Annotated in this window: 56 protein-coding genes; 36 read left to right on the top strand and 20 right to left on the bottom strand. The window is 69.9% G+C overall.

What is annotated here, in order from left to right:
- Positions 1-336 precede the first annotated feature (336 nt).
- From E3T54_RS08335 to E3T54_RS08300, 8 genes are all read left to right on the top strand, one after another.
- Positions 337-1,362, top strand: coding sequence for a TerC family protein (locus E3T54_RS08335; protein ID WP_134475308.1), 1,026 nt, complete (start codon positions 337-339; stop codon positions 1,360-1,362).
- Between the two features lie 135 nt (positions 1,363-1,497).
- Entirely contained in the window at positions 1,498-2,292 is a 795-nt protein-coding gene (locus E3T54_RS08330) for a PP2C family serine/threonine-protein phosphatase (RefSeq protein WP_134475307.1), read from the top strand.
- 147 nt (positions 2,293-2,439) lie between these two features.
- Complete coding sequence (gene leuC, locus E3T54_RS08325; RefSeq protein WP_134475306.1) at positions 2,440-3,945, top strand: 3-isopropylmalate dehydratase large subunit; 1,506 nt, start codon at positions 2,440-2,442, stop codon at positions 3,943-3,945.
- Between the two features lie 2 nt (positions 3,946-3,947).
- Complete coding sequence (gene leuD, locus E3T54_RS08320; protein ID WP_134475305.1) at positions 3,948-4,574, top strand: 3-isopropylmalate dehydratase small subunit; 627 nt, start codon at positions 3,948-3,950, stop codon at positions 4,572-4,574.
- 3 nt (positions 4,575-4,577) lie between these two features.
- Positions 4,578-5,945 carry a UDP-N-acetylglucosamine 1-carboxyvinyltransferase gene (gene murA / locus E3T54_RS08315; RefSeq protein ID WP_134475304.1) on the top strand — a complete coding sequence of 456 codons (1,368 nt, stop codon included), beginning with the start codon at positions 4,578-4,580 and terminating at the stop codon, positions 5,943-5,945.
- 67 nt (positions 5,946-6,012) lie between these two features.
- Positions 6,013-6,777, top strand: coding sequence for a 1-acyl-sn-glycerol-3-phosphate acyltransferase (locus tag E3T54_RS08310; protein ID WP_134475327.1), 765 nt, complete (start codon positions 6,013-6,015; stop codon positions 6,775-6,777).
- Positions 6,767-7,894, top strand: coding sequence for an NAD(P)H-dependent glycerol-3-phosphate dehydrogenase (locus E3T54_RS08305; protein WP_134475303.1), 1,128 nt, complete (start codon positions 6,767-6,769; stop codon positions 7,892-7,894). The genes E3T54_RS08310 and E3T54_RS08305 overlap by 11 nt, the downstream gene beginning before the upstream one ends.
- Positions 7,797-8,885: a D-alanine--D-alanine ligase family protein gene (locus E3T54_RS08300; RefSeq protein ID WP_134475302.1), complete on the top strand. Its 1,089-nt coding sequence runs from the start codon at positions 7,797-7,799 to the stop codon at positions 8,883-8,885. Before E3T54_RS08305 ends, E3T54_RS08300 begins: the two co-directional genes overlap by 98 nt.
- An 85-nt stretch (positions 8,886-8,970) precedes the next feature.
- Here the strand turns inward: E3T54_RS08300 and E3T54_RS08295 are convergent, their stop codons facing one another.
- On the bottom strand, positions 8,971-9,465 hold the full coding sequence (locus E3T54_RS08295) for a DUF3515 family protein (RefSeq protein WP_134475301.1): 495 nt from the start codon (positions 9,463-9,465) through the stop codon (positions 8,971-8,973).
- Between the two features lie 23 nt (positions 9,466-9,488).
- Here E3T54_RS08295 and thiL point away from each other — a divergent pair, with 23 nt between their 5' ends.
- Positions 9,489-10,532: a thiamine-phosphate kinase gene (thiL, locus tag E3T54_RS08290; protein ID WP_134475300.1), complete on the top strand. Its 1,044-nt coding sequence runs from the start codon at positions 9,489-9,491 to the stop codon at positions 10,530-10,532.
- 99 nt (positions 10,533-10,631) lie between these two features.
- On the opposite strand, the gene rsmD is transcribed toward thiL, so the two are convergent.
- Entirely contained in the window at positions 10,632-11,204 is a 573-nt protein-coding gene (rsmD, locus tag E3T54_RS08285; RefSeq protein WP_092323647.1) for a 16S rRNA (guanine(966)-N(2))-methyltransferase RsmD, read from the bottom strand.
- Positions 11,205-11,267: 63 nt separating this feature from the next.
- Here rsmD and E3T54_RS08280 point away from each other — a divergent pair, with 63 nt between their 5' ends.
- The 10 genes from E3T54_RS08280 (at position 11,268) to mutM (ending at position 22,239) form a co-directional block, all read left to right on the top strand.
- Positions 11,268-12,017 carry a tetratricopeptide repeat protein gene (locus E3T54_RS08280; RefSeq protein WP_134475299.1) on the top strand — a complete coding sequence of 250 codons (750 nt, stop codon included), beginning with the start codon at positions 11,268-11,270 and terminating at the stop codon, positions 12,015-12,017.
- Between the two features lie 25 nt (positions 12,018-12,042).
- Positions 12,043-14,274 carry an ATP-dependent DNA helicase RecG gene (locus tag E3T54_RS08275; protein WP_134475298.1) on the top strand — a complete coding sequence of 744 codons (2,232 nt, stop codon included), beginning with the start codon at positions 12,043-12,045 and terminating at the stop codon, positions 14,272-14,274.
- Between the two features lie 65 nt (positions 14,275-14,339).
- The gene (gene coaD / locus E3T54_RS08270; protein ID WP_134475297.1) at positions 14,340-14,828 is read left to right on the top strand and encodes a pantetheine-phosphate adenylyltransferase; all 489 of its coding nucleotides are present in this window, start codon (positions 14,340-14,342) and stop codon (positions 14,826-14,828) included.
- Positions 14,825-15,865, top strand: coding sequence for a MoxR family ATPase (locus E3T54_RS08265; protein WP_134475296.1), 1,041 nt, complete (start codon positions 14,825-14,827; stop codon positions 15,863-15,865). Before coaD ends, E3T54_RS08265 begins: the two co-directional genes overlap by 4 nt.
- A gap of 5 nt (positions 15,866-15,870) precedes the next feature.
- Positions 15,871-17,244: a DUF58 domain-containing protein gene (locus E3T54_RS08260; RefSeq protein ID WP_134475295.1), complete on the top strand. Its 1,374-nt coding sequence runs from the start codon at positions 15,871-15,873 to the stop codon at positions 17,242-17,244.
- Entirely contained in the window at positions 17,231-19,705 is a 2,475-nt protein-coding gene (locus E3T54_RS08255) for a DUF3488 and transglutaminase-like domain-containing protein (RefSeq protein WP_166804865.1), read from the top strand. Before E3T54_RS08260 ends, E3T54_RS08255 begins: the two co-directional genes overlap by 14 nt.
- 11 nt (positions 19,706-19,716) lie before the next feature.
- Positions 19,717-20,289, top strand: coding sequence for a DUF177 domain-containing protein (locus E3T54_RS08250; RefSeq protein WP_092323638.1), 573 nt, complete (start codon positions 19,717-19,719; stop codon positions 20,287-20,289).
- A gap of 2 nt (positions 20,290-20,291) precedes the next feature.
- Complete coding sequence (gene rpmF / locus E3T54_RS08245) at positions 20,292-20,495, top strand: 50S ribosomal protein L32 (RefSeq protein WP_092323636.1); 204 nt, start codon at positions 20,292-20,294, stop codon at positions 20,493-20,495.
- A 4-nt stretch (positions 20,496-20,499) separates the two neighbouring features.
- Positions 20,500-21,207: a ribonuclease III gene (gene rnc, locus E3T54_RS08240; RefSeq protein WP_370255206.1), complete on the top strand. Its 708-nt coding sequence runs from the start codon at positions 20,500-20,502 to the stop codon at positions 21,205-21,207.
- Between the two features lie 21 nt (positions 21,208-21,228).
- Positions 21,229-22,239 (top strand): bifunctional DNA-formamidopyrimidine glycosylase/DNA-(apurinic or apyrimidinic site) lyase, encoded by a 1,011-nt coding sequence (gene mutM, locus E3T54_RS08235; protein WP_134475293.1) that lies wholly within the window; start codon positions 21,229-21,231, stop codon positions 22,237-22,239.
- Between the two features lie 88 nt (positions 22,240-22,327).
- Here mutM and E3T54_RS08230 read toward each other — a convergent pair whose 3' ends face one another.
- Positions 22,328-23,401 carry a GNAT family N-acetyltransferase gene (locus E3T54_RS08230; protein WP_134475292.1) on the bottom strand — a complete coding sequence of 358 codons (1,074 nt, stop codon included), beginning with the start codon at positions 23,399-23,401 and terminating at the stop codon, positions 22,328-22,330.
- Between the two features lie 144 nt (positions 23,402-23,545).
- Between E3T54_RS08230 and smc the strand changes: the two genes are divergently transcribed.
- Both smc and E3T54_RS08220 read left to right on the top strand, forming a co-directional pair.
- Positions 23,546-27,127: a chromosome segregation protein SMC gene (gene smc / locus E3T54_RS08225; protein ID WP_134475291.1), complete on the top strand. Its 3,582-nt coding sequence runs from the start codon at positions 23,546-23,548 to the stop codon at positions 27,125-27,127.
- Entirely contained in the window at positions 27,124-27,639 is a 516-nt protein-coding gene (locus E3T54_RS08220; RefSeq protein WP_134475290.1) for a DinB family protein, read from the top strand. Before smc ends, E3T54_RS08220 begins: the two co-directional genes overlap by 4 nt.
- Before the next feature lie 80 nt (positions 27,640-27,719).
- On the opposite strand, the gene E3T54_RS08215 is transcribed toward E3T54_RS08220, so the two are convergent.
- The 14 genes from E3T54_RS08215 to E3T54_RS08150 all read right to left on the bottom strand — a co-directional run bounded on the left by E3T54_RS08215 (position 27,720) and on the right by E3T54_RS08150 (position 42,120).
- Positions 27,720-27,947 carry a hypothetical protein gene (locus E3T54_RS08215; RefSeq protein WP_134475289.1) on the bottom strand — a complete coding sequence of 76 codons (228 nt, stop codon included), beginning with the start codon at positions 27,945-27,947 and terminating at the stop codon, positions 27,720-27,722.
- Between the two features lie 228 nt (positions 27,948-28,175).
- Positions 28,176-29,180 (bottom strand): NAD(P)/FAD-dependent oxidoreductase, encoded by a 1,005-nt coding sequence (locus E3T54_RS08210; protein ID WP_134475288.1) that lies wholly within the window; start codon positions 29,178-29,180, stop codon positions 28,176-28,178.
- Complete coding sequence (gene fdxA / locus E3T54_RS08205; protein WP_134475287.1) at positions 29,177-29,503, bottom strand: ferredoxin; 327 nt, start codon at positions 29,501-29,503, stop codon at positions 29,177-29,179. The genes E3T54_RS08210 and fdxA overlap by 4 nt, the downstream gene beginning before the upstream one ends.
- Positions 29,500-30,951 (bottom strand): FAD-dependent oxidoreductase, encoded by a 1,452-nt coding sequence (locus tag E3T54_RS08200; RefSeq protein ID WP_134475286.1) that lies wholly within the window; start codon positions 30,949-30,951, stop codon positions 29,500-29,502. Before E3T54_RS08200 ends, fdxA begins: the two co-directional genes overlap by 4 nt.
- Positions 30,948-32,255 carry a uroporphyrinogen-III C-methyltransferase gene (gene cobA / locus E3T54_RS08195; RefSeq protein ID WP_134475285.1) on the bottom strand — a complete coding sequence of 436 codons (1,308 nt, stop codon included), beginning with the start codon at positions 32,253-32,255 and terminating at the stop codon, positions 30,948-30,950. The genes E3T54_RS08200 and cobA overlap by 4 nt, the downstream gene beginning before the upstream one ends.
- Entirely contained in the window at positions 32,252-33,175 is a 924-nt protein-coding gene (locus tag E3T54_RS08190; RefSeq protein WP_134475284.1) for an ABC transporter permease, read from the bottom strand. Before E3T54_RS08190 ends, cobA begins: the two co-directional genes overlap by 4 nt.
- A complete protein-coding gene (locus tag E3T54_RS08185; RefSeq protein WP_134475283.1) occupies positions 33,165-33,923 on the bottom strand; it encodes an ABC transporter ATP-binding protein in 759 nt (252 codons plus the stop codon). The genes E3T54_RS08190 and E3T54_RS08185 overlap by 11 nt, the downstream gene beginning before the upstream one ends.
- Before the next feature lie 3 nt (positions 33,924-33,926).
- The gene (locus E3T54_RS08180) at positions 33,927-35,003 is read right to left on the bottom strand and encodes an ABC transporter substrate-binding protein (protein ID WP_134475282.1); all 1,077 of its coding nucleotides are present in this window, start codon (positions 35,001-35,003) and stop codon (positions 33,927-33,929) included.
- The gene (locus E3T54_RS08175; RefSeq protein ID WP_134475281.1) at positions 35,000-36,364 is read right to left on the bottom strand and encodes a sulfate adenylyltransferase subunit 1; all 1,365 of its coding nucleotides are present in this window, start codon (positions 36,362-36,364) and stop codon (positions 35,000-35,002) included. The genes E3T54_RS08180 and E3T54_RS08175 overlap by 4 nt, the downstream gene beginning before the upstream one ends.
- Positions 36,364-37,323, bottom strand: coding sequence for a sulfate adenylyltransferase subunit CysD (cysD, locus tag E3T54_RS08170; protein WP_134475280.1), 960 nt, complete (start codon positions 37,321-37,323; stop codon positions 36,364-36,366). Before cysD ends, E3T54_RS08175 begins: the two co-directional genes overlap by 1 nt.
- Entirely contained in the window at positions 37,320-38,066 is a 747-nt protein-coding gene (locus E3T54_RS08165) for a phosphoadenylyl-sulfate reductase (RefSeq protein WP_241977128.1), read from the bottom strand. The genes cysD and E3T54_RS08165 overlap by 4 nt, the downstream gene beginning before the upstream one ends.
- Positions 38,063-39,781, bottom strand: coding sequence for a nitrite/sulfite reductase (locus E3T54_RS08160; RefSeq protein ID WP_134475278.1), 1,719 nt, complete (start codon positions 39,779-39,781; stop codon positions 38,063-38,065). The genes E3T54_RS08165 and E3T54_RS08160 overlap by 4 nt, the downstream gene beginning before the upstream one ends.
- A 164-nt stretch (positions 39,782-39,945) precedes the next feature.
- Positions 39,946-40,665: a sirohydrochlorin chelatase gene (locus E3T54_RS08155; protein ID WP_134475277.1), complete on the bottom strand. Its 720-nt coding sequence runs from the start codon at positions 40,663-40,665 to the stop codon at positions 39,946-39,948.
- A gap of 60 nt (positions 40,666-40,725) precedes the next feature.
- Positions 40,726-42,120, bottom strand: coding sequence for an FAD-binding oxidoreductase (locus tag E3T54_RS08150; RefSeq protein ID WP_134475276.1), 1,395 nt, complete (start codon positions 42,118-42,120; stop codon positions 40,726-40,728).
- 129 nt (positions 42,121-42,249) lie between these two features.
- Here E3T54_RS08150 and ftsY point away from each other — a divergent pair, with 129 nt between their 5' ends.
- The 5 genes from ftsY to E3T54_RS08125 all read left to right on the top strand — a co-directional run bounded on the left by ftsY (position 42,250) and on the right by E3T54_RS08125 (position 46,700).
- The gene (gene ftsY / locus E3T54_RS08145) at positions 42,250-43,125 is read left to right on the top strand and encodes a signal recognition particle-docking protein FtsY (protein WP_134475275.1); all 876 of its coding nucleotides are present in this window, start codon (positions 42,250-42,252) and stop codon (positions 43,123-43,125) included.
- A gap of 9 nt (positions 43,126-43,134) precedes the next feature.
- Positions 43,135-43,638, top strand: a complete 504-nt coding sequence (locus E3T54_RS08140; RefSeq protein ID WP_134475274.1) for a DUF2004 domain-containing protein — start codon at positions 43,135-43,137, stop codon at positions 43,636-43,638.
- Positions 43,639-43,735: 97 nt separating this feature from the next.
- The gene (gene ffh / locus E3T54_RS08135) at positions 43,736-45,310 is read left to right on the top strand and encodes a signal recognition particle protein (protein WP_134475273.1); all 1,575 of its coding nucleotides are present in this window, start codon (positions 43,736-43,738) and stop codon (positions 45,308-45,310) included.
- A gap of 33 nt (positions 45,311-45,343) precedes the next feature.
- The gene (locus E3T54_RS08130) at positions 45,344-45,835 is read left to right on the top strand and encodes an META domain-containing protein (protein ID WP_092323605.1); all 492 of its coding nucleotides are present in this window, start codon (positions 45,344-45,346) and stop codon (positions 45,833-45,835) included.
- Positions 45,836-45,908: 73 nt separating this feature from the next.
- On the top strand, positions 45,909-46,700 hold the full coding sequence (locus E3T54_RS08125; protein WP_134475272.1) for an LLM class F420-dependent oxidoreductase: 792 nt from the start codon (positions 45,909-45,911) through the stop codon (positions 46,698-46,700).
- 8 nt (positions 46,701-46,708) lie between these two features.
- On the opposite strand, the gene E3T54_RS08120 is transcribed toward E3T54_RS08125, so the two are convergent.
- Positions 46,709-47,845 carry a glutamate--cysteine ligase gene (locus E3T54_RS08120; protein WP_134475271.1) on the bottom strand — a complete coding sequence of 379 codons (1,137 nt, stop codon included), beginning with the start codon at positions 47,843-47,845 and terminating at the stop codon, positions 46,709-46,711.
- A 233-nt stretch (positions 47,846-48,078) separates the two neighbouring features.
- Between E3T54_RS08120 and rpsP the strand changes: the two genes are divergently transcribed.
- The 3 genes from rpsP to rimM are packed head-to-tail and all read left to right on the top strand — an operon-like array spanning position 48,079 to position 49,374.
- The gene (gene rpsP / locus E3T54_RS08115; RefSeq protein ID WP_092323597.1) at positions 48,079-48,507 is read left to right on the top strand and encodes a 30S ribosomal protein S16; all 429 of its coding nucleotides are present in this window, start codon (positions 48,079-48,081) and stop codon (positions 48,505-48,507) included.
- Positions 48,508-48,509: 2 nt separating this feature from the next.
- Positions 48,510-48,746 (top strand): RNA-binding protein, encoded by a 237-nt coding sequence (locus E3T54_RS08110; protein ID WP_092323596.1) that lies wholly within the window; start codon positions 48,510-48,512, stop codon positions 48,744-48,746.
- 1 nt (position 48,747) lies between these two features.
- Positions 48,748-49,374 (top strand): ribosome maturation factor RimM, encoded by a 627-nt coding sequence (gene rimM, locus E3T54_RS08105; RefSeq protein ID WP_134475270.1) that lies wholly within the window; start codon positions 48,748-48,750, stop codon positions 49,372-49,374.
- 217 nt (positions 49,375-49,591) lie between these two features.
- Here the strand turns inward: rimM and E3T54_RS08100 are convergent, their stop codons facing one another.
- Positions 49,592-49,969, bottom strand: a complete 378-nt coding sequence (locus E3T54_RS08100) for an endonuclease domain-containing protein (protein WP_134475269.1) — start codon at positions 49,967-49,969, stop codon at positions 49,592-49,594.
- 640 nt (positions 49,970-50,609) lie between these two features.
- Here E3T54_RS08100 and trmD point away from each other — a divergent pair.
- The 7 genes from trmD (at position 50,610) to E3T54_RS08065 (ending at position 55,774) form a co-directional block, all read left to right on the top strand.
- A complete protein-coding gene (gene trmD, locus E3T54_RS08095) occupies positions 50,610-51,374 on the top strand; it encodes a tRNA (guanosine(37)-N1)-methyltransferase TrmD (protein ID WP_134475268.1) in 765 nt (254 codons plus the stop codon).
- A 9-nt stretch (positions 51,375-51,383) separates the two neighbouring features.
- Positions 51,384-51,896, top strand: a complete 513-nt coding sequence (locus tag E3T54_RS08090; protein WP_134475267.1) for an MFS transporter — start codon at positions 51,384-51,386, stop codon at positions 51,894-51,896.
- Between the two features lie 190 nt (positions 51,897-52,086).
- Entirely contained in the window at positions 52,087-52,434 is a 348-nt protein-coding gene (gene rplS, locus E3T54_RS08085) for a 50S ribosomal protein L19 (RefSeq protein WP_092323588.1), read from the top strand.
- Positions 52,435-52,533: 99 nt separating this feature from the next.
- A complete protein-coding gene (gene lepB, locus E3T54_RS08080; RefSeq protein WP_134475266.1) occupies positions 52,534-53,283 on the top strand; it encodes a signal peptidase I in 750 nt (249 codons plus the stop codon).
- A 3-nt stretch (positions 53,284-53,286) separates the two neighbouring features.
- Positions 53,287-53,934: a ribonuclease HII gene (locus tag E3T54_RS08075; RefSeq protein ID WP_370255189.1), complete on the top strand. Its 648-nt coding sequence runs from the start codon at positions 53,287-53,289 to the stop codon at positions 53,932-53,934.
- Positions 53,935-53,946: 12 nt separating this feature from the next.
- Positions 53,947-54,270: a DUF2469 family protein gene (locus E3T54_RS08070; RefSeq protein ID WP_066596196.1), complete on the top strand. Its 324-nt coding sequence runs from the start codon at positions 53,947-53,949 to the stop codon at positions 54,268-54,270.
- 31 nt (positions 54,271-54,301) lie between these two features.
- The gene (locus E3T54_RS08065; RefSeq protein ID WP_134475265.1) at positions 54,302-55,774 is read left to right on the top strand and encodes a glyceraldehyde-3-phosphate dehydrogenase; all 1,473 of its coding nucleotides are present in this window, start codon (positions 54,302-54,304) and stop codon (positions 55,772-55,774) included.
- 13 nt (positions 55,775-55,787) lie between these two features.
- Here the strand turns inward: E3T54_RS08065 and E3T54_RS08060 are convergent, their stop codons facing one another.
- Positions 55,788-56,228 carry a nitroreductase family deazaflavin-dependent oxidoreductase gene (locus E3T54_RS08060; protein WP_134475264.1) on the bottom strand — a complete coding sequence of 147 codons (441 nt, stop codon included), beginning with the start codon at positions 56,226-56,228 and terminating at the stop codon, positions 55,788-55,790.
- Between the last annotated feature and the right edge of the window lie 148 nt (positions 56,229-56,376).

The raw sequence follows: 56,376 nt of genomic DNA, 5'->3' as shown, positions 1-56,376 counted from the left end.
TCAATCACGACAGCGTGAGCGCTTGTGACGCTCCACTGAGTGTAAACGGCGTGCATCACGGCTCGGGTGAAGGCCGCGGGTGTGGAGGCCGCGGGTGTGGAGGCTGCGAGCGCGCAGCAGGCAAGCCGTGCCGCCGGGCATCCGGTAGACTCCTCGGAGTGAAGGGGAGTATCCCTCTGGACTCGATTCGGGTTCTATGCCGTGATCGTCAATACGGGCCGCAACGCCGGGGCCCCGGGCACGGTGGCATCTTTTTTTCCAGGTGCGGGAGAGACTTTCGGGTTCCGTGCTGTCATCAGCACCCCGTGCAGCATCCCACCGCAATGAAAGGCCCTCGTGGATCTCGCCCTCCCCATCTGGTTCGAAATCGGCTCCCTCGTCATCTTGACGCTCATCCTGGTCGCCGACCTGCTCATCGTCTTCAAACGCCCGCACGTCCCGTCGATCCGCGAGGCGAGCCTCTGGGTGGCGTTCTACGTGGGCCTCGCGCTGGTCTTCGCCCTGCTCATGTTCGTGCTGGGCGACGCGGAGCACGCCGGCCAGTTCCTCGCCGGCTGGCTCACCGAGTACAGCCTGAGCATCGACAACCTGTTCGTCTTCGTCATCATCATGGCGAGGTTCTCCGTGCCCCGGAAATACCAGCAGGAGGTGCTGATGGTGGGCATCATCATCGCCCTGGTCCTGCGCGGAATCTTCATCCTGCTGGGCGCCCAGTTGATCGAGAACTTCAGCTGGATCTTCTACATCTTCGGCGCCTTCCTGCTCTACACCGCGGTGCGCCAGGCCTTCCAGAAGGAAGAGGACCTGGAAGAGTCCGAGAGCGGCATCATCCTCTTCCTCCGCAAGCACATCCGGATCTCCTCCGAGTTCGACGGCGCGAAGATCCGCACAAAGATCGACGGCAAGAAGATCTTCACGCCGATGATCATCGTGTTCCTCGCCATCGGCACGACCGACCTCATCTTCGCGCTCGACTCCATCCCGGCGATCTTCGGCATCACCACCAGCCCCTTCATCGTGTTCACGGCCAACATCTTCGCGCTGATGGGCCTGCGGCAGCTGTACTTCCTGCTCGGCGGCCTGCTCGAACGCCTCGAGTACCTCAAGTACGGCATCGCGTTCATCCTGTTCTTCATCGGCGTCAAGCTCGTGCTGCACGCGCTGCACACCAACGAGGTGCCGTTCATCAACGGCGGCGAGGGCTTTGCCTGGGCCCCGGAGATCGACACCTGGACCTCGCTCGGCGTCATCCTCGGGTCGATGGCGGTGGCGACCATCGCCAGCGTGATCAAGGCGCGCTCCGACGCCCGGAAGCGCGGCCACACCCTGGCCGAAGAGATGCCCCACTACGCGGACGAGTGATGCCGCCCGCGGGACGGGCTCGCAACTCTTGATACGGTGGGACATTCACGCCCCCGTCAGGGGCCGCGGGACCTGACCGGAGGACCCGTGACGAGCGCTGGGGTAGACGTGGTTGTGAATGGCGAGAGCGTACTCATGCTTCGCACCGGGGTTGTCCGGTTGGCGTTCAGCGCCCGGTCGGACGTCGGCTCGGTGCGCGCGGTCAACGAGGACAGTGTCATGGCACAGTGCCCGGTCTTCCTCGTCGCCGACGGGATGGGCGGCCACGCCCGCGGCGACCTCGCCAGCCAGACGGTCATCCGGGTGTTCGACGAACACATCGAAGCGGATGTCCCCTCGACGCCCGAGCGCATCCTCGACGCCATCCACTCGTCCAATGACGCCGTGCGCGACCTCAGCGCCGTCGACGATATCGGCGCGGCCGTCTCGGGAACGACCCTGGCCGGGGTGGCGTTCGTCGAAGCGGGGGACAACGAGGGATTTCACTGGATGTTGTTCAACGTCGGCGACTCCCGCATCTACACCTGGGACGGATCCGCGCTCGAGCAGCTGAGCGTCGACCATTCCGCCGTGCAGGAGATGGTCGACGCCGGGCTGATCACCGCCGAGGCCGCCGAGAAGCACCCGGAGCGCAATATGATCACCCGGGCCATCGGCGCCGACGAGTTCGTCGACACCGACGTGTGGCTGCTGTCCGCGACCGGCCGGCAGGCCTTCCTGGTCTGCTCCGACGGGCTCACCAAGGAACTCGACTCCGACGACATCACCCGGGTGCTCGCGGCCCACACCGACGCGGCCGAGGGCGGGGGGAATGTCGCCGACGCCCTCGTCGACGAGGCCATTGCCCGCGGGGGGCGTGACAACATCACCGTCGTGTTCGTCGAGTCGCTGCTCGGGCCGCAGCCCGGCGACGGGACGCATTCCGCCTGAGTGGACGACAGGCCGAGGTGTTAGCCTGAATGGATGCTTACCGGTCTGCTTCTTCTTCCTTGCCGCGACGGGTCCCAGTTCTGAGGCCACGCCCGTCGCGGAGTCCGTTGTCGGCTGTTCCCCATTCCCAGGAAGACGCACACACTCATGAGCAACGCAGCAATCACGGGCGAACGCCCACGCACCCTGGCCGAGAAGGTCTGGGACAAACACCTCGTCGCCAGGGGTGAAGACGGCACGCCCGACCTCATCTACATCGACCTGCACCTCGTGCACGAGGTCACCAGCCCGCAGGCCTTCGACGGACTGCGCGTGGCCGGGCGGCCCCTGCGGCGACCCGACCTCACGATCGCGACGGAAGACCACAACACGCCGACGCTGCACATCGACCGGCCCATCGCCGACGTCACCAGCCGCACCCAGATCGAAACGCTCCGCCGCAACTGCGCCGAGTTCGGCGTACGGCTGCACTCGCTCGGCGACATCGAGCAGGGCATCGTGCACGTCGTGGGCCCGCAGCTGGGGCTGACCCAGCCGGGCATCACCGTCGTCTGCGGCGACTCCCACACCTCCACCCACGGCGCGTTCGGGGCCATGGCGTTCGGCATCGGCACGAGCGAGGTGGAGCACGTCATGGCCACCCAGACGCTTCCGCTGAAGCCGTTCAAGACCATGGCCATCACCGTGGACGGCGCCCTGCGCCCCGGCGTCAGCGCGAAGGACATCATCCTTGCGGTGATCGCGAAGATCGGCACCGGCGGCGGACAGGGCTACGTGCTCGAGTTCCGCGGCAGCGCCATCCGCTCCCTCTCCATGGAGGGCCGGATGACGATCTGCAACATGTCGATCGAGGCCGGCGCCCGCGCGGGCATGATCGCGCCGGATGCGACCACCTACGACTACCTCGAGGGCCGCGCCCACGCGCCCCGGGGCCAGGACTGGGTCGATGCCGTGGCGTACTGGGAAACCCTCGCGACCGACGACGGCGCGGTGTTCGACGCCGAGGTCGTGCTCGACGCCGACGCGCTCGAGCCGTTCGTCACCTGGGGCACCAACCCCGGCCAGGGCGTTTCGCTCAGCGACACCGTGCCCGACCCCTCCGCCATCAGCGACGCCAACGAGCGCGCGGCGGCCGAGCGGGCACTCGAATACATGGATCTCGCCGCGGGCACGCCGATGAAGCAAATCCGGGTCGACACAGTCTTTTTGGGATCCTGCACGAACAGCCGGGTCGAGGATCTGCGTGCCGCCGCCGAGATCATCAAGGGTCACTCTGTCGCCGACGGCGTCCGGATGCTCGTGGTGCCGGGCTCCGCTCGCGTGCGAATCGAGGCCGAGGCCGAGGGCCTCGACAAGATCTTCACCGACTTCGGCGCGGAGTGGCGTTTCGCCGGCTGCTCGATGTGCCTCGGCATGAACCCCGACCAGCTCGCCCCGGGGGAGCGCTGCGCGTCGACCAGCAACCGCAACTTCGAGGGTCGGCAGGGCAAGGGCGGACGCACCCACCTGGTCTCCCCGCTCGTTGCCGCCGCCACCGCCATCCGCGGCACCCTGTCGAGCCCGTGGGACCTGGCCGCTGACCTGGCCGCAGGAGCGGCCTCGAACACGGCCTCGAACACGGCCTCGAACACGGCCTCGAACGGAGAGAAGTAACCATGCAGAAGTTCACCACCGTCACCGGGATCGCCGTTCCCCTGCGCCGCTCCAACGTCGACACCGACCAGATCATCCCTGCCGTCTACCTGAAGCGGGTGACGAAGACCGGGTTCGAGGACGCGCTGTTCGCGGCCTGGCGCCAGGACCCCGACTTCGTGCTCAATAAACCGGCCTACCGCGGAGCCCGCGTGCTCGTCGCCGGGGCCGACTTCGGCACCGGTTCCTCCCGCGAACACGCCGTCTGGGCGCTCCGCGACTACGGTTTCGACGTCGTGCTGAGCCCCCGCTTCGGCGACATCTTCCGCGGCAACTCCGGCAAGCAGGGCCTGCTCGCCGGGGAGATCTCCGAGGTGGACGCCGAGACGCTCTGGGCCGTGCTGGAGTCCGACCCCGGGCTTGAACTGACCGTCGACCTGGTCGACCGCACGGTGCGGGTCGGCGACCTCACAGTCTCGTTCGAGATCGATGATTACACTAGATGGCGGCTGCTCGAAGGCCTTGACGACATCGGATTGACACTGCGCGACGAGGCGCGGATCACGGAATTCGAATCGACGCGGGAGGCCTGGCTTCCCCGCACCCTCCCCGCACTTCCTTCCCCCGAACTCTCCCCGCAAGGCAGGTAATACGTGAGCACACTCATCCAGGACGCGCAGAACCACGGCGCAGCCGTCGGCCTCAAGAGCGACCGCATCACCATCCGTGGCGGCATCCCGCTCGTGGGCCGGATCGAGCTGAAGGGCGCGAAGAACCTGGTCACCAAGGCCATGGTGGCCGCGCTCCTGGGTGAAAGTCCCAGCGTGCTCAAGAACGTGCCGAACATCAGCGATGTGCGCATCGTTCGCGGCCTGCTCGAGGTTCACGGCGTCAAGGTCTCAGAGGGCGAAGAAGAGGGCGAACTGCTCCTCGACCCCGTCGACGTCGAGAGCGCGCACTTCGCCGCCATCGACGCGCATGCCGGGTCGTCGCGCATCCCCATCCTGTTCTGTGGCCCGCTGCTGCACCGCCTCGGCGAAGCATTCATCCCCGACCTCGGCGGCTGCCGGATTGGCGACCGGCCGATCGACTTCCACCTCGACGTGCTGCGCAAGTTCGGCGCCGTCGTCGAGAAGCAGGAGAGCGGCATCCGGATGTCCGCTCCCAACGGCCTCAAGGGCGCCAAGGTCGAGCTGCCCTACCCGAGCGTCGGAGCGACCGAGCAGGTGCTCCTGACCGCCGTGCGCGCGGAGGGCATCACCGAACTCAAGGGTGCGGCCATCGAGCCCGAGATCATGGATCTCATCAACATCCTGCAGAAGATGGGCGCGATCATCACGGTCGACACCGACCGGGTCATCCGGATCGAGGGCGTCAAACGCCTCGAGGGGTTCAACCACCGTGCCCTGTTCGACCGGAACGAGGCGGCCAGCTGGGCCGCCGCGGCCCTCGCCACCGACGGCGACATCTTCGTCGGCGGCGCCCGCCAGCCCGAAATGCTCACCTTCCTCAACGTCTTCCGCAAGGTCGGCGGCGCCTTCGACATCCACGACGACGGCATCCGCTTCTACCACCCGGGCGGCGACCTCAAGCCCGTGGTGATCGAAACGGATGTCCACCCCGGCTTCATGACCGACTGGCAGCAGCCGCTCGTCGTGGCCCTGACCAAGGCCAGGGGAACGTCGATCGTGCACGAGACCGTCTACGAGCAGCGGTTCGGCTTCGTCGACGCGCTGATCGAGATGGGCGCCACGATCCAGATCCACAAGGAGTGCCTGGGCGGGCATCCGTGTCGTTTCGGCCAGCGAAACTTCAACCACTCGGCCGTCATCACCGGTCCGACGAAGCTGCACGGCGCCGACATCGAGGTGCCCGACCTCCGCGGCGGCTTCAGCCACCTGATCGCCGCGCTCAGCGCCGACGGCACCTCCACCGTCAGCAACGTCGGAATCATCAGCCGCGGCTACGAGAACTTCATCACCAAGCTCCAATTGCTCGGAGCGGACTTCGATCTCGAGTGATTCGACGTCGAGCGATTCGCACGTCGACGCCGGGGGAGACAGGGATAATAGGGACGTGCCGCAGCCGATGACGCCTGACCAGAATTCCCGAACCCGTTCGGAGAAGAGTCGACCTTCGTACTTCTGGCTCCTGGCCGCCCTGATCCTGCCGATCATGAACCTGGCGGCCCGCTACCGGATCGTCGACGCACAGAAGTTTCCACGCTCCGGAGCGTTCGTGCTCGCGCCGAACCACTACACCGAGATCGACCCGGTCGTCATGGGCGTCGTGTCCTGGAAGCTGGGCCGGCTGCCCCGATTCCTGGCCAAGGCATCCGTGTTCACGATCCCCGTGGCCGGCTGGATCCTGCGGAAGTCGGGTCAGATCCCGGTCGAGCGCGGTGGGTCGATCAGGGGGAGCGAGCCAGTGAAGGCCGCACAGCGACTGGTCGCCAACGGCCAGATGGTCGTCGTCTACCCGGAGGGATCGCTCACCCGGGACCCCGACCTCTGGCCCATGCGCGGCAAGACCGGGGCCGTGCGCATCGCCCTCGAGCATGACATCCCGATCATTCCGGCCGCCCACTGGGGCGCGCAGGAGATCATGGGGCGCTACTCCAAAAAGATTAGTCTCTTCCCCCGCAAGACGGTGTCCGTCAAGATCGGCGACCCGGTCGACCTCGACCGTTTCCGCGGCCGCCCCCTCGACTCGGCCACGCTGAACGAGGCAACCGCCGTCGTCATGGACGCCATCACCCGTTTGCTCGAAGACCTCCGCGGGGAGAAGGCGCCGAACACGCGCTGGAACCCGTCCGAGCACGACCAGAAAGAGACCGGCCGTTTTGAAGCCTAAGGTTCAGCCAGGCAAACGTGTTGCCGTTCTCGGTGCCGGAAGTTGGGGCACCACGTTCGCGAAGATCCTCGCCGACGGCGGCGCCGACGTCATGTTGTGGGCCCGGCGGCCCGAGCTGGCGCGGGAGATCTCGGAGGGGCGCCGCAACAGCGACTACCTGCCGGGAATCAACCTGCCCGTCGGCCTCCGCGCCACATCAAGGCTCGACCTGGCCCTCCTCGGCGCCGAGCAGGTGTTCGTCTCCGTGCCGAGCCAGTCACTGCGCGAAAACCTGATCCAGGCCCAGCCCTACATCTCCGAAGACGCCATCGTCGTCTCGCTGATGAAGGGCGTCGAACGATCCTCCGGGATGCGGATGAGCACCGTGATCGAGCAGGTCCTCGAGATCGACCCCGCCCGCATCGCCGCGATTTCCGGCCCGAACCTGGCCCTCGAGATCGCCAAGGAGCAGCCGACCGCCGCGGTGGTCTCCTCGGCCAGCCTCGAAACGGCCCAGGCCGTGGCCGTGCTCGCCACCACCCGCTACTTCCGCTCCTACGTGAACACGGATGTCATCGGCACCGAGTTCGGCGGCGTGCTGAAGAACCTGATCGCCCTGGCCATCGGCATCGTCGACGGGGTCGGCTACGGCGAGAACACGAAGGCCGCGATCATCACCCGCGGTCTCGTCGAGATGACCGATTTCTCGGTCGCCTACGGCGCGCATCCGGAAACCCTGGCCGGCCTGGCGGGCCTCGGCGACCTCATCGCCACCTGCCAGTCGCCCCTCTCCCGCAACAACACGGCCGGGCGGCTCCTGGGCCAGGGCTACAGCTACAACGACGTCGTCAAGCAGATGCAGCAGACCACGGAAGGTCTTGCCTCGGTGGGGCCGATCCTCGAACTGGCCAGGGCCAGGGGCGTCGAGATGCCCATCGTGGAGCAGGTGCGCCAGGTGCTGGCCGGTACGCTGAAGCCTCGGGATCTTGCGCCCCACCTGACCACAGACTCAGACGAACCGCAGGGCGAAAGGACGACGGATGACGGACAAGCTCACGGTGGCGCTGCTCTTTGGGGGGCGGTCAAGCGAACATTCGATCAGTTGCGCCACAGCGGGCGGGGTCCTGGCGGCAATTGACCCGGACCGCTACACGGTCATCCCGATCGGGATCACCCCCGACGGTGCCTTCGTGCTCGAAGTCAACGACCCGGACCGGTTCCGCCTGAATGCCGATGCGCTGCCCACGGTCGTCGACAACGGCACCCGGGTGCGCTGGCCGGACAGCACCAAGAGCCGCGAACTGACCGTCACCGACGCGACCGGCACCCGGTCCCTCGGCACGGTCGACCTGGTCTTCCCGATCCTGCACGGCCCGTTCGGCGAGGACGGCACGGTGCAGGGGATGCTCGAACTGGTCGGCCTGCCCTACGTCGGCTCCGGCGTGCTCGCCTCCGCGCTCGGCATGGACAAACACTTCACCAAGACGGTGCTGCAGCATGCGGCGCTCCCCGTCGCCCCGTGGCGCACGATCACGGCGGAGGACTGGGCCGAGGCCCCCGGCATGGCGTACGCCGCCCTCGCCGGGGTCGGCTTCCCCGCCTTCGTCAAGCCGGCCCGGGCCGGCTCCAGCGTCGGCGTGAGCAAGGTCACGACGTCGGAGCAGCTCGCCGACGCGATGGCGGTGGCCCTGGCCGAGGACAGCAAGGTGCTCATCGAGGCCGGTCTGGTGGGCCGCGAACTCGAGATCGCGGTGCTGCAGGGCCGTCCGGGGGAGCCGACTCGGGCATCCGTCGCCGGCGAGGTGATCGTCAGCGGACGCGACTTCTACGACTTCGACGCCAAGTACCGGGGCGCGCCCGGGATCGACCTGGTCTGCCCGGCGGCGCTCACCGAGGACGAGCTGGCCGTCATGCGCGGGCTTGCGATCAGGGCCTTCGACGCCATCGACGGGGCCGGCCTCGCCCGGGTGGACTTCTTCCTCACCGCGGCGGGCTGGGTGATCAACGAGATCAACACGATGCCGGGCTTCACCCCGATCTCGATGTTCCCGAGCTGCTGGCTGGCCAGCGGCTACACCTACCCTCAGCTCATCGACGAGCTCATCGAGGTCGCTCTCTCCCGCCGCTGACCGCCCGCCGCAGCATCCCGCGAAACCGCAATTGTGCGCGTTATTCGTGCCGTTTAACGCGCACAACTGCGGTTTCGCGGGGGTTTCAGGGCGCGGGCGGGAGGGTCACGTCTTCGGCGCCGACGCACGCGCCGGTCGCGGGGATGGTGGACACGGCGCGGGACAGGTCCACCAGGACCGTCGAGCCGCTCACCTTTTCCGAGTCGACGACGAGCTCGGTCGCCGGGTCGCGACCGAAGGTCGTGTAGCGGTAGAGCGGTGCCTCCGAGTCGTCCTCGATCCAGTCGATGCCGTTGATGTTGACGCAGGGCAGGGTCGTCGGGCCGGGCACCTCCACACCGCAGTGCAACAGGATGGCGGCCGGGTCGCCCCACGCCGCGGTGGCCTGCGCGTTCGTCTCGCGATCCGGCTGGTCGGCCACCGTCGACGGCAGGCGCACGATCAGGTCCGCGCAGCTCGGGTTCACGGCATCCGCGGCGGGTTCGAGCGGAACGATCGCGACGCAGCCGGTGAGCGCAACGGTGGCCGCAAGGAGGGCGCCGACGGCCGCGATGCGCAGCGCCGGGAATCTGGAAGTCATCGCATTCAGGCTACCGTTTGAGCATGACGAATGCTGCGGGCTCGAAGGCGACCACGACCGAGACGCTCGCCGGGCTGAGCGAGGGAGAGGTGCTCGCCCGCATCTTCCCCCGGCTGCCGGCCGCCGCCGCCGCCCTGCTCGGCCCGGGCGACGACGCCGCCGTGATCGCAGCCCCCGACGGGCGCTACGTGGTGACGACGGACATGATGATCCACGGGCCCGACTTCCGACTGGCCTGGTCGACGCCGCACGATCTGGGCTGGAAGGCCGCGGCGACGAACCTGTCGGATGTCGCCGCCATGGGCGCCAGGCCCACCGCCCTCGTCGTCGCCATCGCCGCGCCGCCGCACACCCCGATCACGGTGCTCGAGGGCATCGCGGACGGCCTGCGCAACTGCTGCGAGGCGCTGGCGCCCGGCTGCGGCGTGGTCGGCGGCGACCTGTCGGCCTCCGACGTGCTGACGATCGCTGTGACGGCGTTCGGCGACCTGGAGGGTCGCGCGCCCGTGCTCCGGTCCGGCGCGCGCCCCGGCGACGTGGTCGCGCTCGCGGGCGGCCTCGGACAGGCGGGCGCGGGCCTCGAACTGCTCTTCCGGCGTGCCGTCGACGCGCAGGGCAACCCGAACGCGGAGCTCGCCGCCGCACTCCGGGAAACGCACCCCGACGTGCTCGCCGCCCAGTTCACGCCCGTGCCGCCGCTCGAGGCCGGTCCGGCCGCGGCACGCGCCGGGGCGACGGCCATGCTCGACGTGTCCGACGGCCTCGCCCTCGACGGCGGACGCCTGGCCAGAGCCAGCGGCGTGGCCATCGACTTCGATTCCGCGGCCCTGGGCGACCGGATCGAACTCGCCCTGGGCGGCGGCGAAGACCACGGCCTGCTCGCCACCTTCCCGCCGGACGTGACGCTCCCCGAGGGCTTCCGCGCCCTCGGCGTCGTCACCGCCGCGCCCGCCACAGGCGCAGGGGCCGGCGCTGGGAGTGTTGCCGGCGCCATCCTCGTCGACGGTGTTCCGCACACCCAGAACGGCTGGGACCCCTACCGAGGCTGGGACGGCGCCGCCGGCTAGCTCCTTCCCCCGCCCCTTCACCCTCCCGCGAAACCGCAGTTGTGCGCGCTAAACGGCACGCATAACGCGCACAACTGCGCTTTCGCGGGAGGAGGGAGGTCAGGGGGCGACGGGGGAGGCCGTCCAGACGGTGGTGTCGCCGTAGTCCTTGCGGCGCTCGAGCCTCAGGCCGGGGCCCCAGTCGGGTTCGGGCGACCGGGAGCTCCGCTCCACGATGACCAGCGCATCCGGATCGAGCAGCGGGGCCAGAGCGGCGAGGTTGCCGGCGAGCTCGGCGTCCGTGAGGTCGTACGGCGGGTCGAGGAAGACGAGGTCGAAACCGTCGGGGGTACCGGCCAGGAACGACTGAACCGCCTGCCCGACCACGCGAATCCGTGGGGCATCGCGTTTGGGCGCTGCCCGCAGCACCGCCTCGGTGTTCTTCTTGCACAGTTGAGCCGCGCTGAAGCTGTTCTCGACCAGCGTCACGATTCGCCCGCCGCGACTGGCAGCCTCGAGTCCGAGGGCCCCGGATCCGGCGTACAGGTCGAGAACGCGGGCACCGCGCACCGCGTCGCGGGCGTCGAGCGCCGAGAAGATCGCCTCGCGCACCCGGTCGCTGGTGGGCCGGGTGCCGGCCTTCGGCACGGCCAGGGTCAGAGAGCCGGCAAACCCGGCGACAATTCGCGTCATCTCCTCTCGAGCCTATCGTTCGGGGTGCTGGTGAGGGTGTCGAGGTGATGTCAGGATGGGTGGATGACCGTCTCCTCGCCGATCAGCCAGACCCTGCTCGATGCGCTCTGGGACTTCCACGACCCCGCTGCGTCGGCCGAACGCTTCCGCCGCGCCGAAGCGGACGCCGCGCACGACGACGACGCGAGGGCGGAGCTGCAGACCCAGCTCGCGCGCGCCCTGGGGCTGCAGGGGAGCTTCGACGAGGGCCACGCCGTGCTCGACGACATAGACATGCAGTCGCCCTCCGGCCGCGTGCGGGCCCGCGCCGCACTGGAGCGCGGCCGGCTGTACCGCTCGGCCGGGGAGCAGGAGCAGGCCGTGCCGCTGTTCACCCTCGCCGCGCGGGAGGCGGCATCCGCCGGCGCGCAGTTCATCGCCCTCGACGCCCTGCACATGCTTGCCGTGTCCGACTCCGGGCACGAGGAGGAGTGGACGATCGAGGGGCTGCTCGTGCTGGACAAGGCGACGGATGACCGCACCCGCCGCTGGGGCGTCGCCCTGCACAACAACCTCGCCTGGTACCTGCACGACTCCGGCCGGCCGGAGGAGGCCCTCGGGGAGTTCGAACTAGCGCTCACCGTCGCGACCGATGTCGGCACACCGGAGCAGCGTTTCATCGGGCGGTGGGGCGTGGCCCGGTGCCTCCGCACCCTCGGCCGACGCGCCGAGGCGCTCGCCATCCAGCAGGAGCTTGCCGCCGAACGCCCGTACGAGGAGTTCGTCCGGGCCGAACTCGCCCAGCTGGCCGAGGTTGACGATTACGAGAAATGACGGGCCCCCGGCCTACGATCGAAGGATGACCGGGTCGGACGCAGCGGAAGGCATCGGCGGTGCCGCGCGCCGTGCCGATGAGCGCGGTGCCGACGCCGTCACCCTGGACAGCAAACTGCAGAACGTGCTCGGCGGGCGCACCGCCACCGCGCTGGCGAAGGCGTTCGGCGTCGCCACCGTCGGCGACCTGCTCAGCCACTACCCGCGTCGCTACGCCCGGCGCGGAGAGCTCACCGCGCTCAGCCAGCTGCCCGTCGACGAGAACGTCACGATCGTCGCTGAGGTCCTCGAGGTGCGCGAACGCAGCATGAAGGCGCGCCGCGGATCGATCCTCGAGGTCAAGATCTCCGACGGCAAGGGCGTGCTCACCCTCACCTTCTTCAACCAGGCGTGGCGCTCCCGTGAACTCTTCCCCGGCGTGCGCGGCATCTTCGCCGGCAAGGTGTCCGACTACCGGGGCAACCTGCAGCTGGCGCACCCCGACTACCAGCTCTTCGACGCCGAATCGGATGCCGCGCCCCTGGACGCGACCGCCGCGAAGCGCTGGGCGGAAGCGCCGATCCCGATCTACCCCGCCACCGGCACGGTCGCGAGCTGGCAGGTGCAGAAGTCGATCGAGATCCTGCTGGACAGCCTGGGCGCGGTGCCCGACCCGATTCCCGACGACCTGCGCACGGAGCGCGGGCTCCTGGCGCACGGCTCCGCGCTCGAGAAGATCCACCGCCCGGAGTCGGACACGGACTGGGACGCGGCCAGGGACACCCTGCGCTTCACCGAGGCGTTCGTGCTGCAGTGTGCCCTGGTGCAGCAGCACACCGTGCTGCGCGAGCGGCACACTACGCCCCGGGTCCCCGTTCCCGGCGGCTTCCTCGAACGCTTCGACGCAGCGCTGCCGTTCCGGCTCACCGCCGACCAGAACACCGTCGGCGCCGAGATCGCCCGCGACATCGCGCAGGGCTCCCCGATGAACCGGCTCGTGCAGGGCGAGGTCGGCTCCGGCAAGACCGTCGTCGCCCTCCGGGCCATGCTCGCCGTCGCCGACAGCGGCGGCCAGGCCGCGCTCCTCGCCCCGACCGAGGTGCTCGCCGGGCAGCACCTCCGCTCGATCGTGGCCACCCTCGGGCCCGACCTCGCCGCGGAGCTCATGCCCGTGCTGCTGACCGGGCAGCTGCCGGTCGCCGACCGCCGCCGCGCCCTGCTGCGGATGGTCTCCGGCCAGGCCCGGATCGTGATCGGCACGCACGCGCTGCTGGGCGAATCCGTCTCCTTCTTCGACCTCGGCCTCGTCGTCGTCGACGAGCAGCACCGGTTCGGGGTGGACCAGCGCGAGGCGCTGCGCCTCAAGGGCGCCATCCCGCCGCATGTGCTCGTGCTCACCGCCACCCCGATTCCGCGCACGATCGCGATGACCGTCTTCGGCGACCTGGATGTCAGCACGATCGCCATGCTCCCGGCCGGCCGTGCCGGCATCGAGAGCTTTGTCGTGCCGCTGGCCGACAAACCGAACTGGGCGCTGCGGGTGTGGGACCGGCTCGCCGAGGAACTCGCGCTCGGCCGCCAGGCGTTCGTCGTCTGCCCCGCGATCGCGCCGAAGGAGCCCGAGCAGGGCGAGACGATCGGTGCCGCGGCCGCGGATGCCGGCGCGCCGACGTCGGTGGAGGTCCTGCTCGAGGAGCTGAAGCGCAAACCGGCCCTCGCGTCGGCCCGGATTGCCCCGCTGCACGGCCGCATGACGAGCGAACTGAAAGACCAGACCATGCGCGCGTTCGCCGCCGGGGAGATCGACGTGCTCGTCGCGACGACCGTGATCGAGGTCGGCGTCGACGTCGCGAACGCGTCGGCCATGGTGGTGATGGATGCCGACCGGTTCGGCGTCTCGCAACTGCACCAGCTGCGCGGGCGCGTGGGCCGGGGCGAGGTTCCCGGGCTCTGCCTGCTGGTCACGTCGGCGGAGGCCGGGTCGCTGGCGCGCGAGCGCGTCGAGGCCGTCGCGGCCACCCTCGACGGGTTCGAACTGGCCCAGGTCGACCTGGAGCTTCGCCAGGAGGGTGACGTGCTCGGCAGCATCCAGTCCGGCGGTCGGTCCTCGCTGCGTCTGCTGCGCGTCGCCACCGACGGCGACATCATCGCCGAGGCCCGCGCCCGCGCGCAGCGCCTCATCGGCGGCGACCCGGCCCTCCGCAGCGTCCCGGCCCTGCAGGAGGCGGTCCGGCGCAGGCTCGACGACTCCGAGCGGGCCTCTCTGAGCAAGGGCTGAGAGGTCGGCTTTGAGCTTGCCGGTATCGGCTGCGCCGGGCACGCCGTGGCGCTAGGGTGATTTGTATGCGCAGGATCGCCGTCGTCCCTGGATCATTCGACCCCGTCACGCTCGGTCACCTCGACGTGATTGAGCGGGCCGCCGGGCTCTTCGACGAACTCCACGTGCTCGTCGTGCACAACCCGGCCAAATCGGCCCTGCTGCCGATCGCCCAGCGCGTCTCACTGCTCGACCAGTCGATCCGCGACATCGGCCTGCAAGGCAACGTCATCGTGTCGTCCTGGAGCATGGGCCTGCTCGTCGACTACTGCCGCGAGGTCGGGGCCAGTGTGCTGGTCAAGGGCATCCGCTCGCAGGTCGACGTGGCCTACGAAACGCCCATGGCGATCGTCAACCGAAACCTCGCGGCCGTGGAAACCATCTTCATGCTCCCCGACCCCGCCCACGCACACGTCTCGAGCTCGCTGGTCCGCCAGGTGGCCGGGCTCGGCGGGGACATCTCCCCGTACGTCCCGCCGGCTGTGGCGGCCTACCTGCAGAGGTCGATGGTATGAGCCCGTTCCCGACCGGACTGCCGACGGATTCCACCGTCGCGCCGGTCGAGCGTGGGGCAGCGGTGACGTTCGCGGACGTGGCGAACGCGGGCCGCGCGATCATCCGCAACGTCGAAATGGTCATCGACGGCAAACACTCCGCCGTGCAGACGGCGCTCACCGTGCTGCTGGCCGAGGGGCACCTTCTCATCGAAGACGTGCCGGGGGTCGGCAAGACCATGCTCGCCAAGGCGCTGGCCAGGTCGGTCGACTGCACGGTCAGCCGCATCCAGTTCACGCCGGACCTGCTCCCCTCCGATGTGACCGGGGTGTCGGTGTTCAACCAGGCCGAGCGCCGGTTCGAATTCAAGCGGGGCGCCGTTTTCGCGAACATCGTGATCGGGGACGAGATCAACCGGGCCAGCCCGAAGACCCAGTCCGCGCTGCTCGAGTGCATGGAGGAGCGACAGGTCACCGTCGACGGCACCACCTACCCGCTGGCGAGCCCGTTCACCGTCGTGGCCACCCAGAACCCGATCGAGATGGAGGGCACGTACGCCCTGCCGGAGGCGCAGCGCGACCGCTTCATGGCCCGCATCTCCATGGGCTACCCCGACACCGACTCCGAGCTGGCCATGCTCGATTCCCGGGACACCACGAGCCCGCTCTCGCTGATCAGGGCCGTCGTGTCCGGGGCGGAACTCCGGGCCATGATGACGACCGCGCGCAGCGTCTTCGCTTCCGGCGCGGTCAAGGAGTACGCCGTCAACCTCGTGCGCGCCACGCGCGAAGACCGCGACCTCCGGCTCGGTGCCAGCCCCCGGGCGACCCTCCAGCTCATCCGCGCGGCCAAGGCGCAGGCCGCCCTCCACGGGCGGGAGTACGTGCTGCCCGACGACATCGACTCCCTCGCCGTCGCCGTGCTCGGCCACCGACTGGTTCCCACCAGCCGGGCGCTCGGTCACCACCACCAGGACAGCGGCCCCCTCATCGAAGAGGTCGTCGCGCGGATCGTCGCAGCGACCCCGGTGCCGGTGGGTTCGCAGGCCCGACCCTAACCGTCATGTCCCGGCAGCGACGACGTGTCCGTCCGGTCTGGTTCCCGCGTCTCACCCGGCGCGGCGGGATGTTCCTCGCCGTCGGCGGCGCACTCTTCCTCAACGCTCTCGTGATCGACCGGCGCGACCTCCTGTTCGTCGCCTGCCTGCTCCTGGCCGTGCCCGTCGTCGCGCTGGTCTACGTCACCGTCCGGCCGGCCCGGGTGCAGCTCAGCCGCGCCATCCGACCGGTGATCGTGCCGGCCGGAAGCGACGCCGTCGTCGCGCTGCGGGTGCGCAACCTGTCCTCCCGGCCGGTCTCCGGATCCCGCTGGCGCGACACGGCGTCGGCGGGGATCACGGTGCCGGGCAGCGTCATGCTTCCGACGCTCGACCGCTACGAGGGCGGCCCGGACACCGGGGGAGACACCGCGAGGCTCGAATACACCCTCACGCCCCTGCGGCGGGGGGTCTACGACCTCGGACCGCTCATGCTCGGCCGCACCGACCCGTTCGACCTCGCGGTCAGCGAGCGGCCCGTCGGGGAGCCCCACGACCTCGTCGTCACGCCCCGGGTCACCCCGCTGCCCGGCAACGCCCGGTCGATCCGGAGCGGGGACGGTTCGATCCATGAGCTGGTCCGGCACATCAGCCCCAGCTCCGATGAACTCATCGCCCGCGAATACCGGCCGGGAGACCCGATGCGACGCGTGAACTGGCCGGCCACCGCCCGGCACGGCGAGATCATGGTGCGCCAGGAGGAACAGCGCAGCAACCCGGCCGCGCGGATCATCCTCGACACCACACTGAGCGGGCGGCCGGAGTACTCGTCGAGCCAGGCCGCGGCGCGCACGAGCCGCCAGGACCAGGCCTTCGAAATCGCCGTGGAACTCACGGCCTGCGTGGGCGTGCACCTGCTCGACGCGGGCTTTCGGGTCGAGCTGATCGAACTGGGGCCCAGCCAGCTGGCCCCGGCGGCCGCCGCGGGGCGGGGAGGGCTGCACGGAGACACGCCCGGCTTCTTCAGTGCTCCCGGCGGCGACCGCCTGCTGCTCGAAGGCCTGGCGAACATCGCGCCGGTCCAGCGTGCCGCGGAACGCGACGCTGAGGCCCAACGGGCGAGCTCACCGCGCGGCGACGCCTCTCGGGGGTTGGGCGGCCAGCTGCCGACCTTCGCCGTGCTCGTCGACATCGACGCCCAGGATTCCGCCGAGCTCGCCGCGATCCGCGGCCGCTGCGCCCCGGCGGTGGCCTTCGTCCTGGACACCATGAGCCGCGGCGCCCTCGAGCGCCTGCGCGACGCCGGGTGGCACTGCATCGGGCTGCGCAGCCACCGGGACATCCCGGGGGCCTGGGACCAGGCCCAGCAGGAACGGGGTGCCGTCCGTGACCAGGCTTGAGCGCCTCGGCGCTCGGACAAGCGGCGCTGTGACGAACGGCGCTGTGACGAGCGGCGCTGTGACGAGCGGCGCTGCGACAAGCGGCGCTGCGACGAACCGCGGTCGCCCGGGCGCGGGGCGGGGGAGAGGGCGATGGCTGCTCAGCCTGGCCATGCTGCTCCTGCTGCTCGCCGGCAGCGCCGTGCTCGGCCCGCTGCTACGCGGCTCCTCGTGGTGGTGGCCGATGGCGCTCGCGGGCACGATCGTGCTCGTTTCCGCGGCCGTACTCCGGCGCACCCGCGTCGCTTCGGCGCTGGTGCCGGTCGTCGGGCTGGGCGTGCTCCTGGCAACCCTGACGCTCCTGTTCGGCCAGGGAACCGGGCTGCTCTGGCTGATCCCGACGCCGGACACAATCGACCGGTTCGGGCTCCTGGTCGACACCGGCGTCTCGTCCATCGAGCAGCAGAGCATCCCGGCCGAACCGGTCGACGGCATCCTGTTCCTCCTGGCCGCCGGAGCAGGGCTGATCGCCGTCCTGATGGATGCCCTCGCGCTGACGCTGCGGTGGCCGGCGCTTGCGGGCCTGCCCGTGCTGGTCCCGGTCGCGGTGCCCGGACTCCTGCTCGACGAGGGGGCCAACCCCGTGGCACTGATCGCCACGGCGGCCGCCTACCTTCTGGTGCTCCGCATGGACGTGCGCCTGCGTCGGGTCGCCGAGGCGAACAGCCCGCCGTCCGGCCGCGAGGCCGCGCGCGTGTACTCGCCGGTGCGCCGCCGTGCCCCCGGGCCGTCCTGGGCGGCGGCCACGGTGGGCGGTTTGGGCATCGTGAGCGCCCTCCTGCTCAGTTCCGCAACCCCGACCATCTCGGACGGCGACCTGTTCGCGGGGGGCTCCAGCGGACCCCTGTTCGGCGCCGGCGTCAGCCCGATGATCGACCTCGGCCAGGACCTTCGACGCCCGGATGCCGGGCCGGCGCTGCACTACACCACGACGGCAAAAACGCCGCCGTATTTCAAGCTGCTGACGCTCGACCAGTTCGTCGGCACGACCTGGACGTCCCGGTCCGATGCGGCGACGACGAGCAACACGGTCGACCGCATCGAGAGACCGCCGGGCCTGTCGGACGAGGTCAAGACCACGAAGACGACGACGACCGTCGTCATCGACGGGGTGGAGACGGACCTGCTTCCCGCCCCCAACCCGGCGAGCCGCGTCGAGGGGCTCGAGGGCAGATGGTTCTGGAACAACCTCACCCACACCATCAAGAGCACGAACACGACCACGCGTGGGCAGACCTACACCGTCACCGCGCTCGAACTCCAGCCGACCGCGGAGCAGCTGAGGGCTGCTCGCGGACGCTACCCGGTGAGCGTCGCGCCGAATCTCAAGCTGCCGTTCCCGCGCCCCGCCATCATCGCCGCCACCGCGAAGTCCGTGACGGAGGGCGCCGCCTCGGACTATGACGCCGCGGTGGCGCTGCAGGACTATCTGCGCGGCAGCGCCTTCGACTACGACACCGACGCCCCGGTCGAAGACGGCTACGACGGCGGCGGACTGGATGTCATCGGCACCTTCCTCGAGGTCAAGAGCGGCTATTGCGTGCATTTCTCCTCCGCGATGGCCGTCATGGCCCGCTCCCTCGGCATCCCCGCCCGCATCGCGGTCGGCTACCTGCCCGGTTCGCCCTCGTCGAGCGCCGAGGACGACACGAATCGCTACGAGGTCGACTCGCACGACCTGCACGCGTGGCCCGAGCTGTACTTCGTCGGTGTCGGCTGGGTTCCCTTCGAACCGACCCCCGGGCGCGGGACCGTGCCCGACTATGCCCGACCGGCGGATGCGACGACCCCCGAGGACGTGCCGGCCTCTGCCGCGCCGACGACCACTCCCCGTTCCGACGACGGGGGCATCACCGCGGACAGCGGCGCGGTGCCCGCCGCCCAGGCCCGGCAGCAGGAGGCCGCCACGCTACTCCGCAGCGGCCTGTTCCTCGCGCTCGTGCTGGCGCTGCTGCTCACACCGGGCGTGGTGCGCCTGGCCCGGCGCCTGCGCCGCAGGCGGAGGATCCTGTCCGGGAGCGGAGGTCCCGCGGACGCCTGGGCGGAGCTGGCCGATACCGCGGTCGACCACGCCGTGCGGGTTCGCGGCACGGAGACGCCGCGCGAACTGGCCGGCCGCCTCGCGCTGCGTCCCGGCCTCTCCGGGGCCGGCCTCTCGGGGAGAGGCTCGCCCGGGGCCGGTTCGGACGCTGCCGCGGCGCTCGAGCGACTCCTGGTCGCGGCCGAGCGGCAGCGCTTCGCGCGCCCCGGGTCCGAGGAACAGGGCACCGGGCCGGCGGTCTGCCACGACCTCGACCTCGTCATCGGCGCCATCCGGACCGACGCCGATACCGGCACGCGAATCCGTGCCGCCGCGCTCCCCGCCTCGCTCTGGCCGGCTGTCCTCGCCCGGAGGGACGGCGCTGCCTCGCAGGGCGCGTAGAATTTCCCCTCGTGACCAAGTTCAAAAAGACACCGTACAAAGTCGATGTCCGCGACCTCATCAACCGCCCCGGCATCCAGCATGAGCGCCAGCTCGACATCCTGGTGCCCGAAGACCTCGGGGAAGGCCTGGTGGCCGTGAAAGCGGGGTCCACCCTCGAGGCAGACCTGCGGCTGGAGGCGATCCACGAGGGCATCCTGGTGACCGCGGACGTGTCCGGAACCGCCAGCGGAATGTGCGGTCGGTGCCTGATTGACATCGACTTGCCTGTCCAAGTCGAGTTTACGGAGCTTTTCGCGTATTCTTCAGAGGAAGCTTTTGAATTTGAGGTTCAAGACGACCACGTGGATCTTGAACCTCTGATCAGGGATGCAGTGGTTTTGTCACTGCCGTTCCAGCCGGTATGCCGGCCGGATTGTCCAGGTCTCGACCCCGAGACCGGGCTACGGTTGGCCGAAATCCCTGATCAGGAACCGCAAGAGACGCCTGACCCCAGGTGGTCGGCGCTCCTGAAGTTCCAGGCTTCCACAGACATCAGCACGGGTGAAGACACTCATGCTGAAACGGATAGAGAAGAGAAGTAGTCATGGCAGTTCCGAAGCGCAAGCAGTCACGCTCCAACACCCGCTCACGTCGTTCCTGCTGGAAGGCCGAAGCCCCCACCCTGGTGAAGACCATGGAAAACGGCAAGGTCGTTTACAGCCTCCCGCACCGTGCGAAGGTCGTCACCGACTCCGCCGGCACGGCACTGTTCATGGAATACAAGGGCCGCAAGGTCGCCGACGTCTAATTCGATGACCGGGGAACCGATGACCGGTGGTTCGGTCGATCTTTCCGCGTTGCAGGAGACCCTGGGCGTGCAGATCGACCAGGGTTTGCTTGAGCTCGCCCTGACCCACCGGTCATTTGCGTACGAAAACGGCGGAATCCCGACGAACGAGCGACTGGAGTTCCTGGGCGACTCGATCCTCGGACAGTCGGTGACGGTCATGCTGTACCGGGAGTACCCGCTGCTGAGCGAGGGCGAACTCGCCAAGCGGCGGGCCAGCCTGGTCTCCAGTGCTGCCCTCGCGGAGGTCGCACGCGGCATCTCACTCGGCGAGTACATCCGGCTGGGCCGCGGTGAAGTCCTCACCGGTGGCCGCGAGAAGGCGTCCATCCTGGCCGACACGGTCGAGGCGCTCATCGGCGCCGCCTATCTGGACACCGGCACGGATGCGGCGACCGCCCTCGTGATGCGGCTGATCGAGCCGCTCCTGTCCGATCCCGACCGCTTCGGCGGCTCGATGGACCCCAAAACGAGCCTGCAGGAGGTCGCGGCGTGCCGCGGAACCGGCGTGCCCGTGTACACCGTCACCGAAAGCGGACCGGATCACTCGAAGGTGTTCGTCGCCACGGTCGTCATCGGCACCGTCGTCTCGGCGCGGGGCGAAGGCACGAGCAAGAAGCACGCCGAAATGGCTGCCGCGCTCGAGGCCTGGATCGTGCTCTCCGCCGGCTGACCCCGGCCGAGAGAGGCCGACGTGCCGGAGCTGCCCGAGGTTGAAGTCGTTCGCGCCGGCATTGAGCCGGCCGTCACCGGCGCGGTCATTTCCGCCGTGGAGGTCTTCGAGCAACGATCGCTCAGGCGCCACGACCTGTCCGCCGGCCCGTTCACCGACCTCCTCGAGGGTCGGCGCGTGCTGGCCGCCGTGCGCCGCGGCAAGTTCCTCTGGCTGCCGCTGGATTCCGGCCGGGCCCTGGTCATCCACCTCGGCATGAGCGGGCAGGTCTTGCTGCGCGCGCCCGGCAGCGCAGCCCGGATCTCGACGGGCTCGATCACCACGGGCTCGATCACCACAGGCTCGATCTCGACAGGCTCGATCACCACAGGCTCGATCACCGGAGGCCGCCCGGCGGAGGATCGGCTGTTGCGGATCCGGCTGCACCTCGAGCATCCGGTGCACGGTGAGTTGTGGCTCAACTTCGTCGACCAGCGCATCTTCGGCAGCATGGCCGTCGACCGGATGCAGCCGACGAGCGACGGGCTGCCCGCCGGCTTCCCTGGTGCTGCTGCGGCGGGGGAGTGGGAGACGCTCATCCCCTCGCAGGTGGCGCACATCGCCCGTGACCCGATCGACCCTGCCTTCCCGGCGGATGCCTTCTTCCGCGCCCTGGCTCGCAAGAAGACGGGCATCAAGCGGGCCCTCCTCGACCAGACGCTGATCAGCGGAATCGGCAACATCTACGCCGACGAGGCCCTGTTCGACGCCCGCATCCACTTCGACCAGCCGGCCGCGTCGCTCTCCGCGGCAAAGGCGCGCACCCTGCTGGCCTCTGTCCGCGGCATCCTGCACCGGGCCCTGGCCGAGGGCGGAACGAGCTTCGACGCTCAGTATGTGAACGTCAACGGCGAGTCGGGGTACTTCTCGCACAGCCTCACCGCCTACGGGCAGCACGGCAAGCCGTGCCTCCGCTGCGGCACCACCATGGTGCGCGCCCAGTTCATGAACCGGTCGTCGCACTTCTGCCCGCGCTGCCAGCGCCTGCGCTGAGCGCGCCCTCGGGTCTCGGCTCTCGGGTCTCGGTCGCGGTCTCGGTCTCGGACCTCGTTTTCCTTCGGCGGGATGGGCGGCGGCGGGTTTAGCGCCTCCAGGCGCCTTCGTAGCCGATCGGGACGAAGCCGACGGCCTCGTTCACCGAGAGCATGTGCCGGTTCTCCTCGGCGTTGAACGTGATCACCGACGGATGCCCCGGCCGCTCCGCCGCGAGACCCTGCAGGTTCGCGATCTTCAGCAGCATCCCGAGCCGGTGGCCGCGGTGTTCCTTCAGCACCAGGGTGTCCTCCTGGTGCACGGCGCGGGACGTCTCGGCCGGCACGGACAGCTCGGTGAACCCGCCCAGGCGCCCGGTCGGCCGGTGCTCCACCACGGCGGTCAGGGTCGTCCGCGGGCCTGCCGCGAACGCCTCATCCTCCTCGAGGACGCGCTGCACCGTCCAGACATCTTCGGGCTCCTCGAGCCCGGCGCTCGGGGCATCCGTGGTCATCCGGGTGCGGAGGAGCGCCATGTCCGCCAGCCAGCGTTCGGGCGTGCGGTCCGCCCAGCGGTGCACGGCGTAATCGGGGCCGGACGCCGTCGCCGCGCCGTCGAAGTGCCGGGCCAGCTCGCCCTCGTCGACGGGCAGGGGCAGGCGGCTGCCGCGCTCCACCTGCTCGAGCGTGTACCCGCGGGCCAGCAGGAACCGCACCTCCGGGTTGGCCAGGGGCACGGAGCCGAAACCCGTCGGCGACGGCAGCCTCTCGCCCGGCGCCTCCCGCGACGCCGCATAGACGAGTGCCCGCACGCGCCCCTCCTCCGCAGCGATCGACTCCAGGCGGTCGGCCAGCGCGGTCCCGATGCCTCGCCGCCGGAAAGCGGGGAGAACCTCGAGGGCCAGCCACGCGACATCCGCGGATGCCTCAGGCCGCGTCTCGTAGACGCCCCGCGCCACGATTTCCCCGCCGACGCGGGCCACGAGCATCCGCGCCGGGGCGTACTCCTGGTTCAGCCAGTAGGGGAGCAGTTCCTCGGCCGACAGGGCGAGCTCGTCGGTGCCGTAGGCGGCGGCTTCGACCGCGTTCCGCACCGTGGTCGCGGCCCGGAAATCGCCCCAGCCCTCCGCCCCGGGTGCGGCCGGGACGGCGAGTTCGCCGACGGTGAAGTGTTCGATCGTCATGACGGCCGGCTTCCGGTGCGAAGGCCGCACGATCTGCGCAGCCGACCAGCCTGGCGCCTGCCGGGTTCTCCGCACAGAGTCCGGTACCGTAGTCCCAGCATGACCGGGCCGTGACGGCCATCGACACTTCGGAGAGGGCACCCGTTGTACCTGAAGAGCCTCACCCTCAAGGGGTTCAAGTCGTTCGCCCAGCCCACCACCTTCGCCTTCGAGCCGGGCGTCACCTGCGTGGTCGGCCCGAACGGCTCCGGCAAGTCCAACGTCGTCGACGCGCTCGCCTGGGTGATGGGCGAGCAGGGGGCCAAGACCCTCCGCGGCGGAAAGATGGAAGACGTCATCTTCGCCGGCACGTCGACCAAGGGGCCGCTCGGCCGGGCCGAAGTGACGTTGACGATCGACAATGCCGACGGCGCGCTGCCGATCGAGTACTCCGAGGTCACCATCTCGCGCACCTTGTTCCGCAACGGCGGCAGCGACTACGCCATCAACGGGCAGGCCTGCCGGCTCCTCGACGTTCAGGAGCTGCTCAGCGACTCAGGCCTCGGCCGCGAAATGCACGTGATCGTCGGCCAGGGCCAGCTCGACGCGGTGCTGCGCGCCAGCCCGGAGGAGCGCCGCGGCTTCATCGAGGAGGCCGCGGGCATCCTCAAGCACCGGCGGCGCAAAGAGAAGACCCTGCGCAAACTCGAGGCCATGCAGAACAACCTGACCCGGCTGAGCGACCTCGCCGGGGAGATCCGGCGCCAGCTGAAGCCCCTCGGCCACCAGGCCGAAATCGCCCGCGAGGCGCAGACCATCGCCGCCGTCGTGCGCGACGCCAGGGCCAGGCTCCTCGCGGACGACGTTGTCACGCTGCGCACGGCGCTCGACTCGCACGGGCGCACCGAGAGCGAACGCCACTCCGAGCGGATCGTGCTGCAGGAGCAGCTCGGCCAGAAGGAACTGCGCCTCCAGCGCCTCGAGCAGGCGCAGGTTGGGGATGCCGTCGACCTGGCCAGGCGCACCAGCTTCGGCCTCGAATCCGTGCAGGAGCGGCTTCGCGGCCTCTACACGCTCGCCAACCAGCGGCTGGCGTTGCTCGGCGCGCAGGCTCAGCCCGACGCGGGGGGCCCCAGCGTGACTCCGGCGATGCTGACGGATGCCGCGGCGGAGGTCGACCGGCTCCGGGAGGCCATCACGGCCGCGCAGGAGCGCTGGGCTGCCGCGCAGGCCGGGGCGGCGGCAGCACGCGGGCAGCTCGATTCGGTTGACGAGGAAATCGCCGCGCAGGCGGTGCTCGTCTCCAGGCACGACCTCGAGGTCTCCAGGCTCAAGGGCCAGTCCGAGACCGCGTCATCCCGTCTGGCCGCCGTTCGCGGTGAGGTGCTCCGCCAGCAGAACGCCGTCGACGCGGCAGAGTCACGACGGGCCGCCGCGCAGGCGCAGTTCGACGCGCTCGAGGCGGAGGCCGCGGAGGATGACGTCGACACGAACCTCGACGAGGCGTACGAGGCGGCCCAGGCATCCGTGCGGGAGGTCGAAACCGAGATCGAGAGCCTGCGCGAGACGCTGCACGGCCAGGAACGCGCGCGGGATGCGCTCGCCGCGCGAACCGGCGCCCTCTCGCTCGCCCTGGATCAGAAGGACGGATCATCCGCCCTCGTCGGTGCCGGACTCCCGGGAATCCGCGGGCTGCTCGCCGAGCACGTGCGCGTGCACCCCGGCTACGAACCCGCGATCGCCGCCGCGCTCGGCTCGCTCGCCGACGCGGTCCTGGCCGAAACCCAGGGCGACGCCTTCGCGGCCCTGGCCACCGCCCTGAGCGACGACCTCGGCCGGGTCGAACTGGTCGTCGCCGACGCGGATGCCGCTGCCTCGCCCGACCTGGACGGCCTCCCTGGCCTGGCCTGGGCGCGGTCCGTGGTCGAGGCGCCGAGCGGCGTGCTCGGGATCCTCTCTCATACGGTCATCGCCGACGACCTCGAGGCGGCGCGGTCCGCGTTCGGGGTGCTGGCCGGGCGCGGCCTCGGCTCCCTCACGATCATCACCAGGGCCGGCGAGGTGCTCACCGCGTACGTGCTCCGCGGCGGCTCCGGGGCCAGGCAAAGCAAGCTCGAACTCGTCGCCGAACGCGACACGGCCGCCGACAAGCTCGCCCTGGTCACGTCGTCCATTGAGCGGGTTCGGTTCGACCTGGGCGAAGCACGCACGCTCCTGCAGGCGCTGAAGCAGCAGGCCGCGGGCGCCCTCACCGCCCTGCGTGCGTTCGATTCCCGGCTCGCGGCCAGGGCCGAGAAGACCAATCGGGCGACCGTGCAGCTCGAGGCATCCGCGGCCGAACTCGACCGGGTGTCCGCCGGCCTGAAGCTGGCCGCCGCTGCCGTCGCCGACGCCGAGGGCGCCGTTGCAGGGGCCAGGGCCGAGCTCGAGACGGTGCAGTCCCGGCCGCGGCCGATCCTCGACGTCAGCTCGAGAGACGCGCTCTACGCCCTGCTCGAACAGGCCAGGGACGGCGAAGTCGAGGCGAGGCTCCAGGTGGAGACGGCCCGCGAACGCGTGCGGACGGAGGAGGCGCGCACGGCCCTGCTGGGCAAACAGCTCGAGGCCGATCGGGCCGCGGCGGAAGAGGCGGCGCGGCGCGCGGTCATCCGTCGCCGGCAGGTGGATGCCGCGTCGCAGGTCGCCGAGGCGCTGCCGGCCGTGCTGGCCTCCGTTGAGGCCTCCGTCGGCGAGGCGCGTGCCCGGCTGGCCGCCGCCGAAGCCGAGCGGGCGAGCCAGAACGAAGAACTGTTGCTGTTGCGGCGCGAGGAGAACGCGCTGCGCACCCGCCTGCAGGCCGTCACCGAGAACGTGCACGGGCTCGAACTGCAGATTTACGAGAAGAAGCTGCACCTCTCCGCGCTGCTCGAACGGGCCGGCAGCGAACTCGGGCTGACCCCGGACGTACTCGTCGCCGAGTACGGCCCGGACCAGTTGATTCCGGCGGACGGCGTCGCTGCCGAGGTCGCAGACGGGGCCGCGGCATCCGTTGCCTCCGTCGATCCGGGCGCGGAGGGCACCCCGTTCGACCGCGAGCAGCAGAAGCGGCGCCTGGCCACGGCCGAACGCAAGTTCGGCCAGCTCGGTCGGGTGAACCCGCTCGCGCTCGAGGAGTTCGCGGCGCTGGAGCAGCGGCACAAATTCCTCACCGAGCAGTTGACCGACCTGACCAACACGCGCGCGGACCTGCTCACGATCATCGGGGACATCGACGAGAAGATGGGCGCGATCTTCGCGGCCGCGTTCGAGGACACCCGGGCGGCCTTCGCCGACGTGTTCCCGGTGCTCTTCCCCGGCGGCAGCGGCAGCATCTGGCTGACGAACCCGGACGACATGCTCACGACCGGCATCGAGGTGTCGGTCAAGCCGGCAGGCAAGAAGATCGAACGGCTCTCGCTGCTCTCCGGCGGCGAACGGTCGCTGGCCGCCGTCGCCCTGCTGATCGCGATCTTCAAGGCCCGGCCCAGCCCGTTCTACATCATGGACGAGGTCGAGGCGGCCCTCGACGACGCCAACCTCGGCCGGCTGCTCACGATCTTCGAGGACCTGCGCGAGACCAGCCAGCTCATCGTGATCACGCACCAGAAACGCACGATGGAGATCGCGGACGCCCTCTACGGCGTCTCGATGCGGCAGGACGGCGTGTCCGCGGTCGTCGGCCAGCGCGTCGCCAGGGAGACGGAACGGGAGACGGAGAAGGCCTCATGACCATGGACCGCATCGACCCGCAGCCCGCCGCCGACGAGCGGACCACCCTGAACGAGTTCCTCGACTTCCTGCGGGCGACGCTGCTGGGTAAGACCGAGGGGCTGGATGCCGCCGGGCTGAACCGGCGGCTGCTTCCGTCGACGCTCACCCTGGGCGGGCTGCTCAAGCACCTCGCCCTGGTCGAGGACTACTGGATCCAGGAGAAGTTCCTCGGCCTGCCGGAGCTCGAGCCGTGGGCGAGTGCGCCGTGGGCCGAAGACCGGGACTGGGACTTCCACAGCGCCGCGGAAGACGATCCGGATGCCCTGCGCTCGCTGTACCAGTCGGCCTGCGAGCGCAGCCGCCAGGCCCTGGCCGGCGCTGACCTCTCCGCGCTGTCCGTCGGCACCGACCGGGACGGCGCACACTGGAACCTGCGCTGGATCCTCACCCACCTGATCGAAGAGACCGCGCGGCACTGCGGCCACGCCGACCTGCTGCGGGAGGCCGTCGACGGGACCGTCGGGGAGTAGCGCGCGATAAGCGGGCGAGAACTCCCAGCCGTGGCCGCCTGCGTTGCTCCGGGACGCATGCGTGCACTCACGGCTGGGAGTTATCGCCGGGTCGCCGCCGGGATCGCGCACAGCCGCTCGGAGGCGCGGCGCGCATTCGCCCGCATCGCGAAACCGGACGGATTGAGCGCGCGTGCCTCGGCACCGGAAAAACTGCCACATCCGGTCACCTGTTCCGGTTCCGGCCATGCGCCTGGACCGAGGGCGGTGCTGGCGCTGGCGAGGATCGCGCGCATCAGCCCGGAGGCGAGGCGCGCATCCGCCCGCATCGGGAAAACGGGATAGACAGAGCGCGTGTGCCTGGGCGCCGGCAAACCTGCGCACTTTCGGTCGTTGGTTCCGGTCCCGGCCATGAGCCTGGCCCGACGGTAGCGCGCGATAACTCCCGGCCGTGGCCCGTTGCGTTGCTCGGGGACGGATGCGTGCACTCACGGCTGGGAGTCATCGCCGGGTCGCCGCCGGGATCGCGCACAGCCGCCCGGAGGCGGCAGCATCGCTCAGTGGGCGGTCGTCACCCCGAGCAGGTCGTGGGTGATGATCGCGGCGGCACGCGCGCCGGCCCCGGCGGCGACGATGAGCTGTTGCGGGCCGGGAGCGGCGACATCCCCGGCCGCATAGACACCGGCCAGGCTGGTGCGGCCGTCCCGGTCGGTGACCAGGTGGCCTGAGGCGTCGGTGTCCAGGTCCAGGTCGGCCAGGAACCCCACGATCGGATGCCAGAGCGGACGCACGAACCCGCCGGTGACCGGGATCCGTTCCCCATCGAAAAGGCGCACGGCGGCGATCGCTCCGCGCTCACCTTCGAGGTCGTCGATGACCCGGCGTTCGACCCTGATGCCCCGGTCGCCGAGTTCGCTCTCCTCGTGCGCGGTCAGCGACGCGACGCCGTTCGTGAACACGGTCACCGTGCTGCTCCACTGCCCGACCAGGAGCGCCCGGGCGAACAGGTCGTCGGTCTCGCCGATCAGGGCTACGGGGCCCTCGCCCTGCTCGTAGCCGTCGCAGGCCGCGCAGCTGAACAGGCTCATGCCGTAGTAGGCGCGGATGGACGGAAGCGCCGGAAGGGTCTCGCGGAGGCCCGTCGCCACCACAACCGTGCGGCTCCTCACCACGCGCGCGCCGGCCGCTGTGCGCCCGCTGATCCGCACGGTGAACGGATGCGCCCCAGCGTGGGCACCGCCGGCCTCGTCACGATCATGGTCGCGCTCGACCCGGTCGACCGTGGATCGTCGCAGGATCTCGGCCTCGGGGTAGCGCTCGAGTTCCTCCCTGGCGATGCGGCGCAGCTCGTGCGGGGGCACGCCGTCCCGGGTGAGGAAGCCGTGCGAGAGCATCGTGGCCGCGTGCCGGGGCCGGTCGCTGTCGACGACGAGCACCCGCTGGCGCGCGCGGGTCAGGTTGAGCGCGGCGGACAGCCCGGCCGGGCCGGCCCCGATGACGACGCAGTCGTAGGCGTCGCTGTCGTAGGCCTCGTGAGCGGAGGAGCCCGCTTCGTCACTCATTCGCTGCCGCCCTGGGGCGGGAGCGCGGCGATGATCGGATGATCGAAGCCCAGCGTGCCCGTCTTCGCGGCTCCACCGGGGGAACCGATCTCCGAGAAGAACTCGACGTTCGCGGCGTAGTACTCGGCCCACGGCGAGGGCAGGTCGTCCTCGTAGTAGATGGCCTCGACCGGGCAGACCGGTTCGCAGGCGGCGCAGTCGACGCACTCGTCCGGCTGGATGTAGAGCGACCGCTCGCCCTCGTAGATGCAGTCCACCGGGCATTCGTCGACGCAGGCTCGGTCCTTGACGTCGACGCAGGGCAGCGCGATGACGTAGGTCATGAGGCGACCAGGGCGCCGGCGCGGGCAATGTCGACCTGCTCGCCGCGCGCCACGACCTTGACCCGTTCGCGCGCGACCCGGGAGCCGTCGGCGTCGCCGAGCGCGCGTTCGTGGGCGTCGAGGGCAAGCCAGCCCGGCCAGGTGGTGAACCGCACTCCGCGCTCCGCCAGCAGCGCGAGCACCGCGTCCGGGTCGGCGACCGACGGATCCGGCAGCAGCGCGGCGTCGTCGACGAGCCGGGTGATCGTCTCCAGGGCATCGCCCTTGGTGTGGCCGATCAGGCCGACCGGTCCACGCTTGATCCAGCCGGTGGCGTAGAGCCCGGGGATCGGCTCCCCGGCCGCGTCGAGAACCCGGCCACCGTCGTTGGGGATGACGCCTCGGGCCTCGTCGAACGGCACCTCGGGGAGGGCGCTGCCGCGGTAGCCGACCGCACGGTAGACCGCCTGCAGCGGGTAGTCCCTGATCTCGCCGGTGCCGCGCACGCCGCTCGCCCCGCCGGCAGCAGCAGCACCGGTCGCCTCGGTGCGCTCGAAGCGCATCCCCTCGACCCGCCCGTCGCCGTACACCTCGACCGGGGAGTGGTGGAAGTGCAGGTGCAGCCTGCGCGAGGCACCCGTGGGCTCCTTCGCCAGCCAGCCGGTGAGGGTGCGGGTCATCACCTTGACCTGGTTGTTGGCGCCTAAGAGCCGGCGGGCGAGCTCGTCGTCGTCGAAGTCCTCCGGGTAGACGATCACGTCGACGCCCGGGACATCCGCGAGTTCGCGCAGCTCGATCGGGGTGAACTTCACCTGTGCCGGGCCGCGGCGGCCGAACACGTGCACGTCGGTCACGGGCGAGCCGGCCAGCCCGTCGTATACCGTGGCGGGGATATCCGTCGGCAGCAGGTCGTCCGGGTGCTTGGCGAGCATGCGGGCGACGTCGAGGGCGACGTTGCCGTTGCCGATCACGGCGATGTCGGTTGCGTCGAGCGGCCAGTCGCGCGGGGCATCCGGGTGCCCGTCGAACCAGGAGACGAAGTCGGCCGCCCCGAACGAGCCGGGCAGGTCGATGCCGGGGATGTCGAGGTCGGCGTCGCGGATAGCTCCGGTCGCGAAAACGACCGCGTGGTAGTGCGCCCGCAGGTCGGCCAGGCCGAGGTCGGCCCCGTACGCGACGTTTCCGATGAAGCGGATGTTGCCGGTGTCGAGCATCTCGTGCAGGGAGTTCACAATGCCCTTGATCCGCGGGTGGTCTGGGGCGACGCCGTACCGGATCAGCCCGTACGGGGCCGGCAGGGAATCGAACAGGTCGATGCTCACCTCGTCGCCGGCGTCCCGCACTGCCTTACTCAGGATGTTGCCGGCGTAGATTCCGGCCGGCCCGGCGCCGATGATCGCGACGCGCAGGGGTTCGCGCTGGTGCAGGGGCTCGCGCTGTTGCAGGGGCGCAGCGGTCGTCGGGGTCATGTGAAGGCCTTTCGGGGGACGAGGTTTTCGAGCGTGGAAAAGGCAGGCACGGTGCCGGCGAGCGCTGGTGCGCCGAGCGCGGCGGGGGCGAGACGCACGTCCGGGCCCGCGTGCGGGCTCAGGCCGACGACGTTGCCGACCACGATGACGGCCGGCGAGCGCACGCCCCGTGCCTCCGCCTGGGCGGCGATCGTGTCGAGCGTGCCGATGGTGACGCGCTGGTTCGGGCCGTAGCCGTCCTCGATGATCGCGACGGGGCATCCGCCGCCGCGGGAGCCGGCGGCCAGGGCCCCGGCCGAGCCGGCGAGGGCGCTGACCCCCATCAGCAGCACGACCGTGTGGTCGGCGCCGCCCGGCAGCCCGGCGATCTGCTCGTGGCCGGTGACAACGGTGAAGCCGCCCGCGACCCCGCGGTGGGTGACCGGGATGCCGGCCGCGGCCGGCACCGAAATGGCGCTGGTCACGCCGGGCACTATTTCGACCGGGACGCCGTGGCTGCGGCAGTACTCGGCCTCTTCGCCACCGCGCCCGAGCACGAACGGGTCGCCGCCCTTGAGCCGCACGACCCGGGATCCGGCCAGGGCGTGCTCGACCAGGAGCGCGTTGATCTCGTCTTGCGGCACCGGGTGGTGGCCGGGGAGCTTGCCGACGTCGATGACGAGCACCTCCGCCGACAGCTCGCCGAGGAGCGAGCGCGGCCCCAGGCGATCGGCGATGACGACGTCGGCCTCGGCGAGCAGGCGGCGTCCGCGCACGGTGATCAGCCCGGGGTCGCCGGGCCCGCCGCCGACGAGGTGCACGGTGCCGGCTCCCTCGGCGCGGCGGTGGTGCCGCAGCGGCAGCGAGCCGGCGTCGAGGGCGGTGGCGATCGCATCCCGCAGCGCCATCGCGCGGCGCGGATCCCCGCCCGCCGATACGGCGACGGTGACCTGGTCCCGCCGGGCGACCGCGGGAACCCAGGCCGCGGAGCTGCGGTGGTCGGAGGCGGTGACGCACCAGATCCTTGCGGCCTCGGCGTCGGCCGCGACCTGGGCGTCGACCTCGGGAACGCCGGTCGCGGTGTGCGCCAGCCAGGCGCCGTCAAGGTCGCGGGGGGCGTAGGGGCGGGCCCGCCAGGTGAGCGCTCCGGTCTGCGCGAGGGAACGCAGTTCGGCGCCGGCCGCTGGGGCGACGACCGTGACGATCGCGCCGGCCTGCACCAGCCCGGACGCGCGGCGCGCGGCCACGCCCCCGCCTCCGACGACGGTGACGGGCCGGCCGGCCAGGTGCAGGCCGAGCGGGTACAGGAGTGCGGGGTCGGTCATCGGATTCCTCCCGGGGTGAGTCCGCGGCGCCGCAGCAGCCGGCGTTCGATCGGGGCGAACACGCTCAGTTCGACGAGGATGCCGACGCCGAGGATGAGCAGGATGGTGGCCAGGACGCTGCCGAGGTCGGCGAGCTCGCGGCTCTGCTGCAGCATCGAGCCGAGGCCGAAGCCGATCGTGCCGCCCATGGCGATGATCTCCGCGGCCATCAGCGACCGCCAGGAGAAGGCCCAGCCCTGTTTGAGGCCGGAGAAGTAGCCGGGCAGGGCCGCGGGCAGCACGACGAGGGTGGCCAGCTGGATGCGGCCGGCGCCGAGCACCGTTCCCACCCGGCGCAGTTGCGGCGGCACCTGGTCGATGCCGGAGACGAGCCCGTTCGCGATCGACGGGACGGCGCCCATGAGCACGACGAAGTACACGGTGGCGTCGGAGAGCCCGAACCAGATGATCGCCGCGGGAACCCAGGCGACGGAGGGGAGCACCTGGAGGCCGGAGAGGAGCGGGCCGAGGGCCAGGCGCAGCGGCCGGCACTCGGCGAGCAGCAGGCCGAGGGGCGTGCCGATGGCGACCGCGATGAGGAAGCCGACCCCGCCGCGTTCGAGGCTGGTGAGCACGGCGAGCTGCAGGCGGCCGTCTGCCCACGCGGTGCCGATCGCGCCGAGCACGTCGAGCGGCCCCGGGATGAGGTCGGGCCGCGGGCGGGCGATGACGACGTAGAGCTGCCACGCGGCGACGAGGCCGGCCAGCAGCAGCACCGGCGGCAGCACCCCCTCGAAGATGCGCCGCACGCTGCCCTTCTCGGTGCCCGGGACGGCCTGCAGGGCGTCGAGCCCGGATTCGAGCGTGCGCAGGTCGTCGGCCGGTCGGCCGGAAGTGGGCGCGCCGGATGGCGGGGCAAGGGTCGTGGTGTTAGGCGGCATTGCGGCGGATCTCCCTTCGGAGCTGTTCGGTGATTTCGATCGACAGACGAGAAACCTCGGGGGATTCGATCCGTCGTGGCCCGTCGTCGGCGAGGCGCCACTCGTTGGCGATGCGGCCGGGCCGCGACGACATCAGGAGCACCCGCTGGCCGAGCCGGGCGGCCTCGCGCACGTTGTGGGTGACGAAGACGATGGTGCGGCCGGTTTCGCGCCACACCCGTTCGAGTTCCTCGTGCAGCAGGTCGCGGGTGATGGCGTCGAGGGCGGCGAAGGGTTCGTCCATCAGGAGCACCTTGCGGTCCTGGGCGAGGGAGCGGGCGAGGGCGACGCGTTGCCGCATGCCGCCGGACAGTTCGTGCGGGCGCTTCGCGGCGGCATCCGCGAGGTTGACGATGTCGAGCAGCTCGAGGGCCTTCCCGCGGCGCTTGTCCCGCGGCACCCCGCGCAGCTTGAGCGCGAGTTCGACGTTGCGGCCGGCCGTCAGCCACGGGAAGAGCGCGGCGTCCTGGAACATGACCGCGGCGCTGCCGCTGGCGACGGTGACGGTTCCGGTGCTGGGGGCGTCCAGGCCCGCGATGATGTTGAGCAGGGTCGATTTGCCGCAGCCGGATGCGCCGAGCAGGCAGACGAACTCTCCGGGCTGGATGGTGAGGGTCACGTCGTCGAGCACGAGGGGTCCGTCGGCGCCGAAACGCTTGCCGAGCGCGGTGATCCGGATGGCGGGAAGGACGGCGGGCGCGGCGCTCATGGTCTACTCCGCCCCGAGGCCGGCGGCCGAGACCGGGTCGGCGCCGGACTCGGCGAGCACGGCGTTCAGCAGCGTCAGGTCGAACAGGCCGTCGAGGTTTCCCTGCTTGGCCGTGCCGGCGTCGACGCCGGCCTGCAGCAGCGTGGGGAACGTCCCGGCGAGCGGATCCGTCGTGAACCGTACCGCGCCGAGCGCGCGTTCGATCACGGCGCCCGGCAGCGGCTTGCCGGTGTCGGCGGCCAGGCGGGCGTTGATGACGGCGCCAGCCTCGTCGGCGTGACCGTCGAGCCAGGCGACGGATGCCGTGTGCCCGGCGAGCAGGGCGCGCACGGTGTCCGGGTGGTCCCGGAGGAAGTCGCTCCCCACGAGCAGCATGGTGGTGGGGAAGGCACCTTCTGGCCAGAGGGACGCCTCGTCGACGAGCACCTCGGCGCCGGCCTCGATCACGAGACGGGACACCCACGGCTCGGGGAGCCAGGCCCCGTCGATCTGCCCGCTTTGGAACAGGGCGAGGGTCTGGGCGTTCTCGGTCGGGGTGATGCGCACGTCGCCGCCGCCGGTGGTGTCGGTCTCGAAGCCCTCTGTGCCGAGCCAGGCGCGCAGGGCGACGTCCTGGGTGTTGCCGAGCTGCGGGGTCGCCAGGGTCGTGCCGGCCAGATCGGCCGGAGTGTCGATGCCCGGCCGCACCACGAGAGCCGCGCCGCCGCTGGCCGCCCCGGCGACGACGCGCGCCGAGGCGCCCGCGCTCTGCACGAAGGTGTTCACGGCCGGGTTGGGGCCGACGTAGGCGGCGTCGATGGCGCCGGCGCTGAGCGCCTCGATGACCGCGGGGCCCGCGGCGAAGGCCTGGGCGGTCAGTTCGGTGTCGCCGAGGGCGCCCTGGAGGAACCCCTTTTCCAGCCCGACCAGGGCCGGGGCGTGGGTGACGTTGTCGAAGTAGCCGAGCCGGAGTTCGGCGGCAGGGCCGCCGGCCGGGGCGTCCGCGGAGGCGCTCGCCGAGCATCCGCTCAGCCCGGCGACCAGCCCGGTGGCCAGCAGCGCGGCGAAGAGCGCGGCCGGAAGGCGGCCGGCCCGGCTCACGAGGCACCGCCGGCGGCGAGCACGATGCCGGCGGCGAGCGTCGCGCCGTCCTGCGGGTGGATGACGAGGAACGCGCCGGAGCGGCGGTTCTCCGCGTAGGTCTCGAGCGGCAGCGCAGAGGCGAGGCGCACGGTGGCCTGCCCGATGTCGTTGACCTCGAGGCGGTCGGCGGCCTCGATCGCGAGGGTGTCGAGGCTGCGGCGTCCGGTGATCTCCGGCACGATGGCCTGGATCGTGGAGGTGCCGAATTTCACCAGCACCCGGGCGCCGGCCGCGAGCGGCCTGGCGTCGAGCCAGAACAGCGCGGCGGTCAGCTCCTTCACCTGCGGGGGCAGGGTGCCGGCCGCGGCGATCACGGCGCCGCGGGCGATGTCGAGGTCGTCCCGCAGCCGCAGCGCCACCGATTGCGGGGCGAAGGCCAGGTCGAGTTCCGCTCCGGCGAAGTCGATGCCGGTGACGACGGTGCTGCCGCCGCCGGGGCTGACGGTGACGGTGTCGCCGACGCGCAGCGTGCCGGATGCGACCTGGCCGGCGTAGGCACGGTAGTCGCGGTACCGGGGGGCGTCTTCCTCGGGCACCACGACGGCGCCCTGCGGGCGGAGGACCAGCTGCACGGGCAGGCGGAAGGCCCGGGTCTCGCTTTCGATTTCGTCGACGAGGGGGAGAGTCTCCAGCAGCTCGAGCAGGCTCGGGCCGTCGTACCACGGGGTGTGCGGGGAGCGGTCGACGACGTTGTCGCCGACCAGGGCCGACACGGGGATGACGTGCACGGCGCCGAGGCCGAGCTCGGCGGTGACGGCGCGCACGTCGGCGGCGACCTCGGTGTACGCGGCCTCGTCGTAGCCCAGCAGGTCGATCTTGTTCACCGCGACGATGACGTGCTGCACGCGGAGCAGGGCCAGCACCGAGAGGTGGCGGCGGGTCTGCTCGAGCACGCCCTTGCGGGCGTCGATGAGCACGACGACCGCGTCGGCGGTGGTCGCGCCGGTGACCATGTTGCGGGTGTACTGCACGTGGCCGGGGCAGTCGGCGAGGATGAACGAGCGGTGGGCGGTGGCGAAGTAGCGGTAGGCGACGTCGATGGTGATGCCCTGTTCCCGCTCGGCGCGGAGGCCGTCGGTGAGCAGGGCGAAGTCGATTCCGCCGGCCGCGCCGCCGAAGCCGCGCTCGGACGAGGTGCGGGTGACCGCGTCGAGCTGGTCGGCGAGGATCGCTTTCGAGTCGTGCAGCAGCCGGCCGACGAGCGTGGATTTGCCGTCGTCGACGGAGCCGGCAGTGGCGAAGCGGAACAGCGTGCCCTGGAGCGGGCTTCCCGGCAGCGCGCTCGGCCACACGGCTTCGGTCAGGAGTGTGTCGGTCATTAGAAGTACCCATCTCTCTTGCGATCTTCCATGGCGGCCTCGGAGATGCGGTCGTCGGCCCGGGTGGCTCCCCGCTCGGTGAGCGTCGACTGGGCGACCTCCCGCACGACGGCGTGCACGGATGCGGCATCCGATTCCACGGCGCCGGTGCAGCTCATGTCGCCGACCGTGCGGTAGCGCACGGTGCGCACCTCGACGGTTTCGTGGGCCAGCGGGGCGCTGACCGGCCCGACCGCGCGCCACATGCCGTCGCGCAGGTAGACCTCGCGGTCGTGGGCGTAGTAGAGCGGGGGCAACTCGATGCCTTCGCGTTCGATGTAGCGCCAGACATCCAGTTCGGTCCAGTTACTGATCGGGAAGGCGCGCACGTGCTGGCCGACCGTGTGGCGGCCGTTGTAGAGGTTCCAGAGCTCGGGGCGCTGGTTGCGCGGGTCCCACTGGCCGAACTCGTCGCGGAGCGAGATGATGCGCTCCTTGGCGCGGGCCTTGTCCTCGTCGCGCCGGGCGCCGCCGAAGACGGCGTCGTGCCGGCCGGCCGCGATGGCGTCGAGCAGGGGCACCGTCTGCAGCGGGTTGCGGGTGCCGTCGGCGCGTTCCTGCAGTCGGCCGTCGTCGATGTAGTCCTGCACGCCGGCCACCTCGAGGGAGACGCCGAGCCGGGCGACCGTGGCGTCGCGGAACGCGATGACCTCCGGGAAGTTGTGGCCGGTGTCGACGTGCAGCACCGGGAACGGCACGCGGCCGGGCCAGAACGCCTTCGCGGCGAGGTGGAGCATGACGACGGAGTCCTTGCCGCCGGAGAACAGCAGCACCGGGCGCTCGAATTCGGCGACCACCTCGCGGATGATGTGGATCGCCTCGCTCTCGAGCACGTCCAGCTGGGTCAGGCGGTGCGGGCGCGCGGTCGCCGGGGGTGCAGCGGCTGCCGGGGGTGCCGTGGCGATGTCGTGGGCGCTCATAGGTGCAGTCCGCATTCTGTTTTCTCGAGTCCGGCCCAGCGGCCGGAACGGGGGTCTTCGCCGGCGGCGACGGGTTTCGTGCACGGGGCGCAGCCGATGGACGGGAACCCCTGGCCCAGGAGCGGGTTGACGGCCACGCCATGGGCGGCGGCGTAGTCGATCAGCTCGTCGAAGGTCCAGGCGGCGAGCGGGTTCACTTTGACCAGGCCGTTGCGCTCGTCCCATTCGACGAGACGTGTGCCGGCCCTGGTCGGCGCCTCGTCGCGGCGCACCCCGGTGAACCAGAGTTCGTACCCGGCGAGGGTGCGCTGCAGCGGAGCGACCTTGCGCAGCGCGCAGCACTGGCCGGGGTCGCGGGCGAAGAGGTCGGTGCCGTGTGCGGCGTCCTGCTCGGCAACGCTCTGCTCCGGCAGCACGTCGACTATGGTGACGCCCGGGGTGCCGGCGACGGTGTCCCTGGTGGCGTGAGTCTCCGGGAAGTGGTAGCCCGTGTCGAGGAACAGCACATCCACGCCCGGCAGCTGCTGCGCGACGAGCTGCGGCAGCACGGCATCCGCCATCGAGCAGGCCACCGCCACGGCGTCGGTCCCGAAGTTGCGGGCGACCCAGGCGATGACCTCGGCGGCGGATGCCTCGCCCAGTTCGATCGCGCCCTGTTCCGACAGAGAACGGAGCTGCTCTACGCTGCGCCGCGCGGCCGCGGGCTGGTTGACATCGGGCTGGTTGACATCGATACGGCTCACTGGAGCGCCTCCTCGTCGGCTCGGTGCGCCCATTGGGCGAAGGTTTCCGTCTCGGCCCGGTCGGCGAGGAAGCGGCGGACGATCCGTTCCACGTAGTCGGCCAGGTCGACGGCGGTCACCTTGAGGCCGCGCACGGTGCGGCCGAGGCCGGCCTCATCGCGGCCGACGGAGGCGAGCCCGCCGCCGAGGTGCACCTGGAACCCGGGCACCTGGCCGCCGTCTCCGTCGGAGAGGAGCTGCCCCTTGAGGCCGATGTCGGCGGTCTGGATGCGGGCGCAGGAGTTGGGGCATCCGTTGACGTGCAGGCTGATCGGCTGCGGCAGGTCGAGGCCGGCGAGGCGTGTCTCCAGTTCGAGCACGGCGTCGGTTGCGGTCTGCTTGGTCTCGACGATCGCAAGCTTGCAGAACTCGATCCCGGTGCACGCAATCGTCGAGCGGCGGAACAGGCTCGGACGGGCGGCCAGGCCGAGCGCGTCGAGCGCCGTGATCAGCGGTTCGACGTCTTCCTCGCTGATGTCGAGGAGCACGAGTTTCTGGTGTGGCGTGGTGCGCAGCCGGCCCGAGCCGTGCCGCTCGAGCAGGTCGGCGAGCCCGGTGAGCATGGTGCCGGAGACGCGCCCGACGAAGGGCGTGACTCCGATGTAGAACCGGCCGTCGTTCTGCTTGTGCACGCCGACGTGGTCGCCCTGCTGCGTCGGGGTGGGCGCGGGCGGGCCGTCGGGCAGTGCCTCGTGGAGGTATTCGTCCTCGAGCACCCTGCGGAACTTCTCCGGTCCCCAGTCGGCGAGCAGGAACTTCAGCCTGGCCTTGTTGCGCAGCCGCCGGTAGCCGTAGTCGCGGAAGATGGAGGCGACGCCGAGCCAGACGTCGGCGACCTTGTCGGGGGAGACGAAGGCGCCCAGGCGCTCGCCGAGGCGGGGGCTGGCTGACAGGCCGCCGCCGACCCAGAGGTCGTAGCCGAGGCCGAGCTCCGGGTGCCGCAGGGCGACAAAGCCGACGTCGTTGATCTCGTGCACGACGTCCTGGCTCGGGTGGCCGGTCAGGGCCGTCTTGAACTTGCGGGGGAGGTTCGCCAGCTCGGGGACGCCGATGTACCTCGCCGTGATCTCGGTGATCGCGTCGGTCGGGTCCAGCAGCTCGTCGACGGCGATGCCGGCAACGGGGGAGCCGAGCACGACGCGGGGCACGTCGCCGCAGGCCTCCGTGGTCTGCAGGTCGACGGCTTCGAGGCGGCGCCAGATCTCGGGGACATCTTCGACCCTGATCCAATGCAGCTGGATGTTCTGCCGGTCGGTGAGGTCGGCGGTGTCCCGGCCGAATTCCTCGGATATCTCGCCGATGACCCGCAACTGGGCGGTGGTGAGCTGGCCGCCGTCGATGCGCACACGGAGCATGAAGAACTTGTCCTCGAGCTCATGTGGCTCGAGCGTGGCGGTCTTGCCGCCGTCGATGCCGGGCTTGCGCTGCGTGTACAGCCCCCACCAGCGGAATCGGCCGTGCAGGTCGGTGTCCTCGATCGAGTCGAAGCCCTGCCTGGAGTAGACCTGCTCGATCCGCTCCCGTACGCTCAGCCCGCCGTCCTCCTGCTTCCACTTCTCGTTGCCGTTGAGCGGGGCGGTGCCGTCGACCTTCCACTGTCCGTGGGGGCGCGTTGCCGGTCGCGGCGGGCGCGTGGGCGCGGCGCTGGTGATGCTGGGGGTCGGGCTGGGCGACATGGTCTGCTCCTTTTGTATCGGCCAGTCGCGGACGGAAAACGGTGTCCGACAACTGCGCTGGGTACGACGGTAGCCAGCGCCCGAGCCCCCGTCACGTGGGCCGGTCACGGCCGGTCACGCGGGGTAGTGGGGCGTCACACGGGCGCGCGAAGAGACAGCCCGGTCTACTGTGCCGGCGCCCGCGCCGAGCGGTAACAGTCGACCACGACGTCGACGAGCTGCCGAGGAACGGCGGACCCCGGAACCAGCAGAGGTGAGGTGGCGATGCTTGCCCCGGCGCCCTCGACGAGGTCCTGGAAGAAGCCAGGGGCGAGCAGGTAGCTGCTGACCACGATGCGTCGCCCGGGGTTGTCCCGCCGGGCGGCCGCGATCGCGTCGGCCAGCCTCGGCTCCGCGGCGGACAGGAAGCCGAGGCCAACCGGGCGAGCGGATGCCGCCGCGAGGCGCTCGGCGACGACGCGGCAATCCGCGACCGCCCTGGCGTCGCTCGACCCCGCCACGGCGAGCACGACCACGTCCTCGTCCCGGAGGCCGGCCTGCTCCAGCCGGTCCCGCAGCAGCTCGACGATCCGGTCGTCGGGACCGAGGGCGCCGGCCAGCAGCACGGTGCGGTCGGTCACCGCGCGCACCGCCTCGGTGAGGTCGACGTGCACGTGGTAGCCGGCCGACAGCAGCAGGGGAACAACGACCGCCGGCAGTCCGGCCGGAAGCGCGGCCAGGGTTTCCGGCGCATCCGGGTGCTGCACGTCGACGAAGCCGAGCGCGACGGTGAGCAGCGGCTCGGCATCGGCGACCGCGCGCATGAGGGCGGCCACGGCGGCCTGGCCGGCGGGCGAGGAGGTGCCGTGGGCGATGCCGGCGAGCGCGGGGGCGGTGGTCGTCACCCTTCCATTCTGTGGGCCGACGCCCACGGTGTTACGTCGCGCGTCGTCGGCCGGGCAGAGTCAGCCGGGCAGGCGCCGATTGCTCCGGAACAGGCTGTCCGGGTCGTGGGCGAATTTCACCTTCCCGAGTCGAGCCAGGCTTTCCGGCGGGAGGGCGGCGGAGAGGTCCTGGCCGGGGGAGAGCAGCGTCGGCACCATGCGCCGTTCGGTCATCCCCGTCAGGGCCCGGTCGATGGGTCCGAACACTGCCGCCGGATCGATCCTGCGGCTCGGATCCAGCAGGATCGCGCCGGCGAACACCAGGTATTTCGACTCGAGATGCCCGACGATGCCCGTCGCCTCCGGCGCCGGATCGGCTATCGCGCCCCCGAGCGGCCGGAGCTGCACCATGGTGAGCCCGGCGGGCGTCGCCTCCCTGAAGGCCTCGATCAGCGGCGCGAATCCGTCGTCGCCGAGCCCCCTGATCGCCGCGTTCCAGTCCAGGCTCCCGACCGGATCCGAGGGTTCGGCCGCGACCTCGCCCAGGTGCCCGATGTCGAACGGCTGCATGAGGTTGGCGATGACGGGCGCGGCGGAGAGCAGCGGGGCCAGGAGCGTACCGGCCGTGTCGGCGTCGCCGACGAAGACGACGTCGACGGTCGCGAAGCTGTGACCGCGCATCGGCTCGGGCACCATCTCCACGTCGGGCATGTTGATCAGCCCGGCGAACATCGTCAGCTCATCCGGTGCCGTGGCCATGATCGCGGCGACCGCGTCGAGCACGGCGCCGGCCGCCTCGATCGGGAACAGGATCTTCCCGCCGAAGAGGGCCGGAGCGGGGTACAGGTCGATTTCGAGGGCCGTGACAATGCCCAGCATTCCGGCCGCGCCCCGCATCGCCCAGAGCAGCTCGGCGTCACCCTCGGCGGAGCCGTGGGCCGAGTCCAACCGGCGGGAGCGCCCGTGCGCATCGACGAACTCGATGGCGCGGATGGAGTGGGCGGCGAGTCCCTTCCAGCGGCTGAACCAGGAGTGCCCGCCCGAGAGCAGGTACCCGGCGACGGTCACGTCCGGGTTCGTGCCGGCCAGGGCGATCAGGCCCGTTCCCGTCAGGCGCGGCAGCACGGCGCCCCATTTGACGCCGGCACCGATCCGGGCGTAGCGCTCGTCTGCGTTCACCGTCACCTCGTCGAAGGCGGAGGTGCGTACCAGGATGCAGCCGCGCACGTCGCTGCTCGCGCCATGGCCGTTCGGCTGCACGGCGATCTCGAAACGCCCGGCGCGGGCCGCGGCCACAATCTGCCGCAGGCCGTCCACGGTGGCGGGGATGGCGACCGCGGCAGGGTCTTGTTCGACCGCCCGGTTCCACGGCGCCCTGACCGTGTCCCAGTCGGCGTCGCCGGGACGAATGAGTCGCCCGCTCAAGGAGGCGGCGAGGGCGCTCAGGGTGGGATCCATCTCGGTGGTTTGCGACATGGAGGTTCCTTTCGATGGCTGTTCGATGGGTTGTGTTCCCCCTGGTCCAACCAGACCCGAAGCGATTATCGACCCGGCGCCGGGGGGATGCCCCCCCGGATGACCCGGCGCGCGCCCTAGGCTAGGGGCATGGTTGAACGCACCTCCTGGTCACTCTCCGGCGCGCTGCGCGGCATGTTCGCGAAGCCGACGATCGATGAGCAGACCTGGGAGGACCTCGAAGACGCGCTGATCCAGGCGGACTTCGGCCCCGACGTCACCGACGGCATCCTCACCGAACTGCGGGCGAAGGTCGCGAAGTACAACACCACCGACCCGACCGACCTGCAGCGGATGCTCCGCGAGGGCATCGAGGAACGCCTCGCCAGGCTCGACTCCACCCTCACCCTCAGCGCGCGCCCCGCGATCGTGCTGGTGGTCGGCGTCAACGGCGTCGGCAAGACGACGACCATCGGCAAGTTCGCAAAGTTCCTCCGGGGCTACGACCGCAGCGTACTGATCGGGGCCGCCGACACGTTCCGTGCGGCCGCCGTCGAGCAGCTGGCGACCTGGGCCGAGCGGGCCGGCGCCGACATCGTGCGGCCGCAGGCGCAGGGCCAGGACCCGGCATCCGTCGCCTTCCAGACGGTCGAGAAGGCCATCAACAACGGCATCGACATCGTGATCATCGATACCGCGGGCCGGCTCCAGACCAAGAGCGGGCTGATGGACGAGCTCACCAAGATCCGCCGGGTGATCGAGAAGCAGACCCCGATCGCCGAGGTGCTCCTCGTGCTCGACGCCACCACGGGCCAGAACGGCCTTGCCCAGGCCGAGGCGTTCATCGAGCACGCCGGCGTGACCGGGCTCGTGCTCACCAAGCTCGACGGGTCGGCCAAGGGCGGCTTCGTGCTGGCCGTGCAGGAGAAAACGGGCATTCCCATCAAACTCGTCGGCCAGGGTGAGGGCATCAACGACCTCACCGGATTCACGCCGCATGTCTTCGCTAAAAAACTCGTCGGATAGGAACCACTCATGACCATCGAACACGATTTCTTCGGCATTCTCGGCAGCGACGATGAGGGCGAGGTGTACTGGTCGGAGTCCGCGGAACTCGGCGACCAGGCCGTCGAGGTCGACCTCAGCTCCCCGGACGAGGATTCGGTCTCGGTCGAGGCGCTCGACATCGCCGCCGCGATGATCAATTCGCTCGAAGAACTCGACGCCGCGGCCAGGGAGTCGCTCGTCGCCGACCTCAGCTCCGAGAAGAGCCTCACCGCGCACTACATCGAGCAGCACTTCGAGGAGATGGACGCCGAGGCCCTCGACGACGCCATCATCTGGGACTCGGGCGACAAGCAGATCGACTTCCTGCGCTCCCTGCGGCTGCAGCGGGTGGGTTTCCACCCGCACCACAGCGCCAGCGAGGGACACTTCGCCCTGCTCGACTACTCGATCAGCCCCGACGACACCGATTCCCTGATCGTCGTCACGATCGATGTGCACGGCGACACCGTGGCCCTCGCCATCGAAAGCTGACCCTCCCCGCGAAACCGCACTTGTGCGCGTTATCCGTGCCGAATAAGCGGCACAACTGCAGTCTCGGGTTGACGGCGGCACGTAAACTGGGTTCACAATGGCTACTTTTGGAAACCTCTCAGATCGCCTCGCCGAGACCTTCAAGAATCTCCGCACGAAGGGCAAGCTCTCCGCCGCGGATGTCGACGGCACGGTCCGCGAGATCCGTCGCGCCCTCCTCGAAGCGGATGTCGCGCTCGAGGTCGTCAAGGAGTTCACCGGCAAGGTGCGCGAACGCGCCCTCGGCGACGAGGTCAACAAGGCGCTGAACCCGGCCCAGCAGGTCGTGCAGATCGTCAACGAGGAGCTCGTGCAGATCCTCGGCGGCGAGCAGCGCCGCCTCGAGTTCGCCAAGAAGCCGCCCACCATCATCATGCTGGCCGGCCTGCAGGGTGCCGGCAAGACCACGCTCGCGGGCAAGCTCGCGAAGTGGCTGGCCAAAGACGGCCACACGCCCATCCTCGTCGCGGCCGACCTGCAGCGCCCGAACGCGGTCACCCAGCTCGAGGTCGTCGGCGCCCAGGCCGGCGTGCCCGTCTACGCGCCCGAGCCCGGCAACGGCGTGGGTGATCCGGTCCGGGTCGCGCGCGACGGCGTGAAGTTCGCCCAGCAGAAACTGCACGACGTCGTCATCGTGGACACGGCCGGCCGCCTCGGCGTCGACGCCGACATGATGAAGCAGGCCGCGGACATCCGCGCCGCCATCGACCCGGACGAGGTTCTCTTCGTCATCGACGCCATGATCGGGCAGGATGCCGTGAGCACGGCCCGGGCGTTCCAGGCCGGCGTCGACTTCACCGGCGTGGTTCTGACCAAGCTCGACGGCGACGCACGCGGTGGCGCAGCGCTGTCCATCGCCTCCCTCACCGGCCGGCCGATCATGTTCGCGTCCACGGGCGAGAGCCTCGACGACTTCGAGCCGTTCCACCCCGACCGCATGGCCAGCCGCATCCTCGACCTCGGTGACATCCTCACCCTGATCGAGCAGGCGCAGGGCGCGTTCGACGAGGACGAAGCCCGGAAGATGGCCGAGAAGTTCTCGACCGACACCTTCACCCTCGACGACTTCCTCGGCCAGATGCAGCAGCTGCGCAACATGGGTTCGATCAAGAAGATGATGGGCATGTTGCCGGGCGCCGGCGCCATGAAGGCGCAGCTGGAGAACTTCGACGACCGCGAGATCGTGCGCACCGAGGCGATCATCCAGTCGATGACGAAGACCGAGCGGGCCACTCCGAAACTGCTGAACGGATCCCGCCGGCTGCGGATCGCCCGCGGTGCCGGCTCGACCGTCACCGAGGTCAACCAGCTCGTCCAGCGCTTCGAGCAGGCCGCGAAGATGATGAAGACCGTCGCCCGCGGAGGCACGCCGAACATCCCGGGCATGGGCCCGATCCCCGGCGGCAGCTTCGGTGGCGGTCGCGGCAAGCAGCAGCCGAAGAAGAAGGGCTCGAAGTCGGGCAACCCGGCCAGGCGAGCGGCGGAGAACGCGGCCCTGGCGGCCGGCGAGAAGCCGGCCGCCGAGTCGGGCGTTCCGGGCGGCTCGGGCTTCGGGCTGGGCGGCGGGGCGCAGAAGCCCGGCGGTCCGAGCGAAGAAGAAATGGCCGCCCTGCAGAAGATGCTCGGGCGGTAGGCTCACACCACTCATCTAGCGGGGAGGCAGCGGATGCGCACGCGCAACACACGTCTCGTTCTCATCCTTGGCGCGTTGGCCCTCACCGCCGCCGTCCTTGCGGTCGCCCTCCTGGCCGGGTGCGCAACCGGCGCCGGGCCGTCCGGCGACCGGCCTTCCGGGCCGCCCAGCAGCGCCCCGGCCGGCCCCGCCCCGGAGGACCTGGTCGGAACCTGGGTCGTCGACGCGACCTTCCAGGTTCAAACCCAGCCGTTCCTGACGATCGCCGCCGATGGCACCTGGGCCGGCTCCGACGGCTGCAACGGCGTGCGGGGCACCTGGGAGCTCGAATCCGGCGGCGCCATCACGACGACTGCAGGGCCGCACACCCTCATCTACTGCGACGGCAAAGATCTGCCCACCCTCTTCGCCGACGCGAAGACGGTGGCCGTCGACGGCGACACGCTGACCCTGATGGATGCCGCCGGCGAGGTCACGGCGACCCTCGTCGCCGGCCGCGAGCAACGGCTGAAGCCGCAGGCGTAGCTGAAACCGCAGGCGTAGTCTGGCCCGCATGAGCCCAGCCCGCATGAGCCCAGCCCGCATGAGCCCAGCCCGCATGAGCCCAGCACCCGTCCTGCCGGTGCGCCTCGGCGTGCAGGTCGCCCAGCAACACGGCACCATCGGCACGATCAGGGACACGGTGGCTGAGATCGAAGCCCTCGGGGTCGACGTCGTCTTCGACTGGGACCACTTCTTCCCGCTGTCCGGCGATCCGAACGGCCTGCACTTCGAGTCGTGGACGTTGCTGGCGGCGTGGGCCGAGCAGACCTCGACCATCCAGCTCGGCGCCCTGGTGAACTGCAACAGCTACCGCAACCCCGACCTGCAGGCCGACATGGCCCGCACGATCGACCAGATCAGCGGCGGACGCTTCATCTTCGGCACGGGATCGGGCTGGTTCCGGCGCGACTACGACGAGTACGGCTACGAGTTCGGCACGGTGGGGACCCGCCTGGATGCCCTCGAGGCGGCCCTGCCGCGGATCGAGGCCAGATGGGCGAAGCTGAACCCCCCGCCGCTCCGCGACATCCCCGTGCTGATCGGCGGCGGAGGCGAGAAGAAGACGCTGCGCATCGTCGCCAGGCACGCCGACATCTGGCATTCCTTCTCGAACCCGCAGGTGCTCGAGCACAAGCTGGGCGTACTGGCCGGCTGGTGTGACGCCGTCGGCCGCGACATCGCCGAGATCGAGATCTCCACCGAGCTGCGCCGGCGCAGCGTCGACGAGGCCGACGAGCTGTACGCCCTCGGCACGCGGCTGTTCACGATCGGGGTGTCCGGCCCGCGCTACGACCTCGCGCCCGTGGTCGACTGGCTCGCCTGGCGCGACAGCAAGAACGCGCCGTAGCCCGGCGCCTACAGCGCGAGCCCGGTCCGGAGTTCCCGGCTCAGCGCCTCGACCACGGCCGGCAGGCTTCCGCCGTGCGCCTCCGCGACCTCGAGCTGGCGCTGGTAGCTGGCGCCGTGGCTCATGATCAGATTCAACTGGAGCAACTCCGGCAGGCAGCCCAGACGTTCGGCGACGGGGGAGAGCACGTCGATGAGCCTGCGGATGTCCTCGGTGACCGGCCGTTCCGCTCCGGCAGCATCGAGGATGACCCGGGCGCCCAGCCCGTACCGGGCCGCCCGCCACTTGTTCTCCCGCACGAACCACGGCGGCATCGTCGGCACGTCCTCGCCGGCGTCCAGGGCCGTCGACATCCATTCGACCAGGCAGTGGATCAGGGCGGCGATGGCCCCGAGCTCCTGCTGCGTCGACACTCCGTCGCAGACCCGCACCTCGATCGTGCCCCAGCGCGCTGACGGCCGGATGTCCCAGCGCACCTCCGTCGCATCCTCGATGATGCCCGTGACGGTCATGTCGTCGACGTAGCGCTCCCACGCCTCCCAGTCGCGCAGCATCCACGGCTGGCCGGCCGTGGGCAGCTGCTGGAACATGAGGGCGCGGTTGGAGGCGTAGCCGGTGTCGACTCCCGCCCAGAACGGGCTGGACGCCGACAGGGCCTGCAGGTGCGGGATGTAGGTGAGCATGCCGTTCAGGATCGGCATGACCTTGGCCCGGTCTTCTATCCCCACGTGCACGTGGATGCCCCAGATCATCATGTTGCGGCCCCACCACTGGGTGCGGTCGATCAGGCGGTGATAGCGGGGTTTGTCGGTGATCTCCTGCTCGTACCACTGGCTGAACGGATGCGAGCCGCTGCAGATGACGCCCACGCCGCGCGGCTCGGTCACGGCGCGCACCTCGTCCAGCTGGGCAACGACATCCGCGACCGCCCCGGCAACGTTCGTGTGCACGCCGGAGACGAGTTCGATCGTGTTCAGCAGGAGTTCGCCGGTGATCTGCGGGTGCGGGGACCCGTCGTCGGCGCGGAGAGCGTCGAGCACCTCGGCGGCGAGGGGGACCAGGTCGCCGGTCGCGTTGTCGACGAGCGCGACTTCCCACTCGATGCCCACGGACGACCGAGCCGAGGGGGCGAATTCCATTCCCATGTGCGCTCCTCTGCTGGTGCCGGCAGCAGCTCGAGGAGCCGCGTCTGCGAACAATCCTGACACCGCGAGATCCGATTATCACAAACGGGGGGATGTCTGACAGAATGGTTAGTCGAGTTATCTTGCCGTCCGACCCTCTAATCAGACGCAGGAAAACCATATTGAGCTTGCTCCGAGTGTGCCCCCACGCTCACGGCTGTCAGTTCGCCAAACATCACTAACACAGGAGAATTGTGGCTGTCAAAATCCGTCTGAAGCGCATGGGCAAGATCCGTGCACCGTACTACCGCATCGTTGTCGCCGACTCGCGCACCAAGCGCGATGGCCGCGTCATCGAAGAGATCGGCATCTACCACCCCACGCAGGAGCCCTCCGTCATCGAGGTCAAGTCCGAGCGTGCGCAGTACTGGCTCGGCGTCGGCGCACAGCCGACCGAGCAGGTTGCCGCTCTCCTCAAGCTGACCGGCGACTGGGGCATCTTCAAGGGCGACAAGAACGCGAAGAGCACCGTCAAGATCAAGGAGCCGAAGGTTCCTTTCGTCGCCGACGAGAAGAAGAAGCCCGTTCTCAAGCCGAAGGCCGAGAAGCCCGTCGTCAAGGAAGAGGCTCCCGCAGCCGAAACGACCGAGGCTGACGCCGAGGCCACCGAGGACAAGGCGTAATCTTGCTCGCTCCCGCGCTGGCGCACCTCGTCAAGGGGATCGTTGATCACCCGGACGATGTGCACGTTGTTGCAAAGAACTCACCCCGTGGCGATGTTCTCGAGGTTCGTGTGAACCCCGAGGACCTCGGCCGGGTGATCGGTCGCGCCGGTCGCACCGCCAAGGCATTGCGCACCCTCGTGGCCGCGCTGGCCGACGGCAAGCGCGTTCGTGTCGACGTCGTTGACACTGATTTCTAACGTGAGCGACTCCACGCCGCAGCGCACCCAGCTACGCGTGGGGCGCCTGACGAAGGCCCATGGCCTCAAGGGCGCAATCAAGCTGGAACTGTTCACGGATGACCCGGGGCGACGTTTCGTCCCGGGCGCCGTGTTCACCCTCCAGGTGCCGACCAGCTCCCCCTGGCACGGCAAGACTCTCGAACTCGTCGAGCTGCGCTGGTACAACCAGCACGCCGTCGGGTTCTTCAAGGATGTTCCCGACCGCGAAGCGGCGGAAACCCTGGCCAAGGCGATCCTCTGGATCGACCAGGACTCGGCCGAGCAGTCGGACGAGGAAGACGCCTGGTACGACCACCAGCTGGTCGGGCTCGCCGTCGTCCGCGACGGCATCCAGGTCGGCACGTTGGCCCGGCTCGAGCACCTGCCGGCGCAGGACCTGCTCATCGTCAAGACGCCGGCCGGTGAGGTCATGGTGCCGTTCGTCAAGGCGATCGTGCCGTCCGTCGACGTCAAGGCCGGCATCATCACCATCACCCCGCCTCCCGGACTCTTCGAGGAGATCCCCGAGGAGCCCGAAGCCCCCGCGGAAACGCTGCCCGAAGCGGATGCCGCCGCATCCGCCCCAGAAGCGCCTCCCTCCCCGTAACACCCCGCGAAACTGCAGTTGTGCGCGTCATTCGCGCCTTTTATCGCGCACAACTGCGGTTTCGCGGGAGGGCGGATTACTCCTGTCGATAATCCCCAGCCCTGGCCGCTCGCGTCGCTCGACGGGGTCTGCGTGCCGCCACAGCTTGGAGTTATCGCCCGAGTACTGCGGCGGCCGGATCAACGGCGCGCCCAGTCGGTGATTGGCCGCAGGACGCTCAGTCGAGCGTCACGGCCAACCCCGCGGCCCGATGGAGGGGCTGCCAGCGGTGCTCTTGTCTCCGAACGATGGCCAGAAGTGCCCGTTCGACCGACGCCCAATCCTGCATGACCCGTCGGTGGGTCACCCGAACGACGATGTAGCCCAGTTCGACCAGCGCAAGATCGCGCGCGCGGTCCCGCTCGTATGCCTGTGGGTTGTCGTGGTGCCTCTGGCTGTCCAGTTCCACGACGAGACGGTCACCGACAAGAAGGTCCAGCCAACCGATCCCGGGGACATGCACCTGGCAGCGGACTGTCACGTTGTGTGCCCTAAGCCCCAGCCGCGTGAGTGTTTCCAGGCCGGACCCGCAGCCCGAGTCGACGAGGTCCATCATCCACTCGTGCGAGTCGGGCAGTCCGGCCAGCGCCGTCGAGAGACGGTCTGCCGAGAGTAACCCCCGGTTCGTCGGTTTCGTCGCCGGCGAGGCAGTACCAGCCGGCCCGGATCCGCTCGGTGATGCCCAGCCGGGCGGATCGTTCCAGTTGCTTCTGGGTGATGCCAGTCGAGCGGAGCGTCGCGGCGTGGGCCACCCCGCCCTCGCGGGAGAGTTCACGCACAACGTCGGTCATGAGCTCCACTGTGAATGGGGGCGCAGGCCCGCGGCGCGTGGCTCCGGCATCTGTGCACAAACGTCCGCCTGTGGAGGGGCGTTCTCCGGCGGAGAAGCGGTCGTGCCGGGGCTGGAATTCTCCAGCGGACATGGGTTCGTGCCGGGGGCCCGGCGGCCGGACGAGAGTCGATCATCCCCAGCCCGGGCCGTACGCGTCCCTCCCCGAGCGATGCGTACGGCCACAGCTGTGCGTGCTCGCCCACGCGTCGCGCCGACTCGCCGACCGCGCGGCCCGACGACGCCCCGGCCGAGCTCACCCGTAACATCCCGCGAAACTGCAGTTGTGCGCGTCATTCGCCCGTCTTAGCGCGCACAACTGCGGTTTCGCGGAAGGGCGGAAGGGCGGATCGGTAGACTCGCAGTCATGCGCATCGACATTGTCACGATCTTTCCCGAGTTCTTCGGGGTGCTCGACATTTCGCTGCTGGGCAAGGCCCGCCAGACCGGCCTGATCGACCTGCGCGTGCACGACCTGCGCGATTCCACGCACGATCGGCACCGCACCGTCGACGACACCCCGTACGGCGGCGGCGCCGGCATGGTCATGAAGCCGGAGCCCTGGGGTGAGGCGCTTGACGGCATCCTCGCCGACACGGGCGCCGCGACCAACGCCGTGCCCGCCGAGGTGGCGGATGCCGCAACCGGCCCGGTGCTCATCTTCCCGTCGCCCGCGGGAGAACAGTTCACCCAGGCCACCGCCCGTGAACTCGCCGAGGAGCCGAACCTGATCTTCGGCTGCGGACGCTACGAGGGCATCGACCAGCGCGTCTTCGACCATTTCGCCAGTCGCGGCCGGGTGCGACTGATCAGCCTCGGCGATTACGTGCTCAACGGGGGAGAGGTCGCGGTCATGGCCATGGTCGAGGCGATCGGCCGCCTCATTCCCGGCGTCGTGGGAAACCCGGAAAGCCTCGTCGAGGAGTCGCACGAGGACGGGCTGCTCGAATACCCCAGCTATACCAAGCCGGCGCTCTGGCGCGGGCTCGACGTGCCGCCGGTGCTGCGCAGCGGTAACCATGGGGCCGTCGCCGCCTGGCGCCGGGAGCAGCAGCTCGAACGCACCGCACGGGTGCGTCCCGACCTTCTGCCCCCAGCGAACTCCGAGGAAATCGGCGGCGCGCAGGGATAATCTGGTCCTGTGATCGTTCGCAGGATCTTCCACTACTGGCAGTTCATCGCCATCGGCGCGCTTCCCGTGTGGCTGCTCGTCGGTTCGTCGATCTTCGGCGCCGGCGCCTGGGAAGTGCTCGGGGTGATCATCGGCGCGATCGCGCTCGGCGTCGCCCTGCTCGCCGTCGCGCTGCTCGTCTACGCCCGCGCTGAGGTGCGGGAGACCAGGGCCGTCTCCTGGCCGGACGTCGGCGTCTTCGGCCTGTGGCACGCGCTCGTCATCGGGCTCGTGTTCAACGCGGCGGATGCGCCGGGGGTGTGGCTGCTGGCCGTCCTGGCCGGCATCGCGGCATTCTGGTTCGCGCTCTGGGAGTTGTTCGACGCCGCTCGGCGTCGTGTGCGCCAGGTCATCGAGTTCATCGACTCCACGTCCGGACCCCTGGTCACCGAGACCACGATCCTCGGCACCACCAACCTCGGGCCAACCCGTCCTGTCGACCCCAACGTGATCGTCATCCCGGAGAAGCCCACGAACCCCTGAGCGCCCGCTTTGCTGTCCGGCCCGGTTTCGTGACAGAATAGGCGTTTGTGCCGCGGTAAACCTCTGCCACAGGGGAGATTCGCCGTGTGCGGCACACATTGACTTATCGGTTGCTGAGGCGACGCGCGGACCGCGTGTGGCGAAGCATTATTCGTAGTCGACCTGTGGCGGGTACAGAGAGCGAAAAACCATGCATATTCTCGACCAGGTGGATGCCCCGTCACTGCGGAAAGACATCCCCGCCTTCCGGGCCGGCGACACCGTCAAGGTCCACGTCAACATCGTTGAAGGCACCCGCTCGCGCGTCCAGGTCTTCCAGGGCGTCGTTATCGGCCGCTCCGGTGAAGGCGTTCGCGAAACCTTCTGCGTTCGCAAGGTGAGCTTCCAGGTCGGCGTCGAGCGTACCTTCCCGGTGCACTCTCCCGTCATCGACCACATCGAGGTCGTCACCCGCGGCGCCGTGCGCCGCGCGAAGCTGTACTACCTGCGCAACCTCCGTGGCAAGAAGGCCAAGATCAAGGAAAAGCGCTTCAACTAATTCCGCGTCTGCTCCCGCTTCACAGCGGATTCGCAGGCCCCCGGGAATTCGTCCCTGAGCTCCTCACCCCTAAACTGGGTGCGGAGCTCAGGCGGTTTAATGACAGAAAACACTCTGCCCACGCGATCAGATCGCCTGGAATCAGAGACGCGGCGCAAGGAGCGCGGCGTCGGACTATTCCTTCGCGACCTCGTAATCATTTTCGTGGTCGCGCTGCTCATCTCGTTCATGATCAAGACCTTCCTGATCCGCTCGTTCTACATCCCCTCCGGTTCGATGGAGCAGACGCTGCTGCTGAACGACCGGATCATCGTGAACCAGCTCCAGCCCGGGATGTTCCCGGTCGACCACGGCGACGTCGTCGTGTTCCGCGATCCGGGCGGATGGCTGCCGCCGCAGCTGCCGGTCGAACAGAACGCCATCGTGGCCGGGATCGACTGGATCCTGTCCGTCGTCGGACTGTCGGCTCCCGACAGCAACGACCATCTCATCAAGCGCGTGATCGGACTGCCGGGCGACCACGTCGTCTGCTGCAACGCCCTCGGCCAGATGAGCGTGAATGGCGTTCCGCTTTCTGAGGAACCGTACGTGTCTCTTCCGCCCGGGGAAACCGAGGTGTCCAAGGATGACTTCGACGTCGTCGTTCCTGCGGACTCCCTGTGGGTCATGGGCGACAACCGCTACAACTCCAAGGATTCCCGGTACAACGGCACCACCCCCGGCAACGGGTTCGTGCCTATGGACAACGTCGTCGGCCGCGCCTTCGTGATCAGCTGGCCTCTGAACCGCTGGGGCTGGCTGGATGACTACCCGGCCGTGTTCAGCGGGGTCGACGAGGCGCGCGATTAGAAGATGATGGCCGTCGTCGAGCCCGACCTCGAGACCGAACTCGCTCTCCTGGCCGGGGGAGCGAACTGTGTGATCGGCTGCGACGAGGTCGGGCGCGGCGCCCTGGCCGGGCCGGTGGCCGTGGGATTCGCCGTGATCAACGCAACCGTCGGCCCCTTCCCGGTGGGCTTGCGCGACTCGAAACTGCTCAGCGAACCGCGGCGCCTGGTGCTCGCCCCGCTGGCCGCAGCCTGGGCGCTGCACTCCGCCGTCGGGCTCGCCACCGCCCAGGAGGTCGACAGCCTGGGGATCATGGCGGCCCTGGGGCTCGCCGGCAAACGGGCCCTCACCGAGTTGTTCGCCGCCGGGGTCGACATTTCCGGCAGCGTCGTACTCCTGGACGGCGCTGACGACTGGCTGAACAAGGCGCTGAAGACGCCCCTGACCGTGGTCACCCGGGTACGGGCCGACCAGGATTGCGGATCGGTTGCCGCGGCATCCGTGATCGCGAAGGTGCACCGCGACGCCCTGATGATCACGGCGGATGCCGTGCACCCCGGCTACGGCTGGGCAACGAACAAGGGCTACGGCAGCGCGCAGCACATGGGCGCGATAGTCGAGCTGGGGCCCAACGACCTGCACCGCAAGTCCTGGCTCAAGATCTCAGCGTAGGATTGAGTCACCATGGAAGAAGACGAGTTCGAGGACTACGACCGCGAAGTCGAGTTGGCCCTGTATCGCGAATACCGGGATGTCGTTGGACAGTTCCAATACGTCGTCGAGACCGAGAGGCGCTTCTATCTGGCCAACGAGGTTGAACTCGTTCGCCGTGACACGGAGCACGACTTCTATTTCGAGCTGACCATGAAGGATGTGTGGGTGTGGGATGTCTACCGCTCAGACCGCTTCGTGAAGTCGGTTCGCGTGCTGACCTTCAAGGACGTCAACGTGGAAGAACTCGCATCCAAGGAATTTGAGCTTCCCAAGGAGCTCGCGCTCGACGAGTAGCACCACCCGTTCACCGACCAGAAGGCTGTTCTTGACTCACGCATCTGACCGCGCCCGCGAAACCTGGATCAACAGGGAGGCACTGGCCGAAGCGATGATTCCCCTTATCGGCCGGCTGTACCGGGACAACCACGTCGTCACCTCGGTGCACGGCCGCAGCCTGGTCAACCAGTCGGTCGTCGGCCTGCTCAAGGCCCACCGCTTCGCCCGTCAGGTCGACGATGTCGAATTGCCGCTCGAGGAGACCCTGCCGCTGCTCCAGGCGCTCTGCACCCTCGGACTGGGCGCCGCCTCGATCGACCTGGCCCGGCTCAGCGCCGCCTGGAAGCGCGACGGTGCCGGCCGCACGCTCGACGAATTCCTCCGCGAGGAACTGGCCGAGGTCGTCGACCGGTGGGGACAGGGCGACAGCACGAGCACCGACGTCGTGCTCTACGGCTTCGGCCGAATCGGCCGCCTGCTCGCCCGCATCCTGATCGAACACGCCGGCGGCGGCCAGGGTCTGCGGCTTCGGGCCATCGTCGTGCGCAGGGGCTCGGACGACGACATCATCAAGCGTGCCAGCCTGCTGCGTCGCGACTCCGTGCACGGCCCGTTCGAGGGCACGATCTCGGTCGACACGACCAACAACACGATCCTCGCCAACGGCACGCTGATCCAGGTCATCTACTCGAGCGACCCGGCCAGCATCGACTACACGGCCTACGGCATCCACGACGCCATCGTCGTCGACAACACCGGCCGCTGGCGTGACGCGGAGGGCCTCTCCCAGCACCTCGCCTGCCCCGGAGTCGCACGGGTGCTGCTCACCGCGCCCGGCAAGGGCGAGCTCAAGAACATCGTGCACGGCATCAACCACTCCTCGATCACCGACGACGACGTCATCGTCACGGCGGCGTCCTGCACCACGAACGCGATCACGCCGGTGCTCAAGGCCGTCATGGACCGGTACGGCATCGTCGAGGGCCACGTCGAGACCGTGCACTCGTTCACGAACGACCAGAACCTCATCGACAACTTCCACTCCGGCGAACGACGGGGCCGCTCGGCCGCCCTGAACATGGTGCTCACCGAGACCGGCGCGGCGAAGGCCGTCGCCAAGGCGCTGCCCGAACTGGCCGGCAAGCTCACCGGAAACGCCATCCGAGTGCCGACGCCCGACGTGTCGATGGCGATCCTGAACCTCAACCTGGTCAACGGCACGACGAAGGACGAGCTGAACGATTACCTGCGCACGATGTCGCTGAACTCGACCCTGCACAAGCAGATCGACTACATCGACTCGCCCGAGGTGGTTTCCACCGACTTCCTCGGCTCTCGCCGGGCCGGCATCGTCGACGGGCTGGCCACGATCGTCACCGCCAAAAAGGCCATCCTCTACGTCTGGTACGACAACGAGTTCGGCTACAGCTGCCAGGTCATCCGGGTGCTCGAAGAGATGGCCGGGGTCAACCCGCCGGCCTTCCCGCGGGTGCGCGCGGTGGAGCTCCTGCCGACCGTGTAGTCAGCTTCGTCGGTTAGCGCGGTTCGCAGATCACCACGGGGATGTCCCGCGTCGTCCTGCGCTGGTAGTCCGCGTAGCCGCGGTAGGCGGCGACGATCTTCGGCCACAGCTCGGCCTTCTCCGCGGCGGTGGCGGTGCGGGCCCGCATGGGCGTTGTCGCGCCGGCGACCGTCAGCTCGACATCCGGATTGGCGACGAGGTTCAGGTACCACATGGGGTTACGGTCCCCGCCACCCTTGGAGGCGACCAGGACGTAGCGTCCCTCGCCGTGCACGGGTGCCGTGAGCATCGTCGACCGGTGATGGCCGGTCGCGCGCCCGATCGTGTGAAGTTCGACGGCCGGCATCGTGCCGATCGACCGCAGGAGCCGGCCGCCGGACAGCTTCAGCAGGGCCCGATGCCCGCCGCTCATCGCCCGCATCATCAGGTCGGTCAGGTTGTTGCGAAGGCTCATCTGACCAGCCTACGAGGCTCTGGGGTCGCCGCCTTCGAGTGTCGGTGGTCGGGTATTGACTGTTCTCATGGACCTCATCACTGAGTACCTGACTTACCCGGACAATGAGTTCGGGGATGGCAAGCCCGGGGACGGCAGGCCCGAGGGC

It is taken from the genome of Cryobacterium sp. Sr8 (assembly GCF_004403225.1).
Lineage (GTDB): Bacteria > Actinomycetota > Actinomycetes > Actinomycetales > Microbacteriaceae > Cryobacterium > Cryobacterium psychrotolerans.
This window is presented reverse-complemented; position numbering and strand designations above follow the sequence as displayed.

Coding starts and splice junctions, on each gene's coding strand:
- E3T54_RS08140 (WP_134475274.1), top strand. CDS start 43,135: ATGACCATCGAACACGATTTCTTCGGCATTCTCGGCAGCGACGATGAG.
- fdxA (WP_134475287.1), bottom strand. CDS start 29,503: ATGACCTACGTCATCGCGCTGCCCTGCGTCGACGTCAAGGACCGAGCC.
- rplS (WP_092323588.1), top strand. CDS start 52,087: ATGCATATTCTCGACCAGGTGGATGCCCCGTCACTGCGGAAAGACATC.
- E3T54_RS08200 (WP_134475286.1), bottom strand. CDS start 30,951: ATGACCCCGACGACCGCTGCGCCCCTGCAACAGCGCGAGCCCCTGCAC.
- rsmD (WP_092323647.1), bottom strand. CDS start 11,204: ATGACGCGAATTGTCGCCGGGTTTGCCGGCTCTCTGACCCTGGCCGTG.
- thiL (WP_134475300.1), top strand. CDS start 9,489: ATGACGAATGCTGCGGGCTCGAAGGCGACCACGACCGAGACGCTCGCC.
- coaD (WP_134475297.1), top strand. CDS start 14,340: ATGCGCAGGATCGCCGTCGTCCCTGGATCATTCGACCCCGTCACGCTC.
- E3T54_RS08070 (WP_066596196.1), top strand. CDS start 53,947: ATGGAAGAAGACGAGTTCGAGGACTACGACCGCGAAGTCGAGTTGGCC.
- E3T54_RS08120 (WP_134475271.1), bottom strand. CDS start 47,845: ATGGGAATGGAATTCGCCCCCTCGGCTCGGTCGTCCGTGGGCATCGAG.
- E3T54_RS08310 (WP_134475327.1), top strand. CDS start 6,013: ATGACGCCTGACCAGAATTCCCGAACCCGTTCGGAGAAGAGTCGACCT.
- E3T54_RS08215 (WP_134475289.1), bottom strand. CDS start 27,947: ATGCGGGCGGATGCGCGCCTCGCCTCCGGGCTGATGCGCGCGATCCTC.
- cobA (WP_134475285.1), bottom strand. CDS start 32,255: ATGACCGACCCCGCACTCCTGTACCCGCTCGGCCTGCACCTGGCCGGC.
- E3T54_RS08125 (WP_134475272.1), top strand. CDS start 45,909: ATGAGCCCAGCACCCGTCCTGCCGGTGCGCCTCGGCGTGCAGGTCGCC.
- rnc (WP_370255206.1), top strand. CDS start 20,500: ATGACCGGGGAACCGATGACCGGTGGTTCGGTCGATCTTTCCGCGTTG.
- E3T54_RS08300 (WP_134475302.1), top strand. CDS start 7,797: ATGACGGACAAGCTCACGGTGGCGCTGCTCTTTGGGGGGCGGTCAAGC.
- E3T54_RS08185 (WP_134475283.1), bottom strand. CDS start 33,923: ATGAGCGCCGCGCCCGCCGTCCTTCCCGCCATCCGGATCACCGCGCTC.
- E3T54_RS08210 (WP_134475288.1), bottom strand. CDS start 29,180: ATGAGTGACGAAGCGGGCTCCTCCGCTCACGAGGCCTACGACAGCGAC.
- E3T54_RS08275 (WP_134475298.1), top strand. CDS start 12,043: ATGACCGGGTCGGACGCAGCGGAAGGCATCGGCGGTGCCGCGCGCCGT.
- E3T54_RS08190 (WP_134475284.1), bottom strand. CDS start 33,175: ATGCCGCCTAACACCACGACCCTTGCCCCGCCATCCGGCGCGCCCACT.
- E3T54_RS08230 (WP_134475292.1), bottom strand. CDS start 23,401: ATGACGATCGAACACTTCACCGTCGGCGAACTCGCCGTCCCGGCCGCA.
- E3T54_RS08060 (WP_134475264.1), bottom strand. CDS start 56,228: ATGAGCCTTCGCAACAACCTGACCGACCTGATGATGCGGGCGATGAGC.
- E3T54_RS08220 (WP_134475290.1), top strand. CDS start 27,124: ATGACCATGGACCGCATCGACCCGCAGCCCGCCGCCGACGAGCGGACC.
- E3T54_RS08175 (WP_134475281.1), bottom strand. CDS start 36,364: ATGACCGACACACTCCTGACCGAAGCCGTGTGGCCGAGCGCGCTGCCG.
- E3T54_RS08265 (WP_134475296.1), top strand. CDS start 14,825: ATGAGCCCGTTCCCGACCGGACTGCCGACGGATTCCACCGTCGCGCCG.
- E3T54_RS08295 (WP_134475301.1), bottom strand. CDS start 9,465: ATGACTTCCAGATTCCCGGCGCTGCGCATCGCGGCCGTCGGCGCCCTC.
- E3T54_RS08130 (WP_092323605.1), top strand. CDS start 45,344: ATGCGCACGCGCAACACACGTCTCGTTCTCATCCTTGGCGCGTTGGCC.
- lepB (WP_134475266.1), top strand. CDS start 52,534: ATGACAGAAAACACTCTGCCCACGCGATCAGATCGCCTGGAATCAGAG.
- rpmF (WP_092323636.1), top strand. CDS start 20,292: ATGGCAGTTCCGAAGCGCAAGCAGTCACGCTCCAACACCCGCTCACGT.
- ftsY (WP_134475275.1), top strand. CDS start 42,250: ATGGTTGAACGCACCTCCTGGTCACTCTCCGGCGCGCTGCGCGGCATG.
- leuD (WP_134475305.1), top strand. CDS start 3,948: ATGCAGAAGTTCACCACCGTCACCGGGATCGCCGTTCCCCTGCGCCGC.
- E3T54_RS08075 (WP_370255189.1), top strand. CDS start 53,287: ATGATGGCCGTCGTCGAGCCCGACCTCGAGACCGAACTCGCTCTCCTG.
- E3T54_RS08280 (WP_134475299.1), top strand. CDS start 11,268: ATGACCGTCTCCTCGCCGATCAGCCAGACCCTGCTCGATGCGCTCTGG.
- E3T54_RS08100 (WP_134475269.1), bottom strand. CDS start 49,969: ATGATGGACCTCGTCGACTCGGGCTGCGGGTCCGGCCTGGAAACACTC.
- leuC (WP_134475306.1), top strand. CDS start 2,440: ATGAGCAACGCAGCAATCACGGGCGAACGCCCACGCACCCTGGCCGAG.
- E3T54_RS08160 (WP_134475278.1), bottom strand. CDS start 39,781: ATGTCGCCCAGCCCGACCCCCAGCATCACCAGCGCCGCGCCCACGCGC.
- ffh (WP_134475273.1), top strand. CDS start 43,736: ATGGCTACTTTTGGAAACCTCTCAGATCGCCTCGCCGAGACCTTCAAG.
- E3T54_RS08260 (WP_134475295.1), top strand. CDS start 15,871: ATGTCCCGGCAGCGACGACGTGTCCGTCCGGTCTGGTTCCCGCGTCTC.
- E3T54_RS08150 (WP_134475276.1), bottom strand. CDS start 42,120: ATGTCGCAAACCACCGAGATGGATCCCACCCTGAGCGCCCTCGCCGCC.
- E3T54_RS08330 (WP_134475307.1), top strand. CDS start 1,498: ATGCTTCGCACCGGGGTTGTCCGGTTGGCGTTCAGCGCCCGGTCGGAC.
- cysD (WP_134475280.1), bottom strand. CDS start 37,323: ATGAGCGCCCACGACATCGCCACGGCACCCCCGGCAGCCGCTGCACCC.
- trmD (WP_134475268.1), top strand. CDS start 50,610: ATGCGCATCGACATTGTCACGATCTTTCCCGAGTTCTTCGGGGTGCTC.